Raw genomic sequence first — 57,671 nt, 5'->3', positions numbered from 1 at the left:
GCCCGGCACCAGCCGGATCAAGCCCGTAGTCCACATGAAAACGCTCCACACCGTCGATCAGCTCTTCCGCCGTACCGCCATTGACCTTGCGGAATAACGCCGGCTCACCGGAAACACCTGGGGCCACGTAGAACACGGTCGTGAATACCTTTGATATCTGAGCACTGTCTTCGTTATACGCGTGGCCGAATTCCTTCGAGAGATTACCCGGGTCACCCTGACCTGTATTCTTTATCACCGTGGTTGGATTGCCAGGTCCAGCGCCGCTGCCACCAGCCTGGAATACGGTAGCCGCTTCACAGTCCGAGACCATGACGATATCGCCGTTACTTATCCCGTGCCCAGCTTCCACGTGAATGACCGCTGATGTGGAGGTTTCATCAATGGTGCTGGTGAGACGCGTTTGTAGCGCATCCGCACGCTGCACGATCAGCACATCATTACCACTGTCGACGTCTGTCAGATCAAGATCAACGGGCAGCGCGGGAGAATGGCCCGACGCAGAGCCCTCATAGCCCGTTACCGGATTACCAAACTGGAAGACAGTGTCTGTCGTATCCAGCATGCTTGTTACCGGCACATCACGCCTGCAACCAAAATAGCCCGCCATACGCAGATCCTGCGCCAGCAGATAGAACGCGAAACGTCCATTCTCCTGCAATCGCGCCATATCATCCTGCAACATGTAAGAGGTTCGAGAACCGGTGTACACCTGGACTACGCCGGTGATCAGCAGCATACCCACCACCAGGGCCACCATGATCTCAACCAGGCCCACCCCTCTCTGTCTGCGCTGTGCTACCCCCTGATCCATCATCTAGCCCTACAGTTGCACCTTGAGTTCAATCACCCGGATACGCGGATCACCCTCATCGGAATCGTCAGATTGCTCCAGCCATCGGGCATCGAACCAGCCTACCCTCACATGCGCGATGCCGTCGCCATCCACCGCAACAGCACCTCCGGTCTGATCACCTTCCATAGGTAACAAGCCAGGCACCCCGTCTTCTCCCTCCTCACCCTGCAGCATAGCCAGCCAGCCCGCAGTATCCTGTGCAGCCAGAGTGTTGCCGGTCGGCACATCGTCGCCGAACGTACGGTCGTAATCACCGGCCAGCGCCGCCACGCGATTGGAGCGCATGCGATCGATAATGTCGTAAGCAAGATAGGTGGCCTGAGACGCCTGATGAGCGCTTTGACTCATCTGGATGCTGCGGGTCTGCAGGCCAGCCAGCCCTAACAAACCGATGGAGAGAATCAGCAGAGCCACCAACACCTCGATCATGCTGAAACCTCGATCAGGGTGACCCGATGAGAACATATGCATCACCTTAGCACTCCGCCTCGCTCAGGGTGGTGCGCCCACCGGGCGCCAGGGTGATCACCCTGCGCTTTTCGCTGCCACAAGTGCCGCGCGCCATGGAAATTGTTGTTTCACTTCCCGTATCCAGTACTGCTGACGGCGCAAAACGTACTAGGCCTCCGCTGACATCAGAGAGAGCGGCTGAACCATCCCCCAACATGATTACTGTGGCCGTAGATGCCGCAGGGTTGCCGGTACGAGCGGGGTCGGCAAACACCAGCCAGCCCTGTCCCCATTCACCATCACACTGCGCTCCATCACTGCTGCCACACACAGCCACGGGCACCCCCCGGGCAGAAGCCTCACTGCGAGCGAGCTGCACCGCACCCAGTACGCCATTGGCGTGACTGGTCATCTGGCCGCCTCGAATCAACTGTGCCAGGCCAGGAATGCCTATCGCACTGACGATGGCCAGCACTATCATCACTACAAACAACTCGATAATGGTAAAACCGGATTGAGTTTTCATGAGCCTGTTGTACCGCACCCCTTACGTATCGTTAAGGCATGCCAGATCAACCGCTGACAATCACCGACAGGCGGACTGACACACAGCGTCAGTTCAGAAAAAGGCGGGCAAAGGAGCAAAAACAAAGCGACACCGATCACAGACCGGCAGGGTATCCTGTCTCAGCGCAACCCGCGCGGCATCGAGAAGCGGATATTTTCCTCACGGCCGGCCAGCTCCACCGGCACCTGGCCACCGAGTGATTGCAGATGGCTGACCACCCGCTTCACCAGCTCTTCCGGCGCGCTCGCGCCAGCGGTGACGCCGACAGAGCGCTTGCCCTCCAGCCAGACGGGGTCGATCTGGCCGGGCTCATCAATCAGGTAGGCGGGCGTGCCGCAACGCTCGGCCAGTTCACGCAGGCGGTTGGAATTGGAACTGTTCGGGCTGCCGACCACCAGCACCAGATCGCATTCCAGCGCCAGTTGGCGCACGGCGTCCTGCCGGTTGGTTGTGGCGTAGCAGATATCCTCGCGGCGTGGACCGTGGATCGAGGGGAAACGCTCACGCAGTGCATCGATCACGCGGGCGGTGTCGTCCACGGACAGGGTGGTCTGGGTGACAAACGCCAGCTTCTCCGGGTTACGGACCTGGAGATTGGCCACATCCTGCTCATCCTCGACCAGATAAATGTCGCCACCATGACGGCGATCATACTGCCCCATGGTGCCTTCCACTTCGGGGTGGCCTTCGTGACCGATCAGGATGCTCTCGCGCCCTTCGCGGCTGTAGCGGATCACTTCCATATGCACTTTGGTGACCAGCGGGCAGGTGGCGTCGAACACTTTCAACTCGCGCCGGCCTGCTTCATCCTGCACGGCGCGGGAGACGCCGTGGGCGGAAAAGATCACGATGGCATCGTCCGGCACTTCGTGCAGTTCTTCGACAAACACGGCGCCGCGTGCACGCAGGTCCTCGACCACGAAGCGGTTGTGCACCACCTCGTGCCGCACATAGACCGGCGGCCCGAACACTTCCAGGGCGCGGTTGACGATTTCGATGGCGCGGTCCACGCCGGCACAGAAGCCGCGCGGGTTGGCCAGACGGATGTCCATACGGGCTCACCAGGGTTGGGGTAGCAGGAGGCCATTGTACGCCGCCCGACGGGCGGTCGCGAATCACGGCCAAGGGGGAAACCGTGCGAACAGTCCCGCCTCAGTGGCGCAGGATGACCGGTTGCTCCGGTGCGTCCCGCTGAACGTCGAGGATCTCGACTTCGAAGGTCAGGTCGCGGCCGGCCAGCGGATGATTGAAGTCCACCGTGACCCATTCATCGTCCACGGTCTGGATGACACCCGGCAGCTCGGCCTGGCTGGCGTCGGCGAACTGCATCACCACGCCGGGGCGCAGGTCCGCCTCGTCGCCGAATTCCTCGGCACGGAAGTGCTGCACGTTGTCTTCGTTATAGTCACCAAAGCCCTGGCTGGCCTCGATCACCATGCTGCGCCGGTCGCCGGCCTTCAGGCCCAACAGCGCGCGCTCAAAACCCGGCAGAAGGGATTCATCCCCCCAACTGAAGGTCGCCGGATCGCGCTCGAAGGTGCTGTCGATCTCGGTGCCATCCATCAGCCGTACCGCGAAATGCATCGTGATACGCATCTGCGGACCAACGCGCAGGATGTCGTCACTCATGGCCACGGCCTCCCAGCAGCATGTCGAGGATGATCAGCGCGGCGCCGACGGTGATGGCGCTGTCAGCAATATTGAAGGCCGGGAAGTGGTAACCCGCCCAGTGGAAATCAAGAAAATCCACCACATGCCCCAGCGCCAGACGATCCCACAGGTTACCCAGCGCGCCGCCCAGGATCAGGGCCAGCGCTGCCGCCACCATGCGGCTGTCGCGACCGCGCACCAGCCAGACCAGAATAACGATGCTGGCGATCAGGGCGATGCCGGCGAAGAACCAGCGCTGCCAGCCACCGGCACCGGCCAGGAAGCTGAATGCCGCGCCTTCGTTGTAGGCCAGCGTCAGGTTGAAAAACGGCAGCACTTCCATGGGCTGATACATGCGCAGCGCGGCCTCGGCCCAGCCCTTGCTCCACTGGTCCAGCACCAGCACCACCAGGGTGATCCACAGCCAGTGCAGGCGCTGCCAGTCGATCGGGTGAGTGGTCGCTTTCAGTACATCAGGCATAGTCGCGCACCTCACCGTCACCTTCGATATTGTCCACACAACGGCCGCACAGCTCCGGGTGGCCTGCGTGCTGGCCGACATCCGGGCGGTGGTGCCAGCAACGGACGCATTTCGGATCTGGCGATGCCGTGATCGCCACGCTCAGGCCGGAAACCGCTGACGGCGCCAGCCCGGCAGGCACGGCGGACAGCGGCTTCAGTGTCGCCGAGGAGGTGATGGTGACAAAACGCAGTTCGTCACCAAGACGCGCCAGCAATTGCTGTTTTGCATCGTCCACGTACAGCACCGCATCAGCGGCCAGGTTGGCGCGCACCACTTTCTCATTGCGCGCATCCTCGATGGCCTTGTTGACCGCCTGCTTGATCTGCTGCACCTGCTGCCAGAAGGCTGCGTTCATGTCGCTGTCCGCCGGCAGGCGGAACAGGCCGGTGTACCACTCGGCCAGAAAGACAGAGCGGTCACGCTCGCCCGGCAGGTGCTGCCAGATTTCTTCCGCGGTGAAGCTCAGGATCGGCGCCATCCAGCGCACCAGCGCTTCGCTGATGTGGTACAACGCGGTCTGGCAGGAACGGCGTGCACGCGATTCGGCCGGCGTGGTGTACTGGCGGTCCTTGATGATGTCCAGATAGAAACCGCCCAGGTCCACCAGGCAGAAATGGTGAATGCGCTGATACACCTGATGAAACTGGAATTCATTGAACAGTTGCCGGATCTCGTCCTGCAACTCGGCCGCGCGGTCCACCACCCAGCGATCCAGCGCCAGCATCTCTTCCGGCGGCAGCGCGTTCTGCGCCGGGTCAAAACCGTTCAGGTTGGCCAGCAGGAAACGCGCCGTGTTGCGGATACGGCGATAGGCATCGCCCATCTGCTTGAGGATGTTGTGGGAGACGCTCATCTCGCCACGGTAATCGGTGGAAGCCACCCACAGGCGCAGGATATCCGCGCCGAGTTCGTCGGTGACTTTCTTCGGCTCGATCACGTTGCCCAGCGACTTGGACATCTTGCGGCCGGTCTCATCGACGGTGAAGCCGTGTGTCAGCACTGTCTTGTAGGGCGGCGCGTTGCGAATGGCCAGGCTGGTCAGCAGCGACGACTGGAACCAGCCACGATGCTGGTCAGAGCCTTCCAGGTAAACGTCTGCCGGCACCTGCAATTCAGGGCGCTGGTCGAGCACACAGAAATGTGTCACGCCGGAATCGAACCACACGTCGAGTGTGTCGGTGACTTTCTGATAACGGGTGGCATCCACCGCCAGCCCCTGCTCTGCCATGAAGGCATCACAGTCGAGCGAGAACCAGGCTTCCACGCCCTCCTGCTCCACCCGTTTCGCCACCGCTTCGATCAGGCGCGGTGTCTCCGGGTGTGGCTCGCTGGTCTCGCGATCCACGAACAGCGCAATCGGCACGCCCCAGGTGCGCTGGCGCGAAATACACCAGTCCGGGCGGTCCTTGAGCATGCCTTCGATACGGGCCTTGCCCCACTCCGGCAGCCACTGCACCTGATCAACCGCCTTGTTGGCGAGCGCCTGCAGGCCGGCCTTGTGCATGCTGACAAACCACTGCGGCGTGGCGCGAAAAATCAGCGGCGTCTTGTGCCGCCAGCAGTGCGGGTAACTGTGCGTGATCTTTGCCAGCGCGATCAGGTTGCCGTTGGCGGTCAGGGCTTCAATCACCGGCTCGTTGGCTTTGGTGACATGCAGGCCGCCGACCACGGGCGTGCCTTCCACGAACAGGCCGGTATCCAGCAACGGGCTGTCGGTGTCCAGGCCGTAACGCTGGCCGACGATAAAGTCGTCCTGACCATGGCCCGGCGCGGTATGCACTGCGCCCGTACCGGCATCCGTCGTCACGTGGTCGCCAAGAATCACCGGCACCTGCGTGGACAGGAACGGGTGTGACAACAACAGGTTTTCGAGCACTGTACCGGCAAACGGCGCGGAGCGCTGGACGTCGGCAAGACCTGCGCGCCCGGCCACGGTGTCTGCCAGCGCTTCGGCCACCACCAGTGAACGGGCACCGTGCTCGCTGTCACCGCTGAGCACGACATAATCCAGCTCCGGGTGCACCGCCACGGCCTTGTTGGCCGGCAGCGTCCAGGGGGTGGTGGTCCAGATCGCCACTGCAGGCGCCACGGCCTGCACACCGGTGCGCTGCGCGAAATCCGCAGCATCGATTACCGGGAAGGCGACGTCGATGGAGAAGGACTCTTTATCCTGGTATTCCACTTCCGCCTCGGCCAGCGCCGAGCCGCAATCCAGGCACCAGTGCACCGGCTTGTACCCTTTTTGCAGGTGGCCGTTTTCAACGATCTTGCCAAGCGCACGGATGATGTTCGCCTCGAAGGCGAAATCCATGGTCAGGTACGGCTTGTCCCAGTCGCCGAACACACCCAGGCGGATGAATTCCTGACGCTGGCCGTCGACCTGGCTCGCGGCATAACGGCGGCATTCTTCGCGGAACGTGCGCGCATCGACTTTCTGGCCGACCTTGCCCACCTTCTGCTCGACCTTGTGTTCAATCGGCAGGCCGTGGCAATCCCAGCCCGGCACGTAGGGCGAGTCAAACCCGTTCAGGGTCTGCGATTTGACGATCATGTCCTTGATGATCTTGTTCAGCGCATGGCCGATATGAATGCTGCCGTTGGCGTACGGTGGGCCGTCGTGCAGGATGAATTTCGGCCGGCCGGCAAACCGCTCGCGGATAGCCTGGTACAGGTTGTCCTGTTGCCAGATCGCCAGTTGCGCGGGTTCACGCTGGGCCAGCCCGGCTTTCATCGGGAACGGCGTGTCAGGCAGGTTCAGCGTGGACTTGTAATCTGTCATGTCATCTCTCGGGCGGTGCCGGTGTCGGGCACAGCGTGGTCAGGTTGTCCCAGAGGGGTTCGCGGCGAACCACTGCCGGGCGTGTTCGATATCCTGATGGATCGCGGCACGCAGCGCGTCGAAGCCATCAAACTTCAGTTCCGGGCGAAGATAGTGCCGCAACGACACTTCGATATGCTGCCCGTACAGATCACCGTCGAAATCCAGCAGGTGCACTTCCAGCCGCCAGTCGCGGCCGTTCACTGTCGGACGCGAGCCCATGTTGGCCACGGCCGGATGACGGACCAGACCGGGGCCGTTCACCGTCACGGCAAACACGCCGGTGATCGGCACACGCAACTGGCGCAGCGGCAGGTTGGCCGTGGGCACATCAATGGTACGGCCCAGTTTGTCGCCGTGATGCACCCGGCCACTGATGCTGTAGGCGTGGCCCAGCAGCGCTTCGGCCAGCGGTAACTCACCCGCCGCCAGCGCAGCACGGACACGGGTGCTGGAAACTCGCCCGCCATCGTACTCACAGGTCGGCGTGTCCTCGACACCGAAACCGTACCGTTGCCCTGTTTCCCGCAGATAGGCGAAGTCCCCTTCCCGGCCACTGCCGAAACGGAAGTCGTCGCCGACCACCAGATACTGCACACCGAGACCGTCCACAAGCAGGTCGCGGACGAACTGCTCGGCGGACTGGCTGCGGAAGCGGTCATTGAAACGGGCGCAGAACACCCGGTCCACCCCCATCGCCGCCAGCGTGCGCAACTTGTCACGCAGCGACATCAACCGCGCCGGCGCTTGCCCGGGGCAGAAAAATTCCGTCGGCTGCGGCTCGAACAGCATCACCGTGCTGGCCAGACCGCGCGCGCGCGCCTCGGCCTGCACCCGTTCCAGAATCTTCTGATGCCCCAGATGCACACCATCGAAATTACCGATGGTGGCGACACAGCCCTGCTGCTGCCGGCGCAGATTGTGAATACCGCGTATCAGCTCCATGCCGGACCTTCTGACAATGAGGGCGAGATTATAGGTGTCAACGCCGCAGGTGACGAGGCCTGAGGCCCAGCGCCAGCAACGCCACGGCATAGACCAGGACGCCGCAGAGTACCACGGCCAGCAGCCACAGCGCGCGCTGCCAGGCCAGCCCGGTGAACCAGACGTCCGTTTGTGCCGACAGTGCGAAGATCGCCGCCGACATCAGGCCGCCCGCCACCAGCAATCGCAGCAGCAACATGCCCCAGCCGGCCTGTGCTTGATAAATACCGGCCTTGCGCAGCCCGTACCAGAGCAGGCCGGCATTGAGCCAGGCCGACAGCGCCGTGGCCAGTGCCAGCCCCATGTGCCGCAGGTGCCAGACCAGCATCAGGTTGAAGGCCATATTGGCCACCAGCGCAATGATGCCGATCTTCACCGGCGTGCGCGTGTCCTGGCGGGCAAAGAACCCCGGCGCCAGCACCTTGATCAGCATGAAGGCGACCACACCAAAGGCGTAGGCCCGCAGCGACAGCGACGCCTGGTTCACATCGAGGACGGAAAACTCCCCATAAAGGAACAGCGACGCCAGCAGCGGCTCGCTGATCACCGCCAGCGCCAGCGCTGCCGGGAAGCCGACAATCAGGATCAGCCGCAGCCCCCAGTCGAGGGTGCGCGAAAACTGTTGCGGCGCATCCGCCGCATGGGTCTTCGACAGGCTCGGCAGGATGACAGTGCCGATAGCGATGGCGAACACGCCCAGCGGCAGTTCCACCAGCCGGTCGGAATAGTACAGCCAGGTGACACTGCCGGTTTCCAGCAGCGACGCCAGCACGGTATCCAGCAGCAGGTTGATCTGGCTGACCGAGACGCCAAACAGCGCCGGCGCCATCAGCGCCATGATCTTTTTTACGCCCGGGTCCTGCCAGGCCATGCGCGGGCGCGGCATCAGCCCCAGCCGGGCCAGGAACGGCAGCTGGAACAGCAACTGCACCATGCCCGCTGCCAGCACGCCCCAGGCCAGCGCCACCGCCATGCGCTGCTCCGCGAACAGCGGCGCCAGGAACAGGGCTGCGGCGATCAGACACAGGTTCAGTAGCACCGGCGTGAACGCCGGCACCGCGAAACGGCCCCAGGTATTGAGGATGCTGCCGGCAAACGCCGTCAGCGAGATAAAGAAGATATACGGGAAAGTGAGCCGCAGCATTTCCACGGCCAGGGCGCGCTGGGTCGGGTCATCGCCAAAGCCAGGGGCGAACACCGAGATCAACACCGGCGCCCCCACCACGCCAATCACCGTCACCATGATCAGTACACTGCCCAGCGTGCCGGCCACCCGGTCCACCAACAGCTTGGAGGCGGCCAGCGAGCCGCGCGTCTTGTACTCGCTGAGCACCGGGACAAACGCCTGGTTAAAGGCGCCCTCGGCGAACAGCCGGCGCAGGAAGTTGGGGATCCGGAAGGCAACAAAGAAGGCATCGGTGCCGGCAGACACGCCCAGCAGGCGCGCCAGCACCACATCACGCACCAGCCCCAGCACACGAGAGAGCAGGGTCATGCTGCTGACCACCAGCGTCGAGGCCAGCAGGCCACCGCGCCGGCGGGGAGAATCAGGTTGGGCGGGTTCGCTCATGGCTGCTCCATCAAACCGCGCAAGCGTAGCGATTCGGGGCGTCGTACGCCACTGCAAACCGGCGGTTTTGGGCGCCGCCAACCATTGACATTCACCCCCGGCATCGGCATAGTTGCGCGTCTTTCCGGCCCGTCCAGCATCCGCTTGTCGTGCCGGTCGCTGAAAGCCCCATGATCCGGGGCTTTCAGACGATGACAACCCAATTCGACAGGAGCAGGACCTTGGCTAACTCACCGCAAGCGCGAAAGCGTGCTCGTCAGGCGGAGAAGCGTCGTCAGCACAATGCAGCAATGCGCTCCATGGTGCGGACCTACCTCAAAAAGGTAAACGCGGCCATTGCGTCCGGTGACCAGCAGTCCGCTCAAGCAGCGTATCAAACGGCTGTATCGGTCCTGGACAAGGCCACCCGCAAGGGCAAGTTTCACCCGAACAAGGCAGCTCGTCACAAGAGCCGCATGAACGCGAAGATCAAGGCACTGGCCGCCGCCTGAGGCAGCAGCCAATGCCAGCGGCGGGCTTCGAGCCTCTGGCCGCGAATATAAAAAAACCGGCTTCGGCCGGTTTTTTTATGTCTTGAGCTCACCGCCCACCGCTGTCATCCGTCACAGGATGACCAGATTATCCCGGTGAATCAGCTCCTCTTCATTCATATAGCCCAGAATGGCCTGAATCTCGCTGCTCTTCTTGCGACAGATCAGCGCCGCTTCCTCGTGATCGTAATTCACCAGCCCGCAGGCAATACGCCGGCCCTGCTGGTCTTCGCAGGCCACCATCTCGCCACGGGAAAACTGGCCATGGGCACTGACCACGCCCACCGGCAGCAGGCTGGAGCCCGCTTCGCGAAGGCGCTGTACGGCGCCATCATCCAGCACCAGCCGGCCGCGCATCTGCAGGTGGCCAGCCAGCCATTGCTTGCGGGCATTGTAGGCTGAGGTATCGGGCAGCAGCGTGGTGCCCGGCGCTTCCCCGGCAGCCAGCGCGGCCAGCACTTCCGGGCTGCGACCGCTGGCGATGGTGGTCCGCGCGCCGCTGCGGGCCGCCAGTCGGGCAGCGCGGATCTTGGTGATCATGCCGCCGCGCCCCAGGCCGGAGCCGGAATCACCGGCCACTTCCATCAGGCGCGGGTCGGACGCCTGGGCTTCACGAATCAGGGGTGCACCCGGGTCCTGGCGCGGATCACGCTCGAACACACCGCTCTGGTCGGTGAGAATCACCAGCCGGTCGGCCACCACCAGATTGGCCACCAGCGCGGCCAAAGTGTCGTTGTCGCCAAAACGGATTTCGTCGGTGACCACGGTGTCGTTTTCGTTCACCACTGGCACCACATTCAGGCCCAGCAGCGTCACCAGCGTGGAGCGGGCATTGAGATAGCGGGTGCGGTCAGACAGATCATCGTGGGTCAGCAGCACCTGGGCCGTGACCAGACCATGCACCTGGAAGCGCGATTCCCACGCCTGCACCAGCCCCATCTGGCCCACCGCAGCAGCGGCCTGGAGCTCATGCACCGAGGCAGGCCGGCTGCTCCAGCCCAGGCGGCGCATGCCCTCGGCCACCGCGCCAGAGGACACCACCACCACCTCGATGCCCTGCCCGCGCAGGGCCACCATCTGGTCCACCCAAGCCTGCATCAGGACCAGATCCAGGCCCTGGCCATTGTTGGTCAACAGGGCGCTGCCGATCTTGATGACCCAGCGCGCGGGGGCCTTGTTGTCGCCGCTCATGCTCGTCCTACGGTTTGTAAATGATCTCGACGTCGTGATCATCGTCGTCGAAGTCGTCGTCATCGTCGTCGCCGAGCTCCTGGTTCGCCAGCCGCGCCAGGCGAGCCTCGGCCTTGATCAACTGCACCCGCTCGCGCGCCTCGCGCTCCAGCCGCTCACGCAGCGAGCGCTGTTCGGCAGCGTATTCCGGCTCTTCCTTTTCCCGTAGCCGGCGCTCCTCGATCGCGTTCATCAGGGCGAACGACAGCTCCTGTGTGCCTTCGCCGGTGGCGGCAGAAATCCGGTACACCGGGCCATCCCAGCCAAGACGCTTCACCAGGTCCTGGCACAGGTCGTCGCGCAGCTCTTCAGGAATCAGGTCGAGCTTGTTCAGTACCAGCCAGCGCTCCTGATCCGCCAGCGCCGGCGAGAATTTTTCCAGTTCACCGATGATCGCCTCGGCGTGCGCCACCGGGTCACTGACATCCAGCGGCTCCACATCCAGCACGTGCAGCAGCAGGCGCGTCCGCGCCAGGTGCTTGAGGAAGCGGATACCCAGGCCGGCGCCTTCGGCCGCGCCTTCGATCAGGCCGGGAATATCGGCCATGACGAAACTGCGGTAGCGGTCCACTTTCACCACGCCCAGGTTCGGCACCAGGGTGGTAAAGGGGTAATCGGCCACTTTCGGCCGTGCCGCGGACACCGTGCGGATCAGGGTGCTCTTGCCGGCGTTGGGCATGCCCAGCAGCCCCACGTCCGCCAGCACTTTCAGTTCCAGGCGCAACTGGCGCGACTCACCCGGCGTGCCCTGGGTGGTCTTGCGCGGCGCCCGGTTCACGCTGCTCTTGAAATGGATGTTACCCAGCCCGCCGCGACCACCCTTGGCCACCATGACGCGCTCGCCGTCACGGGTCATGTCCGCCAGCACTTCATCAATATTGGCGTCCAGCACCGTGGTGCCCACCGGCACTTTCAGCACGATATCCTCGGCCGATTTGCCGGTGCATTGCCGGCCCTGGCCGGGGGAGCCATTGCGGGCACGGAACAGCCGCTCGTAGCGATAGTCCACCAGCGTGTTCAGGTTGCTGTCGGCTTCCAGCCACACGTTGCCGCCGGCCCCGCCGTCACCGCCGTCCGGGCCACCGTACTCGATGTATTTCTCACGGCGGAAACTCAGGCAGCCGTCGCCACCCTTGCCGGCGTGCACGTCGATGATGGCTTCGTCTACAAACTTCATGGCGATCGCCCGCGCGGGCGCTCCTTCATTGCTGTCTTTGTCGGATCGGCTGATCAGTCTATGCCACGACCCAGAAACCAAAAAGGCCCCGACGGATTACCCGACGGGGCCTTGTCGGCAGTGACCGCGGCCTCAGGCAACCGGCTCGATGGTCACGAACTTGCGGTTCTGCGGACCTTTCACCAGGAACTTCACCCGGCCTTCGGCGGTGGCGAAGATGGTGTGGTCACGACCCAGGCCGGTGTTCTCACCAGCGTGGAAGCGGGTGCCGCGCTGACGCACGATGATCTCACCTGCCTGCACAACCTGGCCGCCGAAGCGCTTGACGCCAAGGCGTTTACTTTCTGAATCGCGGCCGTTACGGGTACTACCGCCAGCTTTTTTGTGTGCCATTGTTCAATACCTCTCGCTGTGCCCGGATCAGCCGGCAATACCGGTGATCTTCACTTCCGTGAACCACTGACGGTGGCCCTGCTGCTTGCGATAGTGCTTGCGGCGACGGAATTTGACGATCTTGATTTTCTTGTGGCGGCCTTGCGACACGACTTCGGCGGTCACTTTGGCGCCGGAAACCAGCGGCTGGCCTACGGTGATGCTGTCGCCATTGGCTACCAGCAGCACTTCGCCGAACTCCAGGGTTTCGCCTTCACCGGCTTCGATTTTCTCGATGCGCAGCAGATCGCCTTCTTCCACGCGATACTGCTTGCCACCGGTCTTGATGACTGCGTACATGATGCACTGACTCCGAGCGGGTCCCCGGTGGCGAGCCTGCCGGCCCTTGAGAGGGCAGGAGCAGCCTGCTTGAAAGCCACGACGACGGTTTCTTCAATAGCCCTGCCCGCAAGACGGCCCAGGGGGTATAAGGGTCGCGGATTTTACGCCATTGCAGGCCGCCACGGCAAGCATTCTGCGGGGCCGCCCTCTGCCGCGCCCGGAATGCGGCTTTCCTTGGGAACCTCTGAATAACTCCCCGGTGGTTCTGGCTTTCCGGGCGGCATCTGATCAAGGCGCGACTTCGAAGGCATAGCGGGCTACGTCGAGAAGTCGCAACGCGGAGCAGGTGCCGCCCGGAAAGCCCCGCAGGGCGGGCGCTACAGCACGCATTAGCCGCGTTGCGTCGCTTGACAAGGGCTACGGCCACTATGTGCCCCGAATGGGGTATTGCCGGCGCGCCGCGCCTTGCTACTGCATGCTGTAGCGCCCGCAGAACCACCGGGGAGTTATTCAGAGGTTCCCTTGACTCAGCGCCCCCCACTGTTAGCATTGCCGCGAACTTGCGCCCGCTAACCAGTTAGCAACGCAGCAGTAGCTCCACTGGCCCCACTGGAACCACACGCCTCATGGATTTCAAAGCCATCTCCGCTCCCGTGGCGGACGATTTCGATGCCGTCAACCGCTTCATCCAGAGCCATCTGGATTCCAGCGTGCCGATGATCCGTGAGGTCGGCGAGTACATCATCGAGGGCGGCGGCAAGCGCCTGCGCCCGCTGGTCTGCCTGCTCAGCGCCCGCGCCAACGGCTACCAGGGCGGCTTCCATGTGAACATCTCGGCGGTGATCGAGTTCCTGCATACCGCCACCCTGCTGCACGACGACGTGGTGGACGAGTCCGGCATGCGCCGTGGCCGCCCGACCGTGAATGCGGTCTGGGGCAATGCCGCCAGCGTGCTGGTGGGCGACTTCCTGATTTCCCGCGCCTTTCAGTTGCTGGTGCAGGTCGGGCACCCGGTGTTGCTGGACATCCTCTCGCTGAGCACCAACGTGATTTCCGAGGGCGAGGTGCTGCAACTGATCAACTGCCGCGACCCGGACACCACCGAAGAGCGCTACATGCGCGTGATCCACCACAAGACGGCGAAGATGTTCGAATCCGCCGCACAGACCGGCGCCGTGCTGGCCGTCGAGGGCGACGCCGCCACCGGGCGCGCGAAGAAGGTCTTCGGTGACTATGGCCGCCACATGGGTATCGCCTTCCAGCTGATCGACGATGTGCTCGACTACACGGGCGACGTCGCTGCGCTGGGCAAGAACGTCGGCGACGACCTCGCCGAAGGCAAGCCGACCCTGCCGCTGATCTACACCATGCGCGAGGGCACCCCGGCCCAGGCCGAGCTGATCCGCAATGCCATTCGTACCGGCGGCCTCGACCGGCTGGACGAGATTATTGAAACTGTCCAGCAGGCCGGCGGTCTGGAATATACGCGCCAGCTTGCCCGCCAGCACACCGAGATCGCCCTGAAGGCCCTGGCCGACGTGCCGGACTCCCTCTACAGGCAATCACTGGAACAACTGGCCAGAGAAGCCGCCGCACGCCAGTTCTGACCCCCATACGGCACGGAGGAACACCCATGATGTCCCGCACCCTGCTTGCCCTGCTCAGCGCCACCCTGCTCAGCGCCTGCGGACTCAGCCCGCAGGTCGTGAACCTGGCCCCGTCGCCTGCAGTGGAAAGCACCAATGTCGGCGAGAACCGCCCGGTGTCCGTACTGGCCCGCGATGCCCGGGAGAAAGACGAGTTCGGCTCCCGGGGCGGCATCTATCCGGAAACCAGCCTGATCCGCCCCGGCAATGACGTACCCAAGGCCCTTTATGATGCGGTCACCGCCGGCCTGCAGGCCCAGGGGTTCAACGCCTACAACCCCACCGACGACGCCACCGGGCTGGAAGTGCGCCTGACGGAACTGAGCTACACCCCCGGCGAAGGCAATCTGGTCAACCGTGTGCAGGTCAGCGCGACAGTGGAAGCCATCGCCAGCCGGCCGCAGGTCGAACATACCGGCCGCTACCAGAGCAGCGTGACCCATGACATGCCGCTCACGCCCAGCGCCTCGCGCAATGAGGAAATGATCAACGACGTACTGGAGCGCACGCTGGCGCGCCTGCTCAACGACCCGAAAATGCTGTCCTTCCTGGCCGGCAACGACGAGCCCTGAACCATGGCGGGCCCGCGTGTCGTGATTACCTATTGCACGCAGTGCCAGTGGTTGCTGCGTGCCGCCTGGATGGCGCAGGAACTGCTACAGACCTTCAGTGATGAACTGGCCGAGGTGGCCCTGCGCCCTGCCACCGGTGGCGTGTTCCGCGTCGAGGCAGACGATACGCTGGTCTGGGACCGCAAGGCCGAGGGCGGCTTCCCCGAAATCACCGAGTTGAAACGGCGGGTACGGGATGTGGTCGCACCCGGGCGCGAGCTGGGGCATATCGACCGGAAAACGCCTTAGGGCCCGTTGATATAGCCTGAGGCACCTCATCGAAGAGGCTTTTTCAGTCAATCGTCCTGTCCCAGCGCCTCTACCACCACACCCCCGTCATCCACCCGCACCACGAAGCGGATCGGATTGCAGCACACCGAACAATCCTCGATGTAGTCCTGCTCGCCTTCGCTCGGGTCCACCAGCACCTCGATGGCTTCCCAGCAATAGGGACAGGTGACGGTGACCGGTTCAAGCTCATGCATGCATCACTCCCGACGTTTCAGGCGCAGCGCTGGCTCAGACGATCGCGCAGCGCCGGCAGCCAGGCCGGCTGCTCATTGCCCCAGGGCTCCGGCGTGCCTTGGCCCCATACCGGACCGGGCCAGCAGGCATCGCCACTGCGACGCGCAATGATGTGGATATGCAGTTGCGGCACCAGATTGCCCAGCGCGCCGATGTTCATTTTTTCCGCCCCGGTCAGGTTCTGCAGGTGCAGGCTGCAGCGGTTGACCATGTCCAGCAGCGCGTGCTGGGCGTCGTAATCCAGTTCGTGCCATTCCCGCAGACCGGGCTTTTTTGGCACCACGACCACCCAGGGGAAACGGCGATCATTCATCCAGCGCAGCCAGTATTCCGCTGTCTCACCAATGGCGTGGGTATCCGCCTCCAGGCGGGGATGCAGCATCACGGGTTCGCTCACCCGGTACCTCCGTCAATACAGAAATAGGATCATGCCCGGTAATCGGTCGGGCTCCTGCCGGTCCAGCGGCGGAAGGCGCGGGCAAAGTTCGAGGCATCGGAATAACCCAGCATCAGCGCGATGTCATCCACCGTGCTGCTGGTCTGGGTCAGGTGCTCCACTGCCAGCCCCTTGCGCAGGTCATCCAGTATCTTCTGATAGCTGGTGCCCAGTTGTTGCAGCTTCCGTTTGAGAGTGCGCGAGGACATGTGCAGTTCCGAAGCTGCTTCATCCACACTCGGGAAACGCCCTGAATGGCTCAGCACAATGCGTCGCACCTGCCCGAGCAGGCCCGGTGGTGCCTTGATGGTGGCCAGTTCCTGCTCGCACTGGGCGGCGGCCATGCTGGCCAGGCGCGGGTCGGCAAAATGCAGCTTCTCGTTCAGTTTCCAGGCCGGGAAACGCATCTGGTGGTAAGCGCAGTCGAACAGGCAAGGGACCGGGATCAACGGCTTGAGCTGATCAAAATAGTGCGGCTTGGGATAAGCGAAACGCAGCTCACCATCGTCAATGGGCATGTCCGGCAGCACCTTCATGGTCATGAAATGAAAGCTGCTGAACAGCCCCTCCACCAGAAACGGCGCCAGGTCATTCAGGGAAATCAGTTCCTCAAGCTGCAACGCGGCCATGTCACCGTCGATCACCAGTTGCAGGTCAAGAATGGTGCTGCGCGTGCGGAAATACTTCACCGCCAGTTCGATGGCCTCCCCCAGCGTCTCGCTGCTGAGGGCGGCATAACCAAGAAAGCCGTGTGTGGACATGGTCATGGCCGCGCCGAATTCCCAGCCCAGCCAGTCGTCGCCGGTCAGCGACAGCGCGCGGCGAATCACCTTTTCCAGTTGCTCGGCGGACACGCGTGCGCCCGGCTCGCGCCACAGCGCCGGCTGCACGCCGGTATCGCGCAGCAGGTGTTCCTGCGGAATGCCCCGCTTCTCGAGGATGCTGATCAGCAACGGGACGTACTCCGCGGCAAAGGAATACTCTTCCGGGTTCATTTTCAGAATGGTCATGCCTTGCAATCCCTCAACACGGGCAGCGTACCGCCTGTTTCTCGCTGGCCCAAAATGACCGACCCCAGAAAGATACCTGTGCGATCCCCCGCTCCGCAAGCCATCATCTGATAGCGGATTGCCTCTGGGGATGCCCAGGCCGGGCGGCAAAGCCAATCACGACCGTGGACTTTCCGGTCATGGGCAGGCCCGACGCCGCATGCGAGGCTGCCCGCAGCGACACACAACAGGAGCCCCTCATGACAGATCTGGCAGGCAAAACGCTCTTCATCACCGGCGCCAGCCGTGGTATCGGCAAGACCATCGGCGTCCGCGCCGCGCGCGACGGCGCCAACATCGTGCTGTTCGCCAAGACCACCGAACCACACCCGAAGCTGCCCGGCACCCTGTACACCGCCGCCAAGGACATCGAGGCCGCCGGTGGCAAAGCCCTGGTGTGCGTGGGCGACATCCGCTTCGAAGACCAGGTGCAGGCCGCGGTGGATCAGGCGGTCAGCACCTTTGGCGGCATCGACATCCTGGTCAACAATGCCAGCGCCCTGTCGCTCACCCCTACCGAAGCCACGGACATGAAGCGCTTCGACCTGATGCACCAGATCAACACCCGTGGCACGTTCCTCGCTACCCAGCGCTGCCTGCCGCACCTGAAACAGGCCGGCAACCCGCATGTGCTGAACCTGGCGCCGCCGATCAAACTGAGCGCGCACTGGTTCGCACGGCATTGTGCCTACACCATGGCCAAATACGGGATGAGCCTGTGTGTCTACGGGATGGCGGAGGAATATCGCGGCAAGGTGGCATTCAACGCGCTGTGGCCACGCACGGTGATCAATACTGCCGCCGTACAGAACCATATCGGCGGCGACGCCAGCATTCGCCTGGCGCGGCAGCCAGAGATCATGGCCGACGCCGCGCACGTCATCCTGACCCGGGACGCCACCACCTGCACCGGCAACTTTTTTATCGACGAACAGGTACTGCGCGAGAACGGCGTCGAGAATCTCAGCCATTATCAGGTGGACCCGTCATTGCCCGAGTCACAACTGCTGCCGGATTTCTTCCTCGACTGACAAGCCCGGGCGCTGGCGTCACCGGCAGGTCACAATAATTGTCACTATCTGCCGGGCCAGGGAGGCACTGCCGGCGCCAGCGTGGCGGCTCGCCCGCCGATGACAAGTATCACATTGATTTAATTAAGAAAACACGAGATTCACGGGATGGCATGGTTCTGGCATAACTCCCCCTGACGACAGCCGGGGGGCAGTTATGGGCAAAGTCATCAGCATCGAAGAGAAAGCACCGGAGCAGGCACTGGAGCAGTTGCAGCGGCTCACCGGACTGGATTTCAGCCAGTATCCGGAATCCCTGCTCAGCGCTCCGGTCAGCAATGGCGATGCCGACAGCATCCGCCTGCAGGCCATGCATCCGGCGCCGGATTGCCCGGCACCGGCCAGTGCGCAAACAGCCAGCGCTGACCCGCTGCTGCGCAAGGCCTGAGATCAATAATTGGAAATCAGCTTGTCCGTGCGGCTGAGCGTGCTGCCACGACGCTGCACATACAGCTCCTCCACCACAAACCGCATCTGCGGGTTTCCCAGCACCAGCACCACCTGCACCTGTTCCACCTTGCCGGTGAAGCGCAGCCGCACCATGCCGGACAACAGCGCGCTGCCATCGGCGCGGATCTCCGTGCTGTCCACCCGGGCGCGATGCTCCCCGGCCTCGTCGCTGTAGGTAATCAGCAGTTCAAGCGCGCCTGTGGCACCGGTAACCCGGACCCAGGATGCAACGTTGTATTCTCCTTCCCAGATGCGCAAACGCGCGGGCCGGCCTTCTTCCCATATGCGGTCCGGCACCTTGGCAATGAACTTCTCGATCATGCGCTCTCCAGAAACATGGCTACGCAGTGTCGCAGTCTAAAGGGGCGGGGGTGAAGCCGCTGTGTACCAATCGTACGCCAGGCCATGACACCAGTCACAGGCCCCCGGCACCACCACCGGTCTGCCTGCCCCACACGACTGTGTGATTGTCGGACAGCCACCCGGCACCCCGGTTCCATGGTCGTTATTCTGCGCCCACCGCATGACAGACGATTGCCCTGCATCAAGGCCGCTGTCAGGCACGGAACATCTACCGCAGACACAGAGAAGGAATTGAGTGATGGGCGAGCTGAAGAACCTGCGTGAACAGCAAGAAAGCATCGTGGCACGCGCCAAAGAAGTGAACCGCAAGATCTATCTGGCTGGCCTGGGCGCCTATTCCAAAGTGGAAGGCACCTCCGGCGAGTTGTTCGACAAGTATGCCGAAGCCGGCGCCACCGAGCTGGGTGAAGCCGCTGCTGGCAAGCCGAAAGCCCTGCTGGCCGGCCGCGGCCTGCTGAAAGCAGCTGGCGAACTGGTGGAATCCGCACCGGAGAAACGCAAAGAGCTGTACCAGCGCTTTCTGGAAACCGGCCGCAAAGAGCGTGGCGAGAAAGCCGAAGCCACCAGCGAGTACCTGCTGGCCGGCATCGGCGCGGTCCTGACCGCCCGCGAAGAAAGCCAGAAGCTGTTCAACGATCTGGTCAGCGCCGGCGAACAACGCGCCTGATATCAGCATGCAACACAGCACCACAAACGGGGGCCTGATGGCCCCCGTTTCTGTTTCCCCCTCCCCCGCGGGCCTTGCCGCCAGCGCTTTTGACCCGGCAGGCCGTTGACACCCCGCGCCGCAGGTCGCAGATTGCCGTATTGAACCTCGCATGCCTTACCTGTACTGCCGCGCCGGCAGGGACGACAGCGCAGAACAACAACGGAGCCTGAACGTGGCCAGAGACAAGTCCTCCTTCCGCACCACCACCCAGGCGGGCCGCCTGCTGCGGCTGACCGGGATGACCACGTCGATCGCCTCGCGGGTGGCGGGCCATTCCGTAAAGAGCCTGTTCCAGTCCGATGAAGCCCGGCAGAAAGACCGCGAGAAACTGATGCGTCACATTGGCCGGGAAGTGGCCAGCACACTGGGCGAAATGAAAGGCGCGGTCATGAAGGTCGGCCAGATCGCCTCACAGATGCAGGATCTGCTGCCGCCGGAAATCGCCGACGCCCTGTCGGTGCTGCAGAAAGCCTCCGCCCCGATGCCCTTCTCCGTGATCCGCCGCCAGATCAAGCGCGAGCTCGGCGATGAGCCGGCAGCGCTGTTTGCCGAGTTCTCGGAGCAGCCGTTTGCCGCCGCCTCCATCGGGCAGGTGCACCGCGCGCGCCTTCAGGATGGCCGCGACGTGGTGGTGAAAGTCCAGTATCCGGCCGTCAAGGAATCGATTGATTCGGACATGCGCCACCTGCGCCGCATTCTCAGGCTCGGTGGCCTGCTGAAAGTGGAAGAGGCCACCCTCGACGCGATCTTTCGCGAGATTCGCGATCAACTGGAAGAAGAACTGGACTACCGCCAGGAAGCGGACAACCTGCGGCAATTCCGCGCCTTCCACGCCGATGAACCCTGGCTGGTCATTCCCGATGTGATCGACAGCCACAGTAGCGACCGGGTGCTGACGCTGACCTTCGAGCCCGGCGATGACCTGGACACGGTGCGCACCAGCGACGCCTACGACCAGCCCCTGCGCAACCTGCTCGGCGAACGCATCTTCGATGCCATCGGCCGGCAGATGTTCGTGTTGCGTGCGGTGCACTGCGACCCGCATCCCGGCAATTTTGCCTACCGCCCGGACGGCAGCATCGTGATGTACGACTTCGGTGCCATCAAGCGCATGGATGAGGAAGATATCGCCGCGTTCCGCGACCTGACCCAGGCAGCCTACGAGGACGATATCCCGCAACTGGAGCAGGTCCTGTACCGGCTTGGCATTCGCAAGACGCAGGGCCCGGCCATCAGCCGCGAGTTCTACATGCGCTGGGTCGACCTGCTGCTGCCGCCGTTCGGTGCGGAGCCATTCGATTTCGCCAACTCACGCCTGCACTTGCGGCTGGCCAAGCAGACCCGCGACACGCCCTGGCGTTACCTGGAGTCCTTCCAGCCATCGGCGCGCACACTGCTGGTCAACCGCGTGCTCGGCGGGCATTACTGGACCATGGTGAATCTCGGCGTGGTGGCCGCCTTCCGGCCCAACGTCGAGCGGTTGTTCGAGGCCAGCCAGGCGAATGCCTGAAAACAACAGCGCGTCTGCCTGCTGAAATATAAACGGGCCGCACAGCGGCCCGTTTCAGACTGAGGACAAACCCCTGTTTTTATGAATCACCTCTTCGAGGCGATATAAAAGTGGGTGGTCGCATTCCAGGTTGCAGCCCTATGGCTATGCAAGTGGAGGCTATCACCAGAAAAACAGCGACTCTTTGCCCTGGGTGGATAATTTTTTAGTAGAAGAATGGCTGCCGAGGTTTGTCAGCAGCCTGAAACGGGCCGCACAGCGGCCCGTTTGCTCTTCCATGAGCCGGCCACCTCCCTGTGGCCGACCCTCTGCCATCCCGGACAGAGTGCTGCACGGATCAGAACGCGGAGCGGAAGCCCACGCTGATGCCGTTCAGTTCATAGTCGTCCTTGTCCAGATAACGCATGTACTCCACGTTCATGCCGAATGTTTCGGTGAGATTGAAATCCACACCGGCGCCGTAGGACTCATCATTGACGGTATCGGACTCACGCTCGATCGACCCCAGCCCAGTGGTGAATTTCGCTTCGCCCTTGGCCTCGGTGTAGCCGCCCACGATGTACGGCCGCACCATCTCGCCCACCGGGACCGAGAGCTTTACGTAGCCCCCGTACAGGCGGTCCAGATCGAATTCGGCGTCACCCAGCGCTGTGCTGCGCTTGTCAGAGCTCACGCCGGTGGCACCACGGGCTTCCAGCCCGATGAAGTCATTGAACTCGATACCGGCACGCAGCGTCACGCCATCAGGCTTGAGCTCCTCGTCAGTGTCATCGCTTTCAAACTGGAACTGGGTATAGTTCAGGCCAATGTATGGCCCCGCCGCCATCGCCACGCTGCTGCTACCCAGGGCAATGGCCGCCAGTAAAAGCTTGACAGAATTTCCGTTCTTCATGTGCTCCTCCTGCTCGGTAGTGACATCGCTTTCGAGAGCCATCCTACGGCATCGGTTCAGTGATTTTCGGACCAGATGACGGCCCTGTGACCAGATCGCGGAATTAACACTGTTTGCGAAAAACAGTGTAAAACAGCGGAACACCACGCGCGTTTCACTGCATCCGACGTACGCGGTTGGGTCGGGACCGGGGACCGGCTACTATCACGCCATTCAGGGACAGGGAATGGACCGCTATCGCATGCCTACAGGCTACCGCTTGCCAGGCCCCATCGGCCTGCTGATCTGGCTGTGCCTGTTGAGTTGTCACGTCCAGGCCCAGGGCAACAGTGCACTGCCGGCGCAGACACTGACCGATGCGCACAGCTACTACAGCACTCTCGCCCTGCGCTGGCTGGACGATACCCAGGACGTGCTGACACCGGAACAGGCGCTCGCCCGGTTGCTTCGGGGTGATGGAGAGCAGCTGGATATCAACTATCCGACGCTTGGCTTCCGTACAGGCCCGCAATGGTTCCTGCTGCGCCTGAACAATCTCTCTGCCCAGCAGGACTGGCTGCTGCAGGCCAGCCGACCTCATCTGGATTACCTCGACCTGTATCAGCTTTCACCGGATGGCACGCTGCTTTCGCACTACCTGATCGGCGATCGCGTCCCGTTCGACAGCCGGCCGGTGCCGCATCGGGCGCTGGTATTGCCGCTGACACTGTCGCCAGGCGAGAACCTGGTGCTGCTGCGCGCCCAGGGCCGCAATGTGATCGAGATGCCGGTGGCCATCATGACGCCACTGGCACTTCAGCAACGGGACAGCCGCCACCAGCTCCGCTACGGGTTCTACTACGGCGCCATGCTGATCATGTGCCTGTTCAACCTGTTGATCTTCGTCTCCATGCGCGACCGCAGTTTCCTGCTGTACGTGCTCTACCTCGGCACACTGGGCCTGAACCTGTTTGCCCGCGACGGCCTTGCCTATCAATGGCTGTGGCCCCAGGCGCCCTGGTGGAACCATCACAGCCTGCCGGTGCTGAACCTGCTCTCGGTCGTCTTCTCGATCCTGTTCGCCCGCAGCTTCCTGCAACTGTCCCGCTATCGCCCACAACTCGACCGGGTGCTGCTGTTCAGTGCGCTGGCCATTGCCTGCATGGCGCCGCTGGCGCTGGTGCATTTCGGTTTCTGGATTCAGGCGTCCACTGCACTGGTGCTGCCCTGGGTCATCATCATCATGCTGATCGCCGGCAGCCAGGCCCGGCGCGGCTACCGGTCCGCGCGCTATTTCCTGCTGGCGTTCATGACGCTGGCGGTCGGCACCTCGCTGTACGTCCTCAAGGTGTTTCAACTGCTGCCGGGAAGCTGGCTGCTGGAACAGGCCATGCAGCTCGGCGCGACCCTGGAAGCCCTGCTGCTGTCCTTCGCGCTGGCGAACCGCATGACCACGCTGAAAGAAGAAAACGAGCGTATCCAGCGCGAAGCCAACGAGGTACTGGAGCAGCGCGTGCGCGAGCGCACGCGTGAACTCAACGAAGCACTCAGTGCGCGCAGCGAATTCCTGGCGGTAATGAGCCACGAGATCCGCACACCACTGAACGGTATCATCGGCACGCTGGACCTGCTGCGCGACAGCGGCCTCAACGACGCACAGCAACAGCACCTGCATGTGATCGAACAGTCCGGCAACAGCCTGCTGCAACTGATCAACGATGTGCTCGACTATGCGCGCATCGAAGCCGGCAAGATGCCGCTGGAGGAAACAGCTTTCGCGCTGCCACGACTGGTGGAGGAATGCACAGCGCTGTTTCGTCACCGTGCCACCCTGTGCGGCAACACACTGGCACAGCAGATAGAGCTTTCCGGCATCGAGGATGTTCGCGGTGACCCGATGCGGTTGCGGCAGGTGCTGGTGAATCTGGTCAGCAATGCGGTGAAATTCACCGAGAACGGCCACATCCAGGTGCGCGTGCGCCGTGAAAGCAGCAACACGGACTACGTGCAGTTTGAAGTGGAAGATACCGGTATCGGGATCCCGGAGCACAAGCTGCCGCAACTGTTCGAGCATTTTCACCAGCTCGACAATTCCACCAGCCGTCGCTACGGCGGCACCGGCCTGGGCCTGGCGATCTCACGGCAGCTGGTGGAAATGATGGGCGGCGAGATCGGGGTCCGCAGCCAGCAGGGCAAAGGTTCCTGTTTCTGGTTCCGCATGCCGCTGCCCGGCGCGCACCAACTGAGCGAACATCCGGTGCCACGCATGCCGGAACATCCCATGCCGCGCGCACGCCTGCTGATTGTCGACGATAACCATATCAACCTGATGGTCGCTGAAGGGCTGTGTCGCAAACTCGGCCACGAAGTGGACGTGGCAGAAAGTGGCATGGAGGCCATCGCCGTGCTGCTTGGTGGCGACCATGATTTCGACCTGATCCTGATGGATTGCGAAATGCCCGACATGGACGGCTTTGCCACCGCCCGGCAAATCATCCAGCTACAACAGGACGGCCGGCTGCCGCAGATGCCGATCGTGGCGCTCACCGCCCACGCTGTGCCGGACAAGATACGCGCCTGCCACGAAGCCGGCATGATCAGCCATATTGCCAAACCGATTACAGCGGAAAAGCTCGACCGGGGATTGCGCGCGGTGCTGGGCCGCTAACGCACGGGAGCTCACCGTACATCGCGCAGCAACAGATCAACAAATCGTTCCAGTTGTGCCAGGTTGCGGCACGGCAATGCCTGCCGGCAATACGGTAGATAGGCCGGCATCTCCGAATCACCACTGCCCCAGCGGTTGCGCCCTTCCGGGTTCAGCCATAGCACCTGCCGGGCGCGCTCACTGATCTGCTTGAGCCACTGCTGCCCCGGCGGCAGGTTATTGTTGCGCGCGTCGCCGAGAATGATCACTGTGCTCTGCTTGTCCAGCACACCCTCGCAATCCACCCAGAACTGCGACAGCATGCCGCCGTAGTCGGTGCCGCTGCCGGCATACTCCGCCAGCACACGATCCACCGCCCCGGCAGCCTGGCCCGACGGCCCGGAAAAATAATCCGTGACCTCGCCAAAGCGCGAGGCGAAGGCAAAGCTGCGCACCCGTGGCAACACCTCGTTGACGGCATAGAGAAACAGCAGCAGAAACCGCGCGGCGGCCGCCACGGAGGATGACACATCGCAAATCACGAACACGCGCGGCCGGGTACGGCGCACTCTTTTCCAGTGCAGCCGTACCGGCAGGCCATCGTGGCGCACGCTGCTCATCAGGGTACGGCGCGCGTCCAGCATGCCGCGCTTGGCTTTTTTTCGGCGCCGGGAATGGGTCGCTATTAATCGCTTTGCCATCCGTTGCACCAACGCCTGCACGTCACGGAATTCATGCAGGTCACGCAGGTTCACATCACGCATGGCCTGCTCACGCAGGCGCTGACCTTCGGCACGCGCCTGCAACAGGAACTCGCGATTGACCTGCTCCAGCACCTGCTGCTGCAGCGCCGTGCGTGCCGAGCGCAACGGTACGGCGCGCGGATCGCCCTCTCGTTCCAGCGCCATCAGTTCTTCATCCAGCGCCTCGGCGCCCATTTCCCGCATCACCCGGCGCGCAAACAGCCCTTTTTGTGTAATCACGCGGATCTGCCACAGCCCGGCCGCTCGCGCCGCCTGCGCCATGCGCGCGGAAAGCTGTGCCTCGTCGCCCTGCGCCAGCATCTGGCCCAGCTCAGACGTGACGCCCTGCATGCCGCCGCCGGCACCGCCACCATCCGATTCCCCACTGCCGCCTTGCGGCGGCTCGGCAGCAGGCGGCGTGTTTGCCGTCTCCCGTGGCCGCGCAAAGGCGAAGAAATCATCAAAACACTGTGCAAAACGCAGCTTGTCCTGTTCGGTCTTGGCCAGTGCCAGCGACAGCCCCGCTTTCAATCGCCCGCGATCGACGTACCCCAGTTGCTCCGTTACCCGCACCGCATCCAGCGTCTCCGCCGTGGACACGGGGACCCCGGCCCCACGCAGCGCCTTGACGAATTCGGTCAGGGTATCCGTGGCCATCAGCGTTTCAGCAGCCGGGTCATGTCCGCACGGGCGGTGACAAGGTCTTCCTCATACTTGAGCAGCAGCCGCAGTGTCGCCTCCACCAGTTCGGGGGTCAGGGATTGTGCATGCAGCAGAACCAGCGCGCGCGCCCAGTCGAGCGTTTCCGACACGGCGGGATGTTTTTTCAGATCCATGGCGCGCAACCGCGACACGAACGTGGCCAGTTGTTCACGCAGGCCCGCCGCCACTTCCGGCACACGCGCAGCAATGATCTGCTGCTCCAGCCGGATGTCCGGAAAGGGAATGTACAGATGCAGGCAGCGGCGCTTGAGCGCGTCGGACAACTCGCGGGTGTTGTTGCTGGTCAGGAACACCAGCGGTTCATTGCGCGCCGTGATGGTGCCCAGCTCGGGGATGGAAATCTGGTAATCGGACAACAGTTCCAGCAGGAACGCTTCAAATTCCTGGTCGGCCTTGTCGATCTCGTCGATCAGCAACACCGGCGCCTCGTCCGACCGCAACGCCTGCAACAAGGGACGCGGCTCCAGAAAATCCTCGGAATAAAACGCATCACCGAAACCCGCCAGGCGCTGCATGGAGTCCGTCAGTGTCTGCGCATCGCCGAGCACATCGCCGAGCTTCTCTTTCAGCAGTTGCGTGTACAGCAACTGCTTGCTGTATTTCCACTCGTACAGGGCGCGGGTTTCATCCAGCCCTTCGTAACATTGCAGGCGGATCAGGGGAGCTTCCAGAAACGCGGCGGAGGCCTTCGCCAGCTCGGTCTTGCCGACGCCGGGCGGGCCTTCCACCAGCACAGGCTTGCGCAATTGCGCGGCAAGAAACACCGCCATGGCGATGTCGTCGTTGCAGATATACCCCTGGCGGGCAAAGTTCTCGCGGACCTCGTCCACCGAGGCAATGCGGGTTTTCACTCAGCGTCTCCTGACAGCGCGGGATGGTGATAACGCGGGTGTCAGGCAGTGTAAAGCACAGCGGGGAGGGGCGTCCTGACCAAAACGATCAGGGCAGGTTCAGGCTGTTCCGGCCTGATCAGTGCATGATGATTTCGTCACCGTAAAGCACACGCGGCAGCTCCATCATCTCGTCCAGGTCATCGGATTCCTCCGCCTGCACTTCATAGCGCGACGAGGTGACCTGGCCGTCGATCATGTCAGGGATGGCGTCGAGAAAGGCGTCCACGTGATCAGAGGCAAAATGGGTTTCCAGCGCAGCCAGTGAACGCCATTGCTGCCAGATCATGATGACCTCAGGCCGGTCAGCCTGCACATAGACTTCATAGGAAAGGCAGCCGTCCTCAGACCGGGAGGCCTCGGCCAGCGCCTGCACCAGCGCCACCGCTTCGTCCCGATGGTCTTCTTTGACCGGAATTTCGCCTTTGACAATGATCATGCGTGACTGATAGCGCCTGCCTGGGTTACAAGGCGCGGGAGTCTATCACACTCCGCCCCCGGACGCCGCAGGGGCCTCCTGCAGCGCCTCCCGGAAGAAGCCGAGCACGCGATCCAGCGCCTGGCGGGTCGGATGGCCGGCCTCGTCCACGAGATCGGTGGTCACCACCGAGTGCGCCACCGGCACGATACCGTGCGGGTTGCCGGGGCGGGAGGAGATCTCGATCCCCTCGAAACCCGGCCCGAGCCGCTCGCGCAGCGCCTTGAAGCGGCTGCCGCCGCACAGGGTATCGGCCGTGAAGCGCAGCCCCAGCACCTTCAACTGCTCCTCGTCCATGCGCTGGCGCAGGCGCGCCACATCGGCCGGCGCCAGGTGCACCGCCCGCCGCAGGCCGGGCGTCAGGCCCAGCGGCAGCGAAGGCTGGCTGAGCACAGGGGCCTTCACCCAGGGATCCAGTGCCAGTGCCAGCGCGAAATTGCCGGTCAGGCACATGCCGATGGCACCCACGGCACCACCCAGTTCCTCGTGCGCAGCCCGGCTCAGACCGCGCAGGAAATCAGTCACCGGGCTGGTGCGGTTGGCTGCCAGCACGGAAAATTCCTTGCGCACACAGGTCATCGCCATCTGTTGCGCCACGTAGCCCGGCGAAAAATGCCGGCCCGGCGTGCCGAACAAACTCGGCATCAGCACAGTGAAACCTTCCGCCGCCACACGCCGGGCAAAACGTGCCACTTCCGGCGTGATACCCGGCACCTCGTGCACGATCAGCACCGCCGGCCCTTCGCCCTGCCGAAACACCGGGTAGGTATAGCCGGCATGGGTGAATTCACTGACGCTGAAATCCGTCAGGGTGTCGTCGTCACGAAGGGGGTGGAGAATGCTCATCCCTGGGCTCCCGAAGCGGTGGAAAACCGCGATTGTATCGCGGTCGCCACCGCCAGGTGGGCCAACCGCCGTCAGCCGCTGAACACCACACTCGCAGCCAGCGGGTCACGCCCGACGCGGGTGCGGTTGGCCGGCACGGCGACGTCTTCGTATCCGAAGCTGATGCCGCACAGGATGGCGGTGCTGTCGGGCTCATCGAACACCTCGCGCACGTCGTCCGGGTAGTAACGCATGCTGCCCTGGGCACAGGAGCCGATACCAAAGGCCGTCATGGCCAGCATCAGGCTCTGGATATACATGCCCACATCCAGCGCTACCGTGACGCCGAAGCGCCGGTCCATGCCAATGAACACCACATGCGGCGCATCAAACAGTTCAAAGTTGCGCAGCACGGCGCGTGTACGGCCGGCCTTGTCGTCGCGGGCGATGCCCATGTTGCTATACAGCTCGACGGCGCAATCCACCTGGCGGCGCCGGTATTCACCCTCGAAGGTGGGCATGGCTTCAAAATCGGGATTGATCATGATGCCGTTGCCGGCCTTCTCGACCATGCGCGCACGCAGGGTGTCACGGACGCTGCCGGAGGCCACCAGGGCGCGCCAGGGCTGGATATTGCAGTTGCTGGGGGTGAGTTGTGCCAATGCGAATACGGCATCCAGTGTCTCGCGGGGCACCGGTGTGTCGAGAAAGCCGCGCACGGAGCGGCGGGTGTGCAGGGCCTGCTCCAGGCTCATATCGGCGGCGGTCATGGCGTCTCCTTGGGCGAATGCAGAGCACGCACTATAGGAGCGGCACAAAGGCGGGGACCATGGCGAAAGCAACCACGGCGTGGGCAGCCGCGACACTTCCGCCACCCTGAGTGTGCAGTCACTTACTTCGTGAGACTTACGCTATGCGGCAACACCGGCCTCGGCGTCCCGCAGCGCCGAGCAGATTTCCGCGATCACCGGCGCCGGTGCCCGGCGCAGGGCCGCCTCCGGCACCATGCCGAAACGGTCACCACAACAGGCACAGAGCACCAGGTAGGAGACCCCCAGCGGATCGGACGGGTCGTCCTGCTCGCGCACCACCCAGCGCTCCGCCTTCGCCCGCTGGCCGATGTCATGGTAGTAGTCCAGCCCGAGCGGCCGTGACGGTTCGAAATCGAAGGTGGCAGGACAGCCCTGGCAATTGAGCCACATGTCGTACAGGGCAGCTGCATCATAGGGATCACAGGGATTGAAGTGCATCGCTGACTCCACGAATCAGTGAGTTATCTTCACTTTTTAAAGTAGCCACTCATGATCAGCAAGGCCGTTCGTCACGTTTTTATCAGCCCCGTCATGAAGTTATGGGATAAACCTCACAAATCCATCAACTGTCAAGTCGCATGCCTGCCGCCATCGCCCGCCCGCCCAGAAATACCATCTGCAGTTGCACCTCCAGGCGCGGCAACTGCAGGGCGCGGGTGTCCGGTGACATATCCAGCGCCAGGATGCCGAAACCGAACATGATCGCCACCGCCGCCTCGGCTTCCGCCTCCACGTTCACCGGCACCTGGACACGAGTGGCGACCACTTGCCGCACGTCGTCGGCCAGCTCTTCCACCAGCAGTTGCAGCGCCCGGTGGATACGCTTCTGGTACACCGGCGATGGCCCCAGGCGCTGACGCACCAGCAGGCGGAACTCGATCTGATGATCGTCCAGATAGCGGATAAAGCGCTCTATCATGCTGCGAATCGCGGTGGTGGCCTGTCCCTTGATCAGCGCCTGCCGGCCTTCGCGCATGCGTTCACGCAGGCGGGTGCAGGCCTGCTCCACCAGCGCCAGCCCGAGCGCCTCCATATCCGGAAAATGGTTGTACAGGGACGTCGGCGCCAGGTCGGCCGCACGCGCGACTTCGCGCAGGCCCAGGCTGTCCAGGCTGCGGCCCTCCGTGATCAGCGACAGCGTCGCCAGGAGGATACGTTCACGGGTATGTTGTTTCTTTTCAGCGCGGGAAAGCGTACTCATGGCTGACTCATAAGCCTATATTCGCAGAACAGTTGTTAGCCTATATTGATCAATCTGACATCACAACTTCTTATTTTGTGCTTTTTTTGTACTGATTATTGACAGGCGACTCTTTCGACACCAGAATTCGCCGCACACTTGTTAGTCGAAATGCCCACTTGGCAAAAAACCTGCAAGGCATCCGGCGGCCTCCGCTGGACGGCTGTCACATGGCGGGGCGACTATCACACAGGACAATTACGGCCGCCCGCAGGGGCGGGACAGCGTAGCCAGCCAAGGGCGCCGAGAGAGAGCGCCAGGCCACGCAGGAATCAATGTCACGCCGCTGTGCGCTCAGCGGTCCACAACAGGGAAGCAAAAAGGGGTCCGTTCCATGAATTACTTCGTCACCGGCGCTACCGGCTTTATCGGTCGTTTTCTTGTTGCCCGCCTGCTCAAACGGCCGGGCACCCGTGTGTTCGCGCTGGTGCGCCCAGGCTCCGAGTACAAGCTCGACGCGCTGCGCAAGCGCCTGAAAGCCGAGCCGGAGCAACTGGTGGCGATCAAGGGCGACATGACCCGCAAGCTGCTGGGCGTGAGCAAGCGCGAGCGCGACGACCTCAAGGGTCAAATCGACCAGTTCATGCATCTGGCTGCCATCTATGACCTGAACATGGACGCCGAAAGCCAGCAGGTGACCAATATCGAAGGCACCCGGCAGGCCCTGAAACTGGCCGAGGAGCTGGGTGCCAAATGCTTCCACCACGTCAGCTCAGTGGCCGCCGGCGGCCTGTATGAAGGCACGTTCGACGAAACCATGTTCGAGGAAGCCGGCCCGCTCAGCGACCCTTACCTCTACACCAAGCACGAGTCCGAGCGGCTGGTGCGTGAGGAAGCCAAATTGCCGGTGCGCATTTATCGCCCGTCCATGGTGGTCGGCCACTCGCAGTCCGGCGAGATGGACAAGATTGATGGCCCCTATTATCTGTTCAAGCTGATCCAGCGCCTGCACGATCTGCTGCCCCCCTGGATTCCGCTGCTCGGGGTCGAGGGTGGCCGCTTCAATATCGTGCCGGTGGATTTCGTGGCCGATGCCATTGATCACCTGGCACACCAGCCCGACGGCGATGGCGAATGTTTCCACCTCACCGCCGACCGTCACTACAGCCTGGGTGAGGTGGTGAACATCTTCGCCGCCGTGGCCGATGCCCCGAAAATGGCGGTGCGCCTGGACAACAGCCTGTTCCGTGCCTTGCCGGGTATCGGCATGCTGCGCAAGGGCGTGGCCAGCCTGCCGCCGAGCAAGTTCCTGCTTAATCAGGCGCTGGAAAGCCTCGACATTCCCGAGGCAACGCTGAAATTCCTGACCTTCCCGACGACCTACGCCAACGAACGCACCCGTGCGGCACTGGAAGGCAGCGGCATCCAGGCGCCCGAACTGGAAATCTATGCGCAGATGCTGTGGGACTACTGGGCCAATCACCTGGACCCGGAGCGCGACGACCGCGCCGATGAGCTGCAACCGCTGCCGACACTGGAAGAACGTGTGGCCGACAAGGTGGTCATGGTCACCGGCGCCACCTCCGGCATCGGCAAGGCCACGGCACTGAAACTGGCCCGGGCCGGCGCCTATGTGCTGGTGGTCGCCCGCACCAAGGAAAAGCTCGACGAAACGCTGGAAGAAATCGCCAAGATCGGTGGCCGCGCACAGGCCTACAGCTGCGACGTGTCCGACCTGGCCAGCTGCGATGCGCTGGTGGAAGAAGTGCTCAAGGACCATGGCCGTGTCGACATTCTGGTCAACAACGCCGGCCGCTCCATCCGCCGCTCCGTAATGCACGCGCTGGACCGCTTCCACGATTTCGAACGCACCATGCAGCTCAACTATTTCGGTGCACTGCGGCTGATCATGAAACTGCTGCCGTCGATGACCGAGCAGGGTGGCGGTCACATCATCAACATTTCGTCCATTGGCGTGCTGACCAATGCGCCGCGCTTCTCCGCCTATGTGGCCTCGAAAGCAGCCCTGGATGCCTTCAGCCGCTGCGCCGCCTCGGAGATGGCCCACCAGGGCATCCGCTTCACCACCATCAACATGCCGCTGGTGCGCACACCGATGATCGCGCCGACCAAGATCTACAATCATGTACCGACCATCAGCCCGAGCCAGGCGGCCGACATGATCAGCGACGCCATCATCCGCCAGCCGAAACGGATCGCCACCAACCTCGGCATTCTTGGCTCGGTGATGCATTTCCTGACGCCGAAAATCACCGAAACCATCATGAACACCGGCTACAAGATCTTTGCCGATTCTGCCGCTGCCATGGGTCAGAAGGAAAACACACCGAAGAAGATCAGCCGCGAGCAGCAGGCGTTTTCACGGCTGTTCAAGGGCATTCACTGGTAATACCTGCCGGGTGAAACAGGAAAGGCGCCACAGGCGCCTTTCAGACTGCTGACAAAGCCCTCGCCCTCGTGGTGAGGGCTTTTCTATAATCGGGGCATGCTAAAAGACCGCGCTCCGACCCAATCCACACTCGAGTTCGTCTGTATTGATGAACTTGTCCCGCCGGACCACCTGCTTCGCAAGGTGGATAAACACATCGACTTCAGCTTTATCCATGATCGGGTGAAGGCGTTGTACTGTGCTGACAACGGTCGGCCAGCACTGGATCCGACCCTGATGTTCAAGCTGCTGTTGCTGGGTTACCTGTTCGGTGTTCGCAGTGAACGTCAGTTGATCCGGGAAGTGCAGGTGAACGTCGCCTACCGGTGGTTTCTGGGGCTGACGCTAACGGACAAGGTGCCGGATGCCAGCACCCTGAGCCAGAACCGTCGGCGTCGGTTCAACGACTCGGATATCTATCAGCAGATATTTGACGAGATTGTGTTGCAGGCGATGCGCCGCAAACTGGTGTCCGGGGAGGTGTTGTACACGGATTCTACTCACCTCAAGGCCAATGCCAACAAGGGCAAGTGGACCAAGGCTCGGGTTGAACCCCTGCGGCAGGCGTATCTGGATGACCTGGATCGGGCAGTGGAGGAGGACCGGTTAGCTCACGGAAAAAAGCCCTTGCGGCCGGCGTCCAGGCCGGCAGCGGCTCGGGAGATCAAGCAGAGCACGACGGACCCTGAGAGTGGTTACATGACCCGGGACAACAAGCCCCAAGGGTTCTTCTATCTGGATCACCGTACTGTGGACAGCAAGGCCAACATCATCACCGATGTGCACGTCAGTGCGGGCAATGTACACGATGCCGTGCCCTACATGGCCCGCCTGAGACGGCAGAAAGAGCGCTTCGGGTTCGACGTCACTCATGTCGGGCTGGATGCCGGTTACCACACCACCGCGATCAGCAAGGGACTGGAGGACGAGCAGATCAAAGCCGTCTTTGGCTACCGTCGCCCCACGCACCGGAAGGGATACCTCTACAAGCGGGAATTCCACTACCAACCCGACACCGACAGCTACCGGTGCCCGCAAGGGCAGGACTTGCCCTATAAAACCACCAGCCGTACAGGCTACCGGCACTACCAGTCAGACCCGGCGATCTGCCAGGCATGTCCGCTGCTCTCCCGCTGCACCCAACACGCCAAACACATCAAGATCATCACCCGCCATGTCTGGGAAGACAGCCGGGAACGCCAGGATGCTCACCGCCTGACGGAATGGGGCAAGGCGATCTACCAACGCCGAAAAGAAACGGTGGAGCGCAGCTTCGCCGACGCCAAGGAGCTGCATCAATACCGCTATGCCCGCTACCGTGGCCGGGACAAGGTGCAGGCGCAGTGTCTGCTGACGGCGGCGGCTCAGAACATCAAGAAAATCGCCTTGCTGGCAGGGTAAGAAGCCCTCTGGCCCTCTCTCCGGCGCTATGCCAGCCTCCCTCGCTTCCGCAACGCCCTTTGGCCCTCTGAATCAAGCCATGTCGCCGACTATCCCACCCAGCGAAAATGACCTGCCGAACGTCACACATCCCAACTGCAGAAATGAAAAACCCCGGATAACCGGGGTTTGTCAGCGATCTGAAAGGCGCCACAGGCGCCTTTCTTTTTTATCCCATCCCACCCGGCCGATCAGGCTGGCCGGTTACGCCGGAACGGAAACAGAAACTGTTTTACCACACCCTCCGGCACCTGCGTGCTGGCGCGCGTCCCGTACGTGCTGGCCAGCTTGTCCGGCATGTACACCGTTCCGAACAGCACGTCATAGACCGGCAGGAACGCCGCGTAATTCTTGTCCACCGCTTCGTCTTCGGAAGAATGATGCCAGTGGTGGAACTCAGGTGTGGCGATCAGCCAGCGCAGCACCGGAAAACGGAACCGTACATTGGCGTGAATAAAGATCGCATGGAAGGAAATGAACACCAGATAGGCGTACACCGCCGCAGGCGAAAAACCGAGCACGAAGATCGGCAGGTAACCCAGGAAACGGTTCACCAGAATCTCGCCCAGATGCAGCCGGGAGGACGCCAGCCAGTCCATCTGCTCAGAGGAATGGTGCACCGCATGGATCTTCCACAGGGCGGGAATTTCGTGCATCGCCCGATGCGCCCAATAGGTGCCGAAGTCCACCGCCACCAGAATGCCGATGAACTGCACCCACAGCGGCAGGCTGGCAATTTTCTGCTGGAAGCCGATATCCACCTTGTCGTGCAGCAGCACCTGGATCGGAATGATGGTAAAGAAACTGATCAACTGCAGGCCGACGTGGCTGAACAGGAAATATTTCATGTCCGTCACCCAGCCCTTGCGCAGGGTCTTTTGCGCCGGGTCCTTGGCGAACGCCCGCTCCAGCGGAATGAATACCAGCCCGAGCACCAGCAACGTCAGCACAAAGTAGTCCAGCCCGGCGTACACGCTGCGACCGGCCACGGGCGGCACGTCAAGCTGGCCGGAACCGAACAGCGCGGCCATGCAGGCCAGCAACATGCCCACCAGCCCGTAACGCCGGTTCTCGTGGCGCAACACACTGACAAAACCGGCCACAAAGGCCACGGCAATGCCGGCATACAGCGCCACCCGCAACCAGGTGGCGGAATACAGCGCCCGGAATTCCGGCGTGGTGAACCAGTCAGGAAACAGAAAACAGAAACTGCCGGTGAAAGCGAGCATGCCAAACGCCAGGGACACCATCGCACTGAGGCGGCCACGGCCGGGCGTCAGGTCCACTTCTTCGAACTGCTCGCGCAGGTAACGGCTCATTACAGAAAGACCCGTGCTGAAAACTCGCTGACAAAGTGCCAATACCCGCGCCGCCGCACCACCCCGCAGGCGTAACAAGCTGTAACGCCGAGGCCCGTTCTGTGACCGGCAGCACAATCGCCCTGATTGACCATTGCGCCCGACCGCTGATGCAAAATGACAGTGGCGTTTGCCGCCCGCTGGCGTATCGTCAGGCAAAACAGCTCATCCGTCAGGAGGACAGTGTGGCCCGCTTTCGATTGCCAAACCTGTTGCCGTATGCCACCGAGATGGCCGGTTCACTGGCGCGCAACCTGGATGCCCGCCTGTTCCCCGGCTATCACCTGCGCCAGCGCCTGCAGGGCCGCACGGTACTGGTCACCGGGGCCAGCACCGGTATCGGCGAAGCACTGGCCCACCGGCTGGCGCGCGCCGGCGCGCATGTGCTGCTGTCGGCACGCAGCACCGAGAAACTGGAAAATGTAGTCAGCCTGATCGAACAGCACGGCGGGCGTGCCACCGCCTACCCCTGCGACATTGCCAACCCGGAAGACTGCGAGCGCATGGCCGCAGAGGTCCTCGCCGAACATCCACGCATCGATATCCTGGTGAACAACGCCGGCCGTTCCATCCGCCGGCCGGTGATGCATTCGTTGAATCGTTTTCACGATTTTGAACGCACGATGCAGCTCAATTATTTTGGTGCGATACGGCTGACCATGGCGCTGCTGCCGCGCATGGTGGAACAGGGCGGCGCGCAGGTCATCAATGTTTCCACACTGGGCATGCAGACCATTCCCGCACGGTTTTCCGCTTACCTGGCGTCAAAGGGGGCGCTGGAAATGTGGACCCAGGCAGCCGCCAATGAACTCGGCCACCGCCGTATCCGTTTTACGCTGGTGAACTTCCCGCTGGTGCGCACACCGATGATCGCGCCCACCGAGATCTATCGCTACACGCCGGCCATTTCGCCGGAGCAGGCCGTGGACCAGATCTGCCGCGCGATCATCACGCGACAGAAACGGGTGGCCAGCCCGTTCGCCTATTTTGCCCAGACTGCACATGCCGTGCTGCCGACGCTGTCAGAGGCGATGGTCAACCTGGCCTATCAGGTGACGCCGGAATCTGCGGCGGCGCGCGGCAAGGTCTTGCCGCCACCGCAGGATTATCGCGATAACGTCAGGCCACTACGGCGTCGCCGCCGGCGCTTCTGACGGCGTCAGGGTCAGGCGCTGGGCATAGTGCGCAGCGCGCCCTGCCTCGGAGAACGGCAACGTCCGATTGCCCCAGCCCAGCCACACATCGATACCATCGTCATAATGCGGGCTGGCGGGGTTGCCGCTCTGGCCGCCACTGTTGACCAGTTGCAACGGCTCGTCGGCGGCAAAATCCACCACCATCCTCATCGCCGGAATCGAATGCACATCGAAATCACGACCGATCATGGCGCCGGCCACGTTCAGCGTGTTGTGGTTGCCACCGGCCGGGTAAGGCCCGCGATTGAGGTATCCTTCCATCGCACTGATGGCCCAGCGCTGCACACGGGGCAACCAGGGCTTCATCTGGCTGGCGGCGGTTTTCCATTCATACGTATGCAGGTCGCCCCAGGCCCATTGGGCCGGATCATCGCCCAGTGCCTGAGTATTGAAGGCCCACGCGTCCGCCAGCGTCTGCGCAAAAATGTCCCACTTGGTTTCTGTTTCCGGGGTGCCAGCGTTATCCCAGAACGGGCTGTCTTCGCGTTGCAGCAGATGATCCTGCGGCGCGGAATAGGACAGCAGCGTCATGCGGGTGAAGGACTGCCAGACCGGGCCGTCTTCCGGCCCCAGTTCGTCGAGGAAGATATTGCGCGCGGCGAGGTGAAAGAAGACGCCGTACAGCGCGGCGGCAGCGCTGTCTTCAAGCATTACCCCGTCGAAATTGTCCAGCATGGCCAGCGCCTGCCGGGCAGGCGCCTGCCGCGCGGACGGCAAGGCATTGATGGCGGTGGCCAGCGCGACGCTGTTATCCGACAGCACCGCCTGCAAAGCGGGTACGAAACGGTCAAACCGGTCCGCCTGCATGGCCACCATGTCTTCGGCACTGTGTTTCGCCTTGGCAGACAACAGCTGATTGATCCGGTCACCCCGCTGGGGGTAGAACCAGGACCGGCTCAGCAGCAGCGGGTAATCCGCCGCGACCGTACGATGGTTGGCGGTACCGACAAACCCTTTTTCCAGCGTGAAGTCATTCGGATGCTGGTCGAAGTCGGCAAAGCCGGTCCAGTCATAGACGCCGTCCCAGCCCGGCGACGGGAACTGCCCGGTGCCCTGTTTGCGCTGCGGGTAGCGACCGGTCACCTGCCAGCCTGCGGCGTCCTGGTCCGCCATCACCATATTCAGATGAATAAAGCGCACGCCGCGAATATGTTCACGTGCTTCGGCCAGGGATTGCGAACGCCCGAGCGCAAACATGGCATCCATGGTGGTGTCCGCCTGGGACGCTGTCCAGGAGAACGCCAGGCCATAGCGCGCCATGCTGTCCGCCAGCCGCGGCGGAACAACCGGCGATATCGGCGGTGCATTCAGCACACTTTCCAGCAGCGGACCATGGCGCGTGCTGCGCACCGTGTGCGTCACGGTATCACCGCCCTGCACCTTGAACACTTCCTCACGCTCGGTTACCGGCAGCCACTCGCCATCGGCCAGATAGTGCAACTGGCCATCGATGTCCCGCAGTTGTTCCAGAAACAGGTCCTGCGCATCGGCCATCACCATGGTCGCACCCCAGGCCACGTTGCCATTGAAGCCGATCACCGGCACCGGCATGCCGGCAGCGGCCACACCCGCCACCTGGATGCCCGGGGTTTTCTGGTGCAGCAGCATCCACATCGGTGGCTGGCTGATCAGCAGGTGTGTGTCGTTGGCCAGCAGGCTGTGGCCGGTCGTGCTGTGCGATGGCGCCACCACCCAGTTATTGCTGGCCGCCAGGCCTTGCGGCATCAGCAACCGCTCGAAACCGTCGCGTGCGGCATCCAGCGCCTGGGCCTGCTTGGCCAGCGCCGGTAACGGCAGGTCATTTAATTTCGCGGCTTCTGCAAAGGACAGTGGTTCATCCGGATACACCGGCACCAGCCAGGGCAGCCTGTCCGTGCCGACACGGTCGGCCAGGTTCAGCGCCATGATCTCCTCGTGCAGGTTCACCCCCAGCCCGAGGTTGATCATGGTGAACACATCCACTGAATTGATCGGCGCCCAGGGTTCCGGCCGGAAACTGCCGAGGCGAAAATCCAGCGGCATGCGATCTTCATGCGCCACCAGCCAGGCATTCACGCCGTCGCTGAAACGCTGCAGCAGGAAGGTCAGTTCGTCACTGCCGGCGGCCAGTTGCTGCTCGGAAATCCGGCGCAACCCGAGGGTGCGGCTGTACAGGTCCATCGGCAAGGCCACCTCGCCCGCCATTTCTGCCAGCCGGCCCTGCGCCGCCATGGTGAAGCCGACCATCTGCGAGAGGCGGTCCTCGGCCATCACCCAGCCGGTCGCAAAGGCCAGGTCTTCAAATGATTCCGCTTCTACCAGCGGAATACCCAGTGCATCGCGACCGATCGTCACCGGCGCCGCCAGCCCCTCGACGTGCAGGGTGCCGGTCTGCGGATCGACAGACGCCGCCAGCCACTTGTCCAGCCAGCCTTCCATACAGCCGGTGGTGGCCAACGCCAGCCCGCCCAGCAACAGTGCCCTGATCCAGTGCCGCATGCCCTTCTCCCTGTCCAATGGGTATTGTCGCCCGGCATGCTATGGGGCACGTACAAGGGTGCCAATATCGCCCGGTGCGTTTGTCCCATCCTGCATGGCGCGTTGCGGGCAGGGTCAAGCCTGCCTGCTGCGGCTGTGCCAGCATGCCCGCATGACTGAATTAACCGATTCCGCCCGCGCGGACCACCCCGGCCCTGTGTCAGTGGCCTTCGCCGAGGCGATGTTCCCTGCCGGCGAAACGCTGCCCGCCCCCGACGCCACGGCCCTGGCAACGCAGGTGGCGGGCTATGTGGCAGGCCGGCCATTGCTGCGTGGCCTGCTGTCGCTCGGGCTCGGCTGGCTGGAATGGCGGGGGCTGCGGCAGCTTGGCTCGCGCTTCAGCCGCGCTGCCGTGGCCCCGCGCCGCGCCCTGCTGGACGCACTGGCCCCCACGCTGATCAGTGGCCTGCTGCTGCGGCTGGTGAGCCTGCCGTTCCGCGCCGCCTATGTGCTCGACAGCGAGCGCGCGGCGCGCATGGGGGTGCCCCGCATCCAGGTACCGGAACAGATCGAAACGTTCCGCTGGCAACAGCAGATCACCCGCGCCGCAGAGCTTGAAGAAGACCAGACCCTGGACGCCGACGTGGTGGTCATCGGCACCGGCGCCGGGGGCGCGGCGGCGGCCTATGAACTGGCCAGCCGTGGCCTGGCGGTGGTGGTGGTCGAGGAAGGTGACTGGCATGACCGGCGTCACTTCAACGGCGACCTTCCGGACATGATCCGCCGGCTGTACCGGGGGTTCGGCGCCACCACCGCGCTGGGCAACGCGCTCATTCCAGTGCCCATCGGCCGCAATGTCGGCGGCACCACTACCATCAATTCCGGCACCTGCATGCGCACGCCGGCACCGGTACTGAAACGCTGGCGCGAAGAGTTCGGGCTGACCGACCTTGATGACGCCACACTGGCCCCGTGGTTCGAGGGGGTGGAAACCATGCTGCGTGTGCAGCGTGCCGAGCGGCGCCATGTTGGCCCGATCGGCAATATCATCGAACAGGGCGCCCGCGCACTGGGCCTGGAACAATTGCATGCCCTGCAACGCAACGCGGCAGGCTGCGATGGTCAGGGCCTGTGCCAGTTCGGCTGCCCCACCGATGCCAAGCAATCCACCAATGTCAGCTACATGCCCCGTGCGCTGGAACGCGGCGCTTTTCTGTTCACCGGCCTGCGTGCACGGCGGTTGCTGCGCGACGGTCAGCACGGGCGTGGCATCGAAGCCGAAGGGCGTGGTGCCGATGGCCGCACCGTGCGCCTGCGCGTCAACGCCCGTGCCACGGTGGTGGCCATGGGCTCGCTCATGACACCACGGTTCCTGCGCGACAACGGCGTGCGCAATCCGCATCTGGGGCGGCATCTGACGCTGCACCCCTGTGGTGTGGTCAATGCCGTGTTCCCCGAGACTGCATTGCGTAACGGCCGCACCATTCCGCAGGGTTTCGGCATCCAGGATTTCGCTGACGAGGGCCTGATGTTCGAAGGCGGCACTGTGCCGTTCGCCGGGCACGGCCTGCTCAACACGTTATATGGCGAGCAGTTTGTGCGCTTCACCGAGCGCTATCCGCATACCGCCTATTTCGGCTTCATGATCCGCGATACCAGCGAAGGCCGCGTGCGGCGTGGCCCACATCGCGACCTGCCGTGGATCAGCTATCACATGAACGACACCGATTTCGCGCTGTTCCTGCGCGGCATCGATACGCTGGCGCGGATTTACCTGGCCGCCGGCGCCGAAGAAGTGCTGCTGCCCGGCACCCGCCGGCTGATCACCGTGCGCAACACCCGGGAACTGGAGGCTTTCATGGCCCGGCGTCACCGCCCGCGCGATTTTCTGATGAGCGCGTACCACCCACTCGGTACCGCCCGGCTGGCCGCCGACCCGGCACAGGGCGTATGCGATCCGGATCACCGCGTCCATGGCTGGCAGGGGCTGTACGTGATGGACGGCAGCAACCCACCCACCAGCCTCGGCGCCAACCCGCAGGTGACGCTGATGACCCTCGCCAGCCGCGCCGCCGCGCGGCTGGCGGACACCTTACTTGAGCAAGGAGCCTGACCATGGCCATCGGCCTGCTGTTGTGTGAAACCATGCGTGGCACGCTGACACTCGACGGCGACGCGCCGCAGCCGTTCGCGTTCTCACTGCGCGCCTTTACCACGCGTATTTTCAGCCTCACCGTGCCCCGCCCGTTTCGTGGCCAGTTGCGGCTGGGGGATCTGCACCTGGCCTGCCACGGGGAACTGACCATCCGCCTGACCGGGCCACATTATCGCGTCGCCTTCGAACACCCCGAACTGGGCCCGCTGGAAGCCATCGGCCACAAGACCTACGGTCGCGGCGGCCTGATCCGTTCGCTGATCACCTGCCCGCTGACGCTCTACCGCCAGGGCGAGGCCATCGGCCAGGCAGAAGTGGCCTATCGTGAACCGATCCTGCTGTTCCTGTTCCGCTCGCTGCGCCTGGTGCGCGAAGAGCGGGCCTACCACGACGCGGAGGTCTTGTGATGATCCCCTATCACGGCAGTCAGTACGGGGGCAGCGGCGGCCACTATGAATCCTGGTTCCTGCGCGCCAACCATCCGCACAAGCCCCAGGCGTTCTGGATTCGCTATACGCTGTTTGTACCGGCGGATGACCGGCCCGCCCTGGGCGAATTGTGGGCCATCTGGTTCGATGCGGGCCGTGATCAGGTTGTTGCCGTGAAAAACGAATTCCCCCTCGACACCTGCCATTTCGACCGCGAGCAGATGCTGGTCCAACTGCCCACCGCGTCACTGGCCAGCCACAGGCTCAGCGGCAGCGCCCGCCATGCCGGCCATACCCTGCAATGGGACCTGCGTTATGGCGACGGCGGCGCCCCGCTGTTGTTGCTGCCGGAAAATCTCTATCGGACCAGGCTGCCCAAGGCGAAAGCACTGGTGAGCCGGCCCCAGGTGCATTTCAGCGGCCGCTTCGAGGTGGACGGCGAACCGTTCGAGATCACGGACTGGCCCGGCAGCGAGAACCACAACTGGGGCCGCCAGCACACCGACCAGTACGCCTGGGGGCAGGTGGCCGGCTTCGACAACCGGGAAGACGCCTTTCTGGAATGTATCACCGCACGCGTCAGGCTCGGCCCGCTCCATTCGCCCTGGCTGACCATCGCGTGCCTGCGGCTGGGTGATGACACCCTGTACTTCAACCGTATCAGCACCGCGCTGCGTGCCACCGAGCAGTACCATTTCTTTGACTGGTCGTTCCGCACCCGTCATCAGGGCCGCCAGTTGACCGTGCACCTGCACGCGCCGGCCAGTCATTTCACGGCACTGACCTACTACAACCCGCCCGCCGGCAGTAAAACCTGCCTCAACAGCAAGATCGCCAGTTGCACCGTCACGCTGGAACAGCCGGGCGCGCCGCCCCTGTCGCTCTACAGCGCCCACCGGGCGGCGTTCGAGATCCTCACCGACCGGCGCGACCACGGCCTGCCGCTGGCCGTCTGAACCGCCACAGGAGGCGGCCGTCGCCGCCGCTGTCGCCGTGCCTTCACAAAATGCTATGGTTGTGCGCTGAAAACCGGCCCGCAGGGGCCGGTCCGCCCCGTCGTACCACCGAGGATCCACTGACCGTGAGCCGGCAATGGCGCAACACTCTGGGCCACGTCTTCCGCCCCCTGGCGGACACGGTACGCCCGTGGCTGCCGGACTACCTGCCGGTGGCCTGGAAGCTGGGCCTGACCTTCTCGGCCCTGGTGCTGCTGGGCATGACGGTGCTCGGCTCGATCATCCTCAGCAACCAGCTCACCGACATGCAGTCCCAGGCGGACCGTTTCGGCCAGACCGTGGCCGGCCAGCTGGCCGACAGCGCCCGCGAGCCGCTGCTGGCGGATGACACCTTCACGCTGAAAATCCTGATCCATAATCTCGGCACCAGCGAAAACCTGGCCGGCGCGGCCCTGTTCAGCCGCGACCTGCGACCGCTGGAACAGGCCGGCCTGCTGCCAGCGGAGGCCGTGCCCACCATCAGCGGCCCGGTGCGCCACTGGCACCACGATGGCGCCCCCATGACCACCTATTTCGCCCCGATCACCGCCGAGCAGCACACCGCCGGCTATGTGGCCGTGACACTGTCCGGCACCGACATCGCCGCCGCCCAGGCACAGGCACGCCGCACCATGGTCACCGCCACGCTGCTGATGGGCCTGGTGGCGATCATTCTCGCCTTCTGGATCAGCCGTCGGCTGGCGCAGCCGCTGCACGACCTGGTCGCCGCCACCTCGGCGATCCGTGCCGGCGATCTCAACTATCGACTGCGCAACGCCGGCAACGATGAAATCGGCCAGTTGATCGCCGCCTACAACAGCATGGCCCACGGCCTGCTGGAAAAAGATCAGGTAGAACGCGTGCTGTCACGCTTCGTCAGTCCGCGCGTGGCACAGCAGATGATGGCGGACATCGGCGAGGTGCAGCTGGGTGGCCGTGAAGTCGAAGCGTCCGTACTGTTCGCCGATATCGTCGGCTTCACCCGGCTGTCCGAGCGGCTGGCACCGGACGCAGTGGCCGAGCTGCTGAACTGTTATTTCAACGCGATCAACTGCGCTGCCGATTTCTATCGCGGCACCATCGACAAATACATGGGCGACTGCGCCATGCTGGTGTTCGGTGTGCCGGAAAAAGACAGCGAGCACCTGTACCATGCCCTGTGCTGCGCGGTGATGATCCAGCGCCTGATCCTGCGCATCAACGAACAGCGCCGCGCCCAGGGGCGGGTGACGGTGGAGTTCCGCATCGGCATCAACGCCGGCACCATGCTGGCCGGCAATCTCGGCTCGCAGAATCGCATGCAGTACACCGTGGTCGGCGATGCAGTGAACCTGGCCTCTCGCCTGTCGAACATGGCCGGTGCCGGCGAGATCATCATCGCCGACGCGCTGGTGCGCGACCCGAACATCTCATCGAGGCTGCGCAGCACGGTGGCCGGCACCATGCGCGTGCGCGGCAAGAGCGACCCGGTACTGACCTATCGCGTCGAAGGTGTGCACGCCCAGTCTGAAACGCTGATGGAACAGCGGATCGCCCGTTTTCTCAGCGCCCACGGCGAAGATGCGCCGGCCGCCTGGCCGCCTGCCCGCGAGGCCGGTGGCCACCCGTAGCCACCCGCTACGGCACGCTACTGTGACAGTACCCGAGATCAGCCCATGCGCGTTGCCTTACCCCTGTTATTGATACTGACCCTGACGGCCTGCCAGACGTTGCGCCCACCGCAAGATCCGGTGACGACGCTGGATGCCGCCCTGGCCGCCGGCGACTACGGCGCCGCCTGGCAGGTGATGCAGCGGCAGGGCGACGATGCCCCGGAGGCACTGCAGGCCCGCATGCGCGCCGCTCGCGAAGCGATCGTCCGGTTTGAACGCGACAGCATTCGCCAGGCCCAGCGCCTGGCCGGCGATGGCGACTGGCAGCAGGCGCTGGGCACGCTGGACCAGGCGATCCAGCAATGGCCCTACGGCGAACCGCTGCCCCGTGCACGCTCGGAACTGGATCAGCAACAGTTGGCCTCGCTGGTGGCGCTGCGTACCGAATTATTCGCCGATGAAGCGCAGTGGCTGCACAGCCAGCGCGCCGCACTGGACAAGCTTGCGCGCTACGCCGACCCGTCGGCCCGCGCGCTGAGCGCACGGCTCACCCGACGCGAAGCCGAAGTACGGGATGAACTGGTGGCGCTCGGTGAATGGCATGCCGGGCAGCAGAACTGGCGGCTGGCGCGCCAGGCATTGCGCGCCGCTGCCTCACTGGATGACCAGTACGCAACACACCCGGCGCTGGCACAGGCCGAATCCCGGCTCAGCAACGCCCATCAGCGCGCCCGCGAGAACCGCTCCGAGACATTGCGCGAGGAAGCACGTACCAGGCTGGCGCGTTATCGCAACAGCCAGGCGGTGCCTGATCTGGTATCCGCCCGCCACTATATTCGCGAACATCGCCAGCGCGGCCACCTGGAGGCGGAGCATGAAACCGTGGAGCGGCTGTGCCGCGAGCGTTTCGTCCGTGACAACGCAGAAGGGGACGCACGCTATGCGCGCGGGGATTATGCGGGGGCGTATCAGCTCTGGCAGGATGTGGCGCCTTTGATGCCCGACGATGCCGAGTTGGCCAAGAAACTCGACCGCACCCGGCGTGTGATGGATTCCCTGGAACAGCTCAAGGCCGACAGCAACCCGGGCCGTCAGGGAACCTCTGAATAACTCCCCGGATCAATCCAGCCAGACTGCCATCCCGGCAATCAGCAGTAATGAGGCCGGCAGCGCCAGCAGCCCGGCGCGCCACCAGCCGCGCCCACGACGGGCCGCGCCGGCCAGCGGGCAGTCCCTTTGTCCGGCAACCTGCTCTGCTGCCGGCACCTGCGGCGGCGGCAGCACGGACACGCTTTCCACCGGCTGAACCAGTTCCAGCTCCACCCTGCCGACGCGAATGATGTCGCCTGCCTTCAGCAACGTGCGGGTATGAATCAGCTGATCATTCACCAGCGTGCCGCGCGTACTGCCAATATCGGTGATAAACACACGGCGCTCCGTCTCCACCCAAAGCTCGGCATGCAACGGGCTGACCTCTTCCTCGTCAACGACAATATCGTTGCCGGGATCACGGCCAATGGCATAACGCGAATCCATCAGCCGCACTGGCGCACAGCGCTGGTCTCTGAAATACAGTTTCAGCATCGAAGGTTTATCCGCATCCCTGTGGTCTGTTGTCCTCGCGCTGTCTTCGGCGCGGTGCAGCAGTGCTGGCACGACAGCACTACATCAGATACCAAGCAGGCAGGGACTGCAACTATAAAAAAGGGGAAAACCATATTTTCTATTTGGAGAAACTAACATAAGGACCATTAACTTAATGCCCTGACGCTCTCCATGGAAACTAGGTTTGACAGCCAGCGACGAGGCTATAGGTAACCAATCGCCGCCGGCCATTAGGTTGACTTAATTTTTAAAGGGGGCTACAGCTTTTTTTACTATATGAATAGTAGTAGTAATATGGCAAACCATGCATCACCGTACATCCAAGCACTTGCTGCTGCCCAGGGATTAAATCGTAGCTTCGAACGGAGGTGCCTCTATCAATTCCATGACGCCAATTCACATTAATCTCTTGACGCACCTCTTGATTCCCATTGTTCTTTATAGCTATTCGACTTGATCCGGCGGGCTGCCCTGCACATGAACCCAAACTTGTAATAGTAACCTTGCTACACTGGGCATGAACATTAAGAGGAAAAAAAACAGCAAAAATAAAAATCAACGGAAAAGCTAGAAATCCTTTCATTTCAGTCTCCTTTTAGCCGCTCATTGCGACAAATAAAATCTATCAAACAAAAAAGGAAATTAAAACAAAAAGGGAAATAGCCCATAAAGCAATATCACAAGCCCTCACATCAACATCATATTGAGATTAAGCCCCAACAAGCCATCTCATCTCAGAGGGAAAGTTAGGCTGCTAGTTTCTCCCTACTAGCAGCCTAAAAGATCAATCCAAAGCCTCGTCCCGTAAAGTTTGCTCTTGGTCTGGCAGCACGCCTCTCTCCATATATTCTTTCAGCTCCTGAGGAGGTGGAGTACGTCCTTGAAATAAGCTATCTGCTTCAGCAGGCAACGGTTCGGCCACGATACGCTCCAGTTCACCACGGCGGTTAACGCGGAACTGCAGTGCAGTGATGCCCAGATAGCGCTGACGGGTCAAGCCGACCAGCCGTGCACTGTCGTTGAGAATGGTCGGGCGTAAAAACACGATCAGGTTGCGCTTCTCGCGTGAATCACTGGTGGAGCGGAACAGCACGCCCAGCAGGGGAATATCGCCCAGAATAGGCACCTTGGTTTCCGTGCGGCGCACGTCATCCTGGATCAGACCGCCCAGCACAATGGTCTCGCCATCGTCCGCCAGCACCGTGGTCTTGATGGAGCGCTTGCTGGTGATCAGGTCCACGGAGTTCACCCCGTCCACGGACGCCTGCACTGCCGAGGCTTCCTGTTCCAGCTCCAGACGCACTGTGCTGTCGCCTGCCAGGCTCGGCGTCACGGTCAACGTGATGCCCACATCCTGCCGCTGGATGGTCTGGAACGGGTTGTCGATACCGGAGCCGGTGCTGGTGCTCTGGCCGGTCACAAACGGTACGTTCTGGCCCACCACAATGGACGCTTCCTGGTTATCCAGCGTCAGCACGCTTGGCGTGGACAGCAGATTGACGTTCGAGTTGCTGGCCAGTGCCTGCAGGAAACCGCCCCAGCGCAGGTTGCCGTCGCTGTCAGTTTCGCCACCACCGATGATCAAACCATTGCTCAATTTCGCTTGAGGCTCTCCAGCCAAAACCGACGCAATCACATCGTTCAGGCTGATGCCGGCCGTGTCGAAGTTGGTGCCGCCCACGCCGCGCTCCAGGTCACCTGCCGCCCACTGCACGCCGAGGTCCAGACCGAGGTTGCCGCCAACTTCCACAATCGCGGCTTCGATCAGAATCTGTGAACGGCGCACATCAAGCTGACGCACGATGCTCTGCAGTTCTTCCATCTTTGCCGGCTCGGCGCGAATCACCAGCGCGTTCAGTGACGTATCGGCCTGGATGGAGACTTTCGAATCGGGGTTCGGTGCCTGCTGCCCCCCTTCGGTCGCTTTGGTCGCATCAGCGAAATTGTTCAGCAGTTCCGCCAGTTTTTCCGAGTCGGCATGGCTCAGGCGGATGACCTGCGCCGAGCCGCTCTTGTTCGAGGGCACATCCAGTTCCAGCACCAGATCAGCCACGCGGCGACGCATGATGCTGTCGCCTTTCACGATCAGGCGGTTGGTGCGCTCGTCGGCCACCACACTCACACGCCCCTCGCGCGGGCTCTGGCGACGACCGCCCTGTGCAGCAGCGCCCTGTTGCGGAATCAGGGTTTCAAGCAGCTTGACGATATCGCCCACCCAGCCATGTTGCAGCGGGATGATTTCCACTTCCTCGGCTTCGGAGCCATCCAGGTGGGCAATAATGGCTTCCATGCGACGAATATTGTCGGCATGGTCACTGATGATCAGCGCGTTGGCGGAGCTCACCGCCGCCAGGTGACCGTATTGCGGCACCAGCGGACGCAGCACCGGCACCAGTTCTTCCACCGGCGAATTGTCTACCGTGATCACACGGGTGATCAGCTCTTCACCGCGCAGGCTGGTGTCCTGGGTCAGCGGCAGGTTGCTCTGTTTTGCAGTGGTGTTCGGCACGATCTTGATGATCTCGCCGGACGGCACGGCGGCATAACCGTGCACCTGCAATACCGCCAGGAACAGTTCGTAGACTTCCGCCGAGGTCAGCGTCTGGCGCGAAATTACCGTCACGTCCCGGGCGCGCACACGCGGATCGACGACAAAATTCTTGCCCGTCATCTCCGCCACCTGACCGATAAAGGCCTGAATATCCGCATTGCGGATATTCACGGTCCAGGTCTTGCCGTCCGCGCTGGGTGTGGCTGCGTTCTGCTGGGCCAGCGCCGGCTGCGCTACCATCAGCATGGTTCCGCAGCACAGCACCGCCAGCGTGTGCTTGATTGTTTTCATCGCTCTCGCCTTTTCGGTCTATGGCGGATAATTAACGGTAAAGCGGCGTGAGCCGCGCTGCACTTCAATCGAGGCGGACCCCGACGCCATGGCTTCCTGCAGGGCGGAGATATCGCCCTGTTCCTCACCCAGCGGGTGGCCATTCACGGAAAGGATCTGGTCGCCGGGGCGCAGGCCAACGCTGCTGAGCATCGCCGCCGGCGCGCCCGCCGTAATCCGGTAGCCTTCGGCCGCCCCTTCGGTGACCGGCTCCAGGGCAAGCTGCTGGATGATCATGGCCCGCTGCTGGGCCGGGTCACCGTCGGGCAGCAACTGCGCGGGTTCAGGCTGACTCTCCTGCACGACCGGCTGGCTGCGACGGCGTGGCGGTGGCGCGGAGGCGGATACCGTGCCGCTGAGTTCGGGTTCTTTCAGGCGTAGCGTTTCAAGCTGGCCCTGGCGACGCAAAATCACCCGGTCACCCAGCACTTCCACCAGTTCGGCATTGCCCGGCACCTTGTCGCCGGGGCGGAACAGCTCCGCATCCTTGCCCTGCTCCGCGATGATCGCGCGGGCCATCTCGGCCGTACTGTTCTGGAACAGCCCCAGCAATTCCAGCCGCAGGCGGGTTTCCGGCGCGTCCACCGCGCGCTGTTCGGGCGCCTGTTCCGGTGGAATGCCAAACAGTTTCCAGCGCTCTATCTCGGCCGGTGAGAGCGCGCCGCCCTGTTCATTGTTGATCGCGGTAAGGCGCAGCATCGACGGGTCTACCGTCGGTGTCTGTTGCGGGCCAGCCATCCACAGCAGCACGCTGTCCGCCAGCACCCGCGCCAGCCAGATCACCAGCACCACGGCGAGCAGCCACCGGACAATACGCGCCAGCCTGTCGATCTGTATCTGCTTGAGGGCTAAAACCATTTTCTGTCCCGACTACCCAGCACCGGTCATGGCCGGCACCATAAGGATCACCAATTATTGTTATGACATATTCCAGTGTCATGACGGTTAACAGATTGCGGGAGTTTGTCTTCCCCTGAATGTCTTTCGGGAAATCACCCCACAAACTGCTTAGAGCCCGGTCACGGGAAAAATTCCCGCAGCCGGTCGAAAACAGCCATCCCGGCTGTTGTCAGCCTGCTTCAGGGCAGGCTGTTGTTCTGTTGGCCATGGCAGACGCGTCAGCCGCCCAGCGGCTGCGAGACCTGAAATACCACGTCATCGTCCGCACCACCCTGGCTCACACCCAGCAGGCGCGGCCATGACCGATAGACACGTACCGCCGCCTCACACTGCTCTACGCTGGCATCCAGCAGCAAGGTCTGCTGAGGGTCGGTGACTTTCAGCCAGGCGACATTGTGCTCGGTGAAAAGCCTTCCATCCAGTGGTGGCACACTGGACCCACCGTCTTTCCAGGTCACCTGGCCACCACCGTAGCGCAGCGTACCCTCGACCTCCACCCGGCCTTCGCGGTACACGCGCAGGTAATCCACCTGCGCCGTCACGGTGCCGTCCGCCTGACCAGCGGCCATATCGCGGGAAATTTCGGCCAGCGGCACCTGCAATGCCAGATCGTTCACCCGCACGCTGCCGGGGGTTGCCGCCACCCAGCCGCGCGCGTGCATACCGTGTCCGGCCACGTCCAGCGTCAGCCCCGGCAACAACCCGCGCCAGTCCGTGGACCAGTTCGCCTCGCCCCGCCAGCGCCCCCAGCGCCAGCGTGCATCACCTTGCCAGATGCGGCCGTGAATCTGATGCAGCGCCAACGGCTGGCCGGCCAGCATCAGGCCATCTGCCTTCTGCAAGAACGGTGCCGCCGGCAAGGCACGGATCAGGAAAAACAGCACGCAAACAAGGAACAGCGCGATCAGCGTCAACGGACGGGGCATGTGTCAGGCTCCGTCAGAACGGGATGTCGTCGTCGAAATCATCCGCCGGCGCCGAGAAGCCACCGCCTGCGTTGCCCTGATTGCCGGCATTGCCGCCGCCACCCGCCGGGCGCCCGGCACCGGGATTGTTGTTCGCCTGGCTCTCGTAGCCAGAAAAACCGTTGTCCTGGTTGCCATAGTTGTTGCCACCACCAGCGTAGTTGTCGCCACCACCGCCGCTGCGGCTGTCGAGCATCTGCATCTCGCTGGCAACAATTTCCGTGGTGTAGCGGTCCTGGCCATCCTGCCCCTGCCACTTGCGCGTGCGCAGGCTGCCCTCGATGTACACCTTCGAGCCTTTTTTCAGGTATTCACCGGCGATTTCACCGAGGCGATTGAAGAACACCACACGGTGCCATTCGGTGCGTTCCTGCATCTGCCCGGTCTGCTTGTCTTTCCAGCTTTCGCTGGTGGCGATGTTGACGTTGGTCACCGCACCGCCGCTGGGCAGGAAACGGGTTTCCGGGTCCGCACCCAGATTACCGATCAGAATTACCTTGTTTATGCCTCGTGCCATCTTGCCTCTCCGTCAACATTCATCCTGCACCTGCCTTGCTGCGGCAGGCGGATCATTGTGGCAGTTCACCACGGCTTTTCCCACTGCCGGCCCTGTATCAACGGCGATCACTGACAGCTCGCCGGGGCATTGGCCTACACCTGAGCGACGACATCGCCGCTCAGGCGCGTCAGCGCAGCCTCGTCAACACTGGCCGGGTCCACTTTCAGCAACGCAATACCCGCTTCCGGCAGCACCACCGCCTCGAGCACGCCGTCCACCGCCAGCAGTTCATTCACCCAGCGATCCGCCTCGCCGGCCGCGACCACCAGTGGCAAAACACGATTGTCGAGCTTTGCCAGGGGCGGCATGCCAAAGACCAGCAGCAGCCAGCCGGCAGTCAGCGCCGCAGCGGCCAGGAAAACGGTCTCCGGCCCATACTGCTGCAACAGCCAGCCGCCCAGCCCGCCGCCGACAAAGACCCCCAGAAACTGGCTGGAGGAGTAAATCCCCAGCGCCGTACCGCGTGTCCCCACCGGCGCAGCGCGCCCCACCAGCGACGGCAGCAGGGCCTCCAGCAGGTTGAAGCCAGTGAAAAAGACGAACAGCGCCAGTCCGAACCACCACAGACGGTCCCCAGCCAGGGCAAGCAATACCAGTGCCACCCCGAGCAACAGCACCGCCAGCGCCATCACCGGGCGCAGCCCGCGCCGCTCGGACGCGATAATCAACGGCACCATGGCCACGAAGCTGGCCAGGAAAACCACGAGATACAGCAGGCTGTGGCGGGCCAACGGCAGGCCCAGGCGTTCGGACAGCAGGCCCGGCACCACCACAAAGCAGGCGGTCAGCACTGCGTGCAATACGAAAATACCGCTGTTAAGGCGCAACAGCAGCGGGTCTTTGAGAATGCGCAGCAGGCGCGGCCCCAGCGGCAGTTGTGCCTCACGCACGCGCACGGCGGGATTCGGCACCCATGCCAGCGCCACCAGCAGGCCACCCACCGCCAGCAGCGAGGACAGCCAGAACAGGCCGGACAACCCCAGCCAGGTCGCCAGCAGCGGGCCGAGAATCAGCGCCAATACAAACGCGCCACCTACCGACATGCCCACCGCCGCCATGGCACGGGTGCGGTGTTGCTCGGACACCACATCCGCCACCAGCGCCATGATCACCGCCGCGACCGCGCCTGCTCCCTGCAGTGCCCGCCCCAGGATCACGCCCTGGATCGTCTCGGCCGTCGCCGCCACCACACCACCGCAGGCAAACAGCACTAGCCCGGCAAGGATCAGTGGCTTGCGGCCAAAACGGTCGGACAGCATGCCAAACGGCAGCTGCAGCAGCGCCTGCATCAGGCCATAGGCCCCGACCGCGAGACCGATCAGGAATGGCGTCGCCCCCGGCAGCGCCGCACCGAACACGGCGAACACCGGCAGGATCATGAACAGGCCGAACATACGCAGGGCAAAGATCGACGCCAGTGCTCCGGTCACCCTTATTTCGGTGCGGACCAGCGTGGATCGGGAGGAAGAGGTACTCATGTCTCAGGCCCGTCAGTACATGGCGTCACCCTGACACGGGCCGCGCCCGTGACCGGCCGCGAGCCCGGCCGGCGCCGGGCATCCTGCCGCCACCGCAGCCCGCGAGGAACATAGCCGGCCCGCGTACGCTGCGGCCGGAAGCCGCGCAGTGTAGCAGAAAGCATGTGTGCGAGGGCGTACACCGGGTAAATTGAATGGCCATCGAACTGGTGCTAAATTCGTCTCTGATCAGTTTTTCTTCTTAGGTATGCCTGATCACCGGTATAATGCGCTTCAGCCCGCGCTGGCCAGGCCACGCTGCTGGGGCAACAGGCATCACGCCTGATAAATACAAAAGCAGGGAACGTACTGAATGAGCTCTATCGGCAGTGATCACCAGGTATACGTCGCCGGCGGCCAGCAATTGCAGAACTCGCTGCTGGCCGAGTTTCTCAGCAAACAGGAGGTTGCCGCACGCAGTGTGAAGCGCGTGCAGGACGTCACCGCCGAGGAACTCTCCCCCTGCGCCCAGGCACTGTTTCTGGTGGATTTCAGTACGGTCGATATCAACGACACCATCAGTCATCTGCTGGACATCGACCAGGAAATCGACACTGAGCTGTTCATCGCGGTGTTCAACGTGGATGAGGAGGACTCGCTGTCCCGCCTCGCCGGCCTGCCGATGGTGAATGGCGGCTTCCTGCACGACTGTCCGCAGGAACTGCTGCTCAAGGGTATCAGGGCCATGTTCGACGGCGAGCTGTGGCTGCCGCGCAAGGTGCTGCAGCAATACCTGATGAAGAGCCGCGCCTTCAACAAGACCTTTTCCCGCAGCGAGGTGAACCTGACCGACCGCGAAGTGGAAGTGCTCAAGGTCATGGCCACCGGCGCCAAGAACTCGGATATCGCCCGCAGCCTGAACCTGAGCCCGCACACCATCAAGACGCACATCTACAACATCTTCAAGAAAATCAACGCCTCCAACCGCCTGCAAGCGGTGAACTGGGCCCAGGAAAACCTCTGATTTACGGACCACTGAGTGGGTAGCGCCCATGGCGAAACCCACCACGTCCAGGCACAGCATCACACCCGCCAGCCGGGCTGAACCACCCGCCTCCAAACGGCGGACGTCACCTCGCCCTGCCGCCGCATCAGGGTCATGACAGCTCCTGTCAGCAGCCCGCCTGCCCCCGTAGCGCGGTGCTGCCAATCATCCTATACTGCCCTGTCATTTTGGCCAGTAGTGTAGTATCTCGATGGACAAGATCCTGGTGCGTGGCGCACGCACACACAATCTCAAGAACGTCGACCTGGATATTCCCCGCGACAAGCTGGTGGTGATTACTGGCCTGTCCGGCTCCGGCAAGTCTTCACTCGCTTTCGACACCCTGTATGCCGAAGGCCAACGCCGCTATGTGGAGTCGCTCTCCACCTACGCACGGCAGTTCCTGTCGATGATGGAAAAACCCGATGTGGATCACATCGAGGGCCTGTCACCGGCGATTTCCATCGAGCAGAAATCCACCAGCCACAACCCGCGCTCGACCGTCGGCACCATCACCGAGATCTACGATTACCTGCGCCTGCTGTTCGCCCGCGCCGGCGAGCCGCGTTGCCCGGAGCACAAGGTCCCGCTGGCGGCGCAGACGGTGAGCCAGATGGTCGATCAGGTGCTGGCGCAGCCGGAGGGCAGCAGGCTGATGTTGCTGGCGCCGGTGGTGCGTGACAAGAAAGGCGAACACCTGCACCTGTTTGACCAGTTGCGTGCGCAGGGTTTTGTCCGGGCACGCGTCAACGGCCGCGTGACCGACCTGGATGACGTCCCGGCGCTGGACAAGAAAAAGAAGCACACCATCGAAGTGGTCGTGGACCGTTTCAAGGTCCGCGATGATTTGCAGAATCGTCTGGCGGAATCCTTTGAGACCGCGCTGGAACTGGCCGACGGCATTGCCGTTGTGGCACCCATGGAAGGCAGTGGTGATGAGCAGGTGTTCTCCGCCCGCTTTGCCTGCCCGCACTGCGGCTACAGCATCCCGGAACTGGAACCCCGCCTGTTTTCCTTCAACAACCCGGCCGGCGCCTGCCCCACCTGCGACGGCCTGGGCGTGCGCCAGTTCTTTGATGAAGAGAAAGTCGTGCTTTCACCCACCTCGTCCCTGTCCGAAGGGGCGATTCGTGGCTGGGACCGCCGCAACGTGTATTACTTCCAGATGCTGACGTCACTGGCCACGCACCTGGCGTTTGATATCGACACACCGTTCAACAAGCTGTCGAAGATCGCACGCAAGAAAATACTGTACGGCACCGGCAATGACCCGGTGGAGTTCCGTTATCTCAACGACCGGGGCGACATCGTCAAGCGCTATCATCCGTTCGAGGGCATCATTCCGAACATGGAGAGGCGCTATCGGGAAACCGAGTCCGACGCCGTGCGCGAAGACCTGGCTGCGTTTCTCAGCACCTCCGACTGCACGGACTGCCACGGTTCACGTCTGCGCGAGGCGGCCCGCAATGTGTTTGTGGACAACCGCTCGCTGCCGGATCTGGTGCGGTTGCCGGTGGGCAAGTCCTGCGACTATTTTGGCAAGCTGAAACTGGCCGGCCACAAGGGCGAGATCGCCGACAAGATCCTCAAGGAAATCCGCGAGCGCCTGCAGTTCCTGGTCAATGTGGGGCTGGACTACCTGTCGCTGGCCCGCAATGCCGATACGCTTTCCGGTGGTGAAGCGCAGCGCATCCGCCTGGCATCGCAGATCGGTGCCGGCCTGGTCGGCGTGATGTACGTGCTGGACGAGCCGTCCATTGGCCTGCACCAGCGCGACAATGAACGCCTGCTCGAAACCCTCAACCGGCTGCGCGATCTCGGCAACACCGTGATTGTGGTGGAGCACGACGAAGACGCCATCCGCAGCGCAGACTACGTCATTGATATCGGCCCCGGTGCCGGCGTCCACGGCGGCCAGGTGATTGCCCAGGGCACGGCGAAGCAGATCGCGGCGAACCGGAAATCGGTGACCGGCGATTATCTCTCCGGCCGCAAGCAGATTGCCGTCCCGAAGCAACGCACCGCCGCCGGCAAGGACTGGCTGACCCTCAGCGGCGCCAGTGGCAACAACCTCAAGGACGTGACACTGAAACTGCCTGTCGGGCTGTTCACCTGTGTCACGGGTGTATCCGGCTCGGGCAAATCCACGCTGATCAACAACACCCTGTACCCGGAAGCCGCCACCCACCTGAATGGCGCCACCACGATAAAGGCCGCACCCCATACCGGCATCAAGGGGCTGGACCATTTCGACAAGGTCATCGACATTGACCAGAGCCCGATCGGCCGCACACCGCGCTCGAACCCGGCCACCTACACCGGCCTGTTCACGCCGATCCGGGATCTGTTTGCCGGTACCCAGGAAGCCCGTTCAAGGGGCTACAAAGCCGGCCGCTTCAGCTTCAACGTGCGCGGCGGCCGCTGCGAGGCCTGCCAGGGCGATGGCGTCATCAAGGTGGAGATGCACTTCCTGCCGGATATCTATGTCCCCTGTGAGGTCTGCCACGGCAAGCGCTACAACCGTGAAACGCTGGAGATCCACTACAAGGGCAAGAACATCTTCGAAGTGCTGGCGATGACGGTGGAAGACGCCCGCGAGTTCTTCGACGCGGTGCCGGCGCTGGCGCGCAAGCTGCAAACGCTGATCGATGTGGGCCTGAGCTATATCACCCTCGGCCAGGCTGCCACCACGCTCTCCGGCGGTGAAGCCCAGCGGGTGAAGCTGGCCCGCGAGCTGTCCAAGCGCGACACCGGCCGTACGCTGTATATCCTTGATGAGCCGACCACCGGGCTGCACTTCCACGATATCCAGCAACTGCTGGGCGTGCTGTTCCGGCTGCGCGAGCACGGCAACACCATCGTGGTAATCGAACATAACCTGGACGTGATCAAGACCGCCGACTGGCTCATCGATCTCGGACCGGAAGGCGGCGATGGTGGTGGCGAGATCATTGCCGAAGGTACGCCGGAAGACGTTGCCAGGGTAAAGGCCAGCCACACCGGCCGCTTCCTCAAGACAATGCTCAAGCAATAGCATTCAGGCGGGCCGGGGCCCGCCCATAAAAAGAAAACGTCAATCGACACACAAGGGGAAACGACGTGCGAAAGTATGCGCTGACAGCCCTGTGCAGCATCACGCTGCTGCAGGGATGCACCATCGCCAAACAGTTTGCGGAAGGCGTGCGCTGTGATGGCTATTGCCTGAAAGACTACCCGGGTGAAACGCTGAATGTTCAGCGACATGATCAGCTGGTGATCCTGCCACCGCTTTACACGCTGTCGATCCGCCAGGGCAATGACGAGGAAGTCAGCACACAAAGCGGCTTCAACGACACGTTTGGCAAGGCGTTCGCCACCGAAACCCTTGGTGCGGCACGCTCTTATGAAATCGAACAGCGTTATGTGCCACTGGCCGGGCTGATCAACCCGGCCTTCGACAACGAGCCGGCCTTGCGCCAGCTCCATGACGATCTCTGGGCACAGGACGAGGACCCGGAAGCCATTCGCGATACCACACCGCTCTATGGTCTTGGTGCTCCCGAGATCATTGATCCGGTGGCCACGCGGCAACTGACACTGCC

General features: G+C 62.8%; 54 protein-coding genes (2 of these 54 cut by a window edge). 20 read left to right on the top strand and 34 right to left on the bottom strand.

What is annotated here, in order from left to right:
- From S7S_RS03260 to murJ, 9 genes are all read right to left on the bottom strand, one after another.
- A protein-coding gene (locus S7S_RS03260) for a PilW family protein (protein ID WP_274544723.1) crosses the window boundary here: on the bottom strand, positions 1-814 show its 5' portion. 215 nt of this gene lie to the left of the window's left edge; the window shows 814 of its 1,029 coding nt (coding positions 1-814); its start codon is at positions 812-814; its stop codon lies off the left edge, out of view.
- Between the two features lie 9 nt (positions 815-823).
- Positions 824-1,327 (bottom strand): type IV pilus modification protein PilV, encoded by a 504-nt coding sequence (pilV, locus tag S7S_RS18725; protein WP_082027785.1) that lies wholly within the window; start codon positions 1,325-1,327, stop codon positions 824-826.
- 4 nt (positions 1,328-1,331) lie between these two features.
- Positions 1,332-1,832 (bottom strand): GspH/FimT family pseudopilin, encoded by a 501-nt coding sequence (locus S7S_RS18720; RefSeq protein WP_008739923.1) that lies wholly within the window; start codon positions 1,830-1,832, stop codon positions 1,332-1,334.
- Positions 1,833-1,993: 161 nt separating this feature from the next.
- Positions 1,994-2,926: a 4-hydroxy-3-methylbut-2-enyl diphosphate reductase gene (gene ispH / locus S7S_RS03245; protein ID WP_008739924.1), complete on the bottom strand. Its 933-nt coding sequence runs from the start codon at positions 2,924-2,926 to the stop codon at positions 1,994-1,996.
- Between the two features lie 100 nt (positions 2,927-3,026).
- On the bottom strand, positions 3,027-3,503 hold the full coding sequence (fkpB, locus tag S7S_RS03240) for an FKBP-type peptidyl-prolyl cis-trans isomerase (RefSeq protein WP_008739925.1): 477 nt from the start codon (positions 3,501-3,503) through the stop codon (positions 3,027-3,029).
- On the bottom strand, positions 3,496-4,005 hold the full coding sequence (gene lspA, locus S7S_RS03235; RefSeq protein WP_008739926.1) for a signal peptidase II: 510 nt from the start codon (positions 4,003-4,005) through the stop codon (positions 3,496-3,498). Before lspA ends, fkpB begins: the two co-directional genes overlap by 8 nt.
- Positions 3,998-6,826: an isoleucine--tRNA ligase gene (gene ileS / locus S7S_RS03230; RefSeq protein ID WP_008739927.1), complete on the bottom strand. Its 2,829-nt coding sequence runs from the start codon at positions 6,824-6,826 to the stop codon at positions 3,998-4,000. The genes lspA and ileS overlap by 8 nt, the downstream gene beginning before the upstream one ends.
- Positions 6,827-6,865: 39 nt before the next feature.
- Positions 6,866-7,810, bottom strand: a complete 945-nt coding sequence (ribF, locus tag S7S_RS03225; protein WP_008739928.1) for a bifunctional riboflavin kinase/FAD synthetase — start codon at positions 7,808-7,810, stop codon at positions 6,866-6,868.
- Positions 7,811-7,847: 37 nt separating this feature from the next.
- Positions 7,848-9,419 carry a murein biosynthesis integral membrane protein MurJ gene (gene murJ, locus S7S_RS03220; protein ID WP_008739938.1) on the bottom strand — a complete coding sequence of 524 codons (1,572 nt, stop codon included), beginning with the start codon at positions 9,417-9,419 and terminating at the stop codon, positions 7,848-7,850.
- Between the two features lie 221 nt (positions 9,420-9,640).
- Here murJ and rpsT point away from each other — a divergent pair, with 221 nt between their 5' ends.
- Positions 9,641-9,910: a 30S ribosomal protein S20 gene (rpsT, locus tag S7S_RS03215; RefSeq protein WP_008739940.1), complete on the top strand. Its 270-nt coding sequence runs from the start codon at positions 9,641-9,643 to the stop codon at positions 9,908-9,910.
- A 111-nt stretch (positions 9,911-10,021) separates the two neighbouring features.
- On the opposite strand, the gene proB is transcribed toward rpsT, so the two are convergent.
- From proB to rplU, 4 genes are all read right to left on the bottom strand, one after another.
- The gene (gene proB / locus S7S_RS03210; RefSeq protein ID WP_008739942.1) at positions 10,022-11,140 is read right to left on the bottom strand and encodes a glutamate 5-kinase; all 1,119 of its coding nucleotides are present in this window, start codon (positions 11,138-11,140) and stop codon (positions 10,022-10,024) included.
- Between the two features lie 7 nt (positions 11,141-11,147).
- Entirely contained in the window at positions 11,148-12,356 is a 1,209-nt protein-coding gene (cgtA, locus tag S7S_RS03205; RefSeq protein ID WP_008739943.1) for an Obg family GTPase CgtA, read from the bottom strand.
- A 132-nt stretch (positions 12,357-12,488) separates the two neighbouring features.
- Positions 12,489-12,749: a 50S ribosomal protein L27 gene (gene rpmA / locus S7S_RS03200; protein WP_008739944.1), complete on the bottom strand. Its 261-nt coding sequence runs from the start codon at positions 12,747-12,749 to the stop codon at positions 12,489-12,491.
- Between the two features lie 27 nt (positions 12,750-12,776).
- Positions 12,777-13,088: a 50S ribosomal protein L21 gene (rplU, locus tag S7S_RS03195; protein ID WP_008739945.1), complete on the bottom strand. Its 312-nt coding sequence runs from the start codon at positions 13,086-13,088 to the stop codon at positions 12,777-12,779.
- A gap of 608 nt (positions 13,089-13,696) precedes the next feature.
- Here rplU and S7S_RS03190 point away from each other — a divergent pair.
- From S7S_RS03190 to S7S_RS03180, 3 genes are read left to right on the top strand one after another with little or no spacing between them, the layout of a single operon-like run.
- Positions 13,697-14,677: a polyprenyl synthetase family protein gene (locus S7S_RS03190; RefSeq protein ID WP_008740378.1), complete on the top strand. Its 981-nt coding sequence runs from the start codon at positions 13,697-13,699 to the stop codon at positions 14,675-14,677.
- A gap of 26 nt (positions 14,678-14,703) precedes the next feature.
- Positions 14,704-15,288 carry a YajG family lipoprotein gene (locus tag S7S_RS03185; RefSeq protein ID WP_008740376.1) on the top strand — a complete coding sequence of 195 codons (585 nt, stop codon included), beginning with the start codon at positions 14,704-14,706 and terminating at the stop codon, positions 15,286-15,288.
- A gap of 3 nt (positions 15,289-15,291) precedes the next feature.
- Positions 15,292-15,576, top strand: coding sequence for an Rdx family protein (locus S7S_RS03180; protein WP_008740374.1), 285 nt, complete (start codon positions 15,292-15,294; stop codon positions 15,574-15,576).
- A 47-nt stretch (positions 15,577-15,623) separates the two neighbouring features.
- Here S7S_RS03180 and S7S_RS03175 read toward each other — a convergent pair whose 3' ends face one another.
- From S7S_RS03175 to S7S_RS03165, 3 genes are read right to left on the bottom strand one after another with little or no spacing between them, the layout of a single operon-like run.
- Positions 15,624-15,812: a CPXCG motif-containing cysteine-rich protein gene (locus S7S_RS03175; protein WP_008740372.1), complete on the bottom strand. Its 189-nt coding sequence runs from the start codon at positions 15,810-15,812 to the stop codon at positions 15,624-15,626.
- 17 nt (positions 15,813-15,829) lie between these two features.
- Positions 15,830-16,249: an HIT domain-containing protein gene (locus S7S_RS03170; RefSeq protein ID WP_008740370.1), complete on the bottom strand. Its 420-nt coding sequence runs from the start codon at positions 16,247-16,249 to the stop codon at positions 15,830-15,832.
- Between the two features lie 29 nt (positions 16,250-16,278).
- A complete protein-coding gene (locus tag S7S_RS03165; RefSeq protein WP_008740369.1) occupies positions 16,279-17,298 on the bottom strand; it encodes an AraC family transcriptional regulator in 1,020 nt (339 codons plus the stop codon).
- 239 nt (positions 17,299-17,537) lie between these two features.
- On the opposite strand from S7S_RS03165, the gene S7S_RS03160 reads away from it, so the two are divergent.
- Both S7S_RS03160 and S7S_RS03155 read left to right on the top strand, forming a co-directional pair.
- On the top strand, positions 17,538-18,368 hold the full coding sequence (locus tag S7S_RS03160) for an SDR family oxidoreductase (protein WP_008740367.1): 831 nt from the start codon (positions 17,538-17,540) through the stop codon (positions 18,366-18,368).
- Between the two features lie 196 nt (positions 18,369-18,564).
- Positions 18,565-18,795: a hypothetical protein gene (locus S7S_RS03155; RefSeq protein ID WP_008740366.1), complete on the top strand. Its 231-nt coding sequence runs from the start codon at positions 18,565-18,567 to the stop codon at positions 18,793-18,795.
- Positions 18,796-18,797: 2 nt separating this feature from the next.
- Here S7S_RS03155 and S7S_RS03150 read toward each other — a convergent pair whose 3' ends face one another.
- On the bottom strand, positions 18,798-19,178 hold the full coding sequence (locus S7S_RS03150; RefSeq protein ID WP_008740365.1) for a hypothetical protein: 381 nt from the start codon (positions 19,176-19,178) through the stop codon (positions 18,798-18,800).
- 280 nt (positions 19,179-19,458) lie between these two features.
- On the opposite strand from S7S_RS03150, the gene S7S_RS03145 reads away from it, so the two are divergent.
- Together S7S_RS03145 and S7S_RS03140 are read left to right on the top strand one after the other, a co-directional pair.
- On the top strand, positions 19,459-19,887 hold the full coding sequence (locus S7S_RS03145) for a phasin family protein (protein ID WP_008740364.1): 429 nt from the start codon (positions 19,459-19,461) through the stop codon (positions 19,885-19,887).
- 151 nt (positions 19,888-20,038) lie between these two features.
- On the top strand, positions 20,039-21,439 hold the full coding sequence (locus tag S7S_RS03140) for an ABC1 kinase family protein (RefSeq protein ID WP_008740363.1): 1,401 nt from the start codon (positions 20,039-20,041) through the stop codon (positions 21,437-21,439).
- A 337-nt stretch (positions 21,440-21,776) separates the two neighbouring features.
- On the opposite strand, the gene S7S_RS03135 is transcribed toward S7S_RS03140, so the two are convergent.
- Complete coding sequence (locus S7S_RS03135; protein ID WP_008740362.1) at positions 21,777-22,331, bottom strand: porin family protein; 555 nt, start codon at positions 22,329-22,331, stop codon at positions 21,777-21,779.
- 226 nt (positions 22,332-22,557) lie between these two features.
- Here S7S_RS03135 and S7S_RS03130 point away from each other — a divergent pair, with 226 nt between their 5' ends.
- Positions 22,558-24,978 (top strand): hybrid sensor histidine kinase/response regulator, encoded by a 2,421-nt coding sequence (locus S7S_RS03130; RefSeq protein WP_008740360.1) that lies wholly within the window; start codon positions 22,558-22,560, stop codon positions 24,976-24,978.
- An 11-nt stretch (positions 24,979-24,989) separates the two neighbouring features.
- On the opposite strand, the gene S7S_RS03125 is transcribed toward S7S_RS03130, so the two are convergent.
- The 7 genes from S7S_RS03125 to S7S_RS03095 all read right to left on the bottom strand — a co-directional run bounded on the left by S7S_RS03125 (position 24,990) and on the right by S7S_RS03095 (position 30,629).
- Positions 24,990-26,357, bottom strand: coding sequence for a vWA domain-containing protein (locus S7S_RS03125; RefSeq protein WP_008740359.1), 1,368 nt, complete (start codon positions 26,355-26,357; stop codon positions 24,990-24,992).
- On the bottom strand, positions 26,357-27,274 hold the full coding sequence (locus S7S_RS03120) for an AAA family ATPase (RefSeq protein ID WP_008740358.1): 918 nt from the start codon (positions 27,272-27,274) through the stop codon (positions 26,357-26,359). The genes S7S_RS03125 and S7S_RS03120 overlap by 1 nt, the downstream gene beginning before the upstream one ends.
- A 118-nt stretch (positions 27,275-27,392) precedes the next feature.
- Complete coding sequence (locus S7S_RS03115; RefSeq protein WP_008740357.1) at positions 27,393-27,752, bottom strand: putative quinol monooxygenase; 360 nt, start codon at positions 27,750-27,752, stop codon at positions 27,393-27,395.
- Positions 27,753-27,797: 45 nt separating this feature from the next.
- Entirely contained in the window at positions 27,798-28,637 is an 840-nt protein-coding gene (locus S7S_RS03110; RefSeq protein ID WP_008740355.1) for a dienelactone hydrolase family protein, read from the bottom strand.
- Positions 28,638-28,708: 71 nt separating this feature from the next.
- Positions 28,709-29,386: a nitroreductase gene (locus S7S_RS03105; protein WP_008740354.1), complete on the bottom strand. Its 678-nt coding sequence runs from the start codon at positions 29,384-29,386 to the stop codon at positions 28,709-28,711.
- Between the two features lie 141 nt (positions 29,387-29,527).
- Positions 29,528-29,866, bottom strand: coding sequence for a hypothetical protein (locus tag S7S_RS03100; protein WP_008740353.1), 339 nt, complete (start codon positions 29,864-29,866; stop codon positions 29,528-29,530).
- 124 nt (positions 29,867-29,990) lie between these two features.
- Positions 29,991-30,629: a TetR family transcriptional regulator gene (locus tag S7S_RS03095; RefSeq protein WP_008740352.1), complete on the bottom strand. Its 639-nt coding sequence runs from the start codon at positions 30,627-30,629 to the stop codon at positions 29,991-29,993.
- Positions 30,630-31,002: 373 nt separating this feature from the next.
- On the opposite strand from S7S_RS03095, the gene S7S_RS03090 reads away from it, so the two are divergent.
- Entirely contained in the window at positions 31,003-33,018 is a 2,016-nt protein-coding gene (locus S7S_RS03090) for an SDR family oxidoreductase (protein WP_008740350.1), read from the top strand.
- Positions 33,019-33,114: 96 nt separating this feature from the next.
- The gene (locus S7S_RS03085; protein WP_041025915.1) at positions 33,115-34,458 is read left to right on the top strand and encodes an IS1182 family transposase; all 1,344 of its coding nucleotides are present in this window, start codon (positions 33,115-33,117) and stop codon (positions 34,456-34,458) included.
- A gap of 230 nt (positions 34,459-34,688) precedes the next feature.
- On the opposite strand, the gene S7S_RS03080 is transcribed toward S7S_RS03085, so the two are convergent.
- Positions 34,689-35,816 (bottom strand): sterol desaturase family protein, encoded by a 1,128-nt coding sequence (locus S7S_RS03080; RefSeq protein WP_008740068.1) that lies wholly within the window; start codon positions 35,814-35,816, stop codon positions 34,689-34,691.
- Between the two features lie 224 nt (positions 35,817-36,040).
- Here S7S_RS03080 and S7S_RS03075 point away from each other — a divergent pair, with 224 nt between their 5' ends.
- Entirely contained in the window at positions 36,041-37,009 is a 969-nt protein-coding gene (locus tag S7S_RS03075; RefSeq protein WP_169745545.1) for an SDR family NAD(P)-dependent oxidoreductase, read from the top strand.
- Here S7S_RS03075 and S7S_RS03070 read toward each other — a convergent pair.
- Entirely contained in the window at positions 36,983-39,529 is a 2,547-nt protein-coding gene (locus tag S7S_RS03070) for a penicillin acylase family protein (protein WP_008740051.1), read from the bottom strand. The two genes, S7S_RS03075 and S7S_RS03070, sit on opposite strands and share 27 nt — an antisense overlap.
- A gap of 151 nt (positions 39,530-39,680) precedes the next feature.
- On the opposite strand from S7S_RS03070, the gene S7S_RS03065 reads away from it, so the two are divergent.
- The 5 genes from S7S_RS03065 (at position 39,681) to S7S_RS03045 (ending at position 45,788) form a co-directional block, all read left to right on the top strand.
- Positions 39,681-41,621, top strand: coding sequence for a GMC family oxidoreductase N-terminal domain-containing protein (locus tag S7S_RS03065; RefSeq protein WP_144401575.1), 1,941 nt, complete (start codon positions 39,681-39,683; stop codon positions 41,619-41,621).
- Between the two features lie 2 nt (positions 41,622-41,623).
- Positions 41,624-42,070 carry a hypothetical protein gene (locus tag S7S_RS03060; protein ID WP_008740047.1) on the top strand — a complete coding sequence of 149 codons (447 nt, stop codon included), beginning with the start codon at positions 41,624-41,626 and terminating at the stop codon, positions 42,068-42,070.
- The gene (locus S7S_RS03055) at positions 42,070-43,047 is read left to right on the top strand and encodes a hypothetical protein (RefSeq protein ID WP_008740045.1); all 978 of its coding nucleotides are present in this window, start codon (positions 42,070-42,072) and stop codon (positions 43,045-43,047) included. The genes S7S_RS03060 and S7S_RS03055 overlap by 1 nt, the downstream gene beginning before the upstream one ends.
- Positions 43,048-43,172: 125 nt before the next feature.
- Positions 43,173-44,696, top strand: a complete 1,524-nt coding sequence (locus tag S7S_RS03050; RefSeq protein WP_008740042.1) for an adenylate/guanylate cyclase domain-containing protein — start codon at positions 43,173-43,175, stop codon at positions 44,694-44,696.
- 45 nt (positions 44,697-44,741) lie between these two features.
- Positions 44,742-45,788, top strand: a complete 1,047-nt coding sequence (locus S7S_RS03045) for a coiled-coil domain-containing protein (protein ID WP_008740040.1) — start codon at positions 44,742-44,744, stop codon at positions 45,786-45,788.
- A 9-nt stretch (positions 45,789-45,797) separates the two neighbouring features.
- On the opposite strand, the gene S7S_RS03040 is transcribed toward S7S_RS03045, so the two are convergent.
- The 7 genes from S7S_RS03040 to S7S_RS03015 form a co-directional block, all read right to left on the bottom strand.
- Positions 45,798-46,262, bottom strand: a complete 465-nt coding sequence (locus S7S_RS03040) for an FHA domain-containing protein (RefSeq protein WP_008740038.1) — start codon at positions 46,260-46,262, stop codon at positions 45,798-45,800.
- Positions 46,263-46,530: 268 nt separating this feature from the next.
- Positions 46,531-46,866, bottom strand: a complete 336-nt coding sequence (locus S7S_RS19505) for a hypothetical protein (protein ID WP_144401574.1) — start codon at positions 46,864-46,866, stop codon at positions 46,531-46,533.
- Positions 46,867-47,067: 201 nt separating this feature from the next.
- Positions 47,068-49,125, bottom strand: a complete 2,058-nt coding sequence (gspD, locus tag S7S_RS03035; RefSeq protein ID WP_008740036.1) for a type II secretion system secretin GspD — start codon at positions 49,123-49,125, stop codon at positions 47,068-47,070.
- 18 nt (positions 49,126-49,143) lie between these two features.
- Positions 49,144-50,022 carry a type II secretion system protein N gene (locus S7S_RS03030; protein WP_008740034.1) on the bottom strand — a complete coding sequence of 293 codons (879 nt, stop codon included), beginning with the start codon at positions 50,020-50,022 and terminating at the stop codon, positions 49,144-49,146.
- Between the two features lie 260 nt (positions 50,023-50,282).
- Entirely contained in the window at positions 50,283-50,990 is a 708-nt protein-coding gene (gene gspN / locus S7S_RS03025) for a type II secretion system protein N (protein ID WP_008740032.1), read from the bottom strand.
- A gap of 13 nt (positions 50,991-51,003) precedes the next feature.
- Positions 51,004-51,546 (bottom strand): single-stranded DNA-binding protein, encoded by a 543-nt coding sequence (gene ssb, locus S7S_RS03020; protein ID WP_008740030.1) that lies wholly within the window; start codon positions 51,544-51,546, stop codon positions 51,004-51,006.
- 134 nt (positions 51,547-51,680) lie between these two features.
- Entirely contained in the window at positions 51,681-53,066 is a 1,386-nt protein-coding gene (locus tag S7S_RS03015; protein ID WP_035205948.1) for an MFS transporter, read from the bottom strand.
- A gap of 352 nt (positions 53,067-53,418) precedes the next feature.
- On the opposite strand from S7S_RS03015, the gene S7S_RS03010 reads away from it, so the two are divergent.
- The 3 genes from S7S_RS03010 to S7S_RS03000 form a co-directional block, all read left to right on the top strand.
- Positions 53,419-54,069, top strand: coding sequence for a response regulator transcription factor (locus S7S_RS03010; RefSeq protein ID WP_008740026.1), 651 nt, complete (start codon positions 53,419-53,421; stop codon positions 54,067-54,069).
- Positions 54,070-54,301: 232 nt separating this feature from the next.
- Positions 54,302-57,124, top strand: coding sequence for an excinuclease ABC subunit UvrA (uvrA, locus tag S7S_RS03005; protein ID WP_008740024.1), 2,823 nt, complete (start codon positions 54,302-54,304; stop codon positions 57,122-57,124).
- 65 nt (positions 57,125-57,189) lie between these two features.
- Positions 57,190-57,671, top strand: partial view of a hypothetical protein gene (locus S7S_RS03000; protein ID WP_008740022.1) — the 5' portion only. The gene runs 325 nt beyond the window's last position; only the first 482 of its 807 coding nucleotides appear in the window; the start codon lies at positions 57,190-57,192; the stop codon falls past the right edge of the window.

This window comes from Isoalcanivorax pacificus W11-5 (assembly GCF_000299335.2).
GTDB classification, from domain to species: domain Bacteria; phylum Pseudomonadota; class Gammaproteobacteria; order Pseudomonadales; family Alcanivoracaceae; genus Isoalcanivorax; species Isoalcanivorax pacificus.
The sequence above is the reverse complement of the archived record's forward strand: the minus strand, read 5'-3'. Positions and strand labels throughout refer to the sequence as shown.

Coding starts and splice junctions, on each gene's coding strand:
- pilV (WP_082027785.1), bottom strand. CDS start 1,327: ATGCATATGTTCTCATCGGGTCACCCTGATCGAGGTTTCAGCATGATC.
- S7S_RS18720 (WP_008739923.1), bottom strand. CDS start 1,832: ATGAAAACTCAATCCGGTTTTACCATTATCGAGTTGTTTGTAGTGATG.
- ispH (WP_008739924.1), bottom strand. CDS start 2,926: ATGGACATCCGTCTGGCCAACCCGCGCGGCTTCTGTGCCGGCGTGGAC.
- fkpB (WP_008739925.1), bottom strand. CDS start 3,503: ATGAGTGACGACATCCTGCGCGTTGGTCCGCAGATGCGTATCACGATG.
- lspA (WP_008739926.1), bottom strand. CDS start 4,005: ATGCCTGATGTACTGAAAGCGACCACTCACCCGATCGACTGGCAGCGC.
- ileS (WP_008739927.1), bottom strand. CDS start 6,826: ATGACAGATTACAAGTCCACGCTGAACCTGCCTGACACGCCGTTCCCG.
- ribF (WP_008739928.1), bottom strand. CDS start 7,810: ATGGAGCTGATACGCGGTATTCACAATCTGCGCCGGCAGCAGCAGGGC.
- murJ (WP_008739938.1), bottom strand. CDS start 9,419: ATGAGCGAACCCGCCCAACCTGATTCTCCCCGCCGGCGCGGTGGCCTG.
- proB (WP_008739942.1), bottom strand. CDS start 11,140: ATGAGCGGCGACAACAAGGCCCCCGCGCGCTGGGTCATCAAGATCGGC.
- cgtA (WP_008739943.1), bottom strand. CDS start 12,356: ATGAAGTTTGTAGACGAAGCCATCATCGACGTGCACGCCGGCAAGGGT.
- rpmA (WP_008739944.1), bottom strand. CDS start 12,749: ATGGCACACAAAAAAGCTGGCGGTAGTACCCGTAACGGCCGCGATTCA.
- rplU (WP_008739945.1), bottom strand. CDS start 13,088: ATGTACGCAGTCATCAAGACCGGTGGCAAGCAGTATCGCGTGGAAGAA.
- S7S_RS03190 (WP_008740378.1), top strand. CDS start 13,697: ATGGATTTCAAAGCCATCTCCGCTCCCGTGGCGGACGATTTCGATGCC.
- S7S_RS03185 (WP_008740376.1), top strand. CDS start 14,704: ATGATGTCCCGCACCCTGCTTGCCCTGCTCAGCGCCACCCTGCTCAGC.
- S7S_RS03180 (WP_008740374.1), top strand. CDS start 15,292: ATGGCGGGCCCGCGTGTCGTGATTACCTATTGCACGCAGTGCCAGTGG.
- S7S_RS03175 (WP_008740372.1), bottom strand. CDS start 15,812: ATGCATGAGCTTGAACCGGTCACCGTCACCTGTCCCTATTGCTGGGAA.
- S7S_RS03165 (WP_008740369.1), bottom strand. CDS start 17,298: ATGACCATTCTGAAAATGAACCCGGAAGAGTATTCCTTTGCCGCGGAG.
- S7S_RS03160 (WP_008740367.1), top strand. CDS start 17,538: ATGACAGATCTGGCAGGCAAAACGCTCTTCATCACCGGCGCCAGCCGT.
- S7S_RS03155 (WP_008740366.1), top strand. CDS start 18,565: ATGGGCAAAGTCATCAGCATCGAAGAGAAAGCACCGGAGCAGGCACTG.
- S7S_RS03150 (WP_008740365.1), bottom strand. CDS start 19,178: ATGATCGAGAAGTTCATTGCCAAGGTGCCGGACCGCATATGGGAAGAA.
- S7S_RS03145 (WP_008740364.1), top strand. CDS start 19,459: ATGGGCGAGCTGAAGAACCTGCGTGAACAGCAAGAAAGCATCGTGGCA.
- S7S_RS03140 (WP_008740363.1), top strand. CDS start 20,039: ATGCCTTACCTGTACTGCCGCGCCGGCAGGGACGACAGCGCAGAACAA.
- S7S_RS03135 (WP_008740362.1), bottom strand. CDS start 22,331: ATGAAGAACGGAAATTCTGTCAAGCTTTTACTGGCGGCCATTGCCCTG.
- S7S_RS03130 (WP_008740360.1), top strand. CDS start 22,558: ATGGACCGCTATCGCATGCCTACAGGCTACCGCTTGCCAGGCCCCATC.
- S7S_RS03125 (WP_008740359.1), bottom strand. CDS start 26,357: ATGGCCACGGATACCCTGACCGAATTCGTCAAGGCGCTGCGTGGGGCC.
- S7S_RS03115 (WP_008740357.1), bottom strand. CDS start 27,752: ATGATCATTGTCAAAGGCGAAATTCCGGTCAAAGAAGACCATCGGGAC.
- S7S_RS03110 (WP_008740355.1), bottom strand. CDS start 28,637: ATGAGCATTCTCCACCCCCTTCGTGACGACGACACCCTGACGGATTTC.
- S7S_RS03105 (WP_008740354.1), bottom strand. CDS start 29,386: ATGACCGCCGCCGATATGAGCCTGGAGCAGGCCCTGCACACCCGCCGC.
- S7S_RS03100 (WP_008740353.1), bottom strand. CDS start 29,866: ATGCACTTCAATCCCTGTGATCCCTATGATGCAGCTGCCCTGTACGAC.
- S7S_RS03095 (WP_008740352.1), bottom strand. CDS start 30,629: ATGAGTACGCTTTCCCGCGCTGAAAAGAAACAACATACCCGTGAACGT.
- S7S_RS03090 (WP_008740350.1), top strand. CDS start 31,003: ATGAATTACTTCGTCACCGGCGCTACCGGCTTTATCGGTCGTTTTCTT.
- S7S_RS03085 (WP_041025915.1), top strand. CDS start 33,115: ATGCTAAAAGACCGCGCTCCGACCCAATCCACACTCGAGTTCGTCTGT.
- S7S_RS03080 (WP_008740068.1), bottom strand. CDS start 35,816: ATGAGCCGTTACCTGCGCGAGCAGTTCGAAGAAGTGGACCTGACGCCC.
- S7S_RS03070 (WP_008740051.1), bottom strand. CDS start 39,529: ATGCGGCACTGGATCAGGGCACTGTTGCTGGGCGGGCTGGCGTTGGCC.
- S7S_RS03065 (WP_144401575.1), top strand. CDS start 39,681: ATGACTGAATTAACCGATTCCGCCCGCGCGGACCACCCCGGCCCTGTG.
- S7S_RS03060 (WP_008740047.1), top strand. CDS start 41,624: ATGGCCATCGGCCTGCTGTTGTGTGAAACCATGCGTGGCACGCTGACA.
- S7S_RS03055 (WP_008740045.1), top strand. CDS start 42,070: ATGATCCCCTATCACGGCAGTCAGTACGGGGGCAGCGGCGGCCACTAT.
- S7S_RS03045 (WP_008740040.1), top strand. CDS start 44,742: ATGCGCGTTGCCTTACCCCTGTTATTGATACTGACCCTGACGGCCTGC.
- S7S_RS03040 (WP_008740038.1), bottom strand. CDS start 46,262: ATGCTGAAACTGTATTTCAGAGACCAGCGCTGTGCGCCAGTGCGGCTG.
- S7S_RS19505 (WP_144401574.1), bottom strand. CDS start 46,866: ATGAAAGGATTTCTAGCTTTTCCGTTGATTTTTATTTTTGCTGTTTTT.
- gspD (WP_008740036.1), bottom strand. CDS start 49,125: ATGAAAACAATCAAGCACACGCTGGCGGTGCTGTGCTGCGGAACCATG.
- S7S_RS03030 (WP_008740034.1), bottom strand. CDS start 50,022: ATGGTTTTAGCCCTCAAGCAGATACAGATCGACAGGCTGGCGCGTATT.
- gspN (WP_008740032.1), bottom strand. CDS start 50,990: ATGCCCCGTCCGTTGACGCTGATCGCGCTGTTCCTTGTTTGCGTGCTG.
- ssb (WP_008740030.1), bottom strand. CDS start 51,546: ATGGCACGAGGCATAAACAAGGTAATTCTGATCGGTAATCTGGGTGCG.
- S7S_RS03015 (WP_035205948.1), bottom strand. CDS start 53,066: ATGAGTACCTCTTCCTCCCGATCCACGCTGGTCCGCACCGAAATAAGG.
- S7S_RS03010 (WP_008740026.1), top strand. CDS start 53,419: ATGAGCTCTATCGGCAGTGATCACCAGGTATACGTCGCCGGCGGCCAG.
- uvrA (WP_008740024.1), top strand. CDS start 54,302: ATGGACAAGATCCTGGTGCGTGGCGCACGCACACACAATCTCAAGAAC.